51 protein-coding genes and 1 riboswitch (1 of these 52 cut by a window edge) are annotated in these 56621 nt (G+C 69.1%); of the genes, 15 read left to right on the top strand and 36 right to left on the bottom strand.

The window, feature by feature from the left end; genetic code table 11:
• The first annotated feature begins 83 nt into the window (after window positions 1-83).
• Window positions 84-1886 carry a hypothetical protein gene (locus tag AB4Y80_RS01015; RefSeq protein WP_442211411.1) on the top strand — a complete coding sequence of 601 codons (1803 nt, stop codon included), beginning with the start codon at window positions 84-86 and terminating at the stop codon, window positions 1884-1886.
• 49 nt (window positions 1887-1935) lie between these two features.
• Window positions 1936-2463: an isopentenyl-diphosphate Delta-isomerase gene (gene idi / locus AB4Y80_RS01010; protein ID WP_442211408.1), complete on the top strand. Its 528-nt coding sequence runs from the start codon at window positions 1936-1938 to the stop codon at window positions 2461-2463.
• On the opposite strand, the gene AB4Y80_RS01005 is transcribed toward idi, so the two are convergent.
• From AB4Y80_RS01005 to AB4Y80_RS00980, 6 genes are all read right to left on the bottom strand, one after another.
• Window positions 2460-3281, bottom strand: coding sequence for an SDR family NAD(P)-dependent oxidoreductase (locus tag AB4Y80_RS01005; protein WP_442211406.1), 822 nt, complete (start codon window positions 3279-3281; stop codon window positions 2460-2462). The two genes, idi and AB4Y80_RS01005, sit on opposite strands and share 4 nt — an antisense overlap.
• Before the next feature lie 167 nt (window positions 3282-3448).
• Window positions 3449-6406, bottom strand: coding sequence for a glycoside hydrolase family 2 TIM barrel-domain containing protein (locus tag AB4Y80_RS01000; RefSeq protein ID WP_442211404.1), 2958 nt, complete (start codon window positions 6404-6406; stop codon window positions 3449-3451).
• A gap of 37 nt (window positions 6407-6443) precedes the next feature.
• Window positions 6444-7154 carry a hypothetical protein gene (locus AB4Y80_RS00995; RefSeq protein ID WP_442211401.1) on the bottom strand — a complete coding sequence of 237 codons (711 nt, stop codon included), beginning with the start codon at window positions 7152-7154 and terminating at the stop codon, window positions 6444-6446.
• 78 nt (window positions 7155-7232) lie between these two features.
• Window positions 7233-7433, bottom strand: coding sequence for a DUF6186 family protein (locus tag AB4Y80_RS00990; protein ID WP_442211399.1), 201 nt, complete (start codon window positions 7431-7433; stop codon window positions 7233-7235).
• On the bottom strand, window positions 7430-8161 hold the full coding sequence (locus tag AB4Y80_RS00985) for a hypothetical protein (protein WP_442211397.1): 732 nt from the start codon (window positions 8159-8161) through the stop codon (window positions 7430-7432). Before AB4Y80_RS00985 ends, AB4Y80_RS00990 begins: the two co-directional genes overlap by 4 nt.
• 97 nt (window positions 8162-8258) lie before the next feature.
• On the bottom strand, window positions 8259-8846 hold the full coding sequence (locus tag AB4Y80_RS00980; RefSeq protein WP_442211395.1) for a TetR/AcrR family transcriptional regulator: 588 nt from the start codon (window positions 8844-8846) through the stop codon (window positions 8259-8261).
• A gap of 218 nt (window positions 8847-9064) precedes the next feature.
• On the opposite strand from AB4Y80_RS00980, the gene AB4Y80_RS00975 reads away from it, so the two are divergent.
• Together AB4Y80_RS00975 and AB4Y80_RS00970 are read left to right on the top strand one after the other, a co-directional pair.
• The gene (locus AB4Y80_RS00975; RefSeq protein ID WP_442211393.1) at window positions 9065-10696 is read left to right on the top strand and encodes a beta-N-acetylhexosaminidase; all 1632 of its coding nucleotides are present in this window, start codon (window positions 9065-9067) and stop codon (window positions 10694-10696) included.
• A 53-nt stretch (window positions 10697-10749) separates the two neighbouring features.
• Complete coding sequence (locus AB4Y80_RS00970) at window positions 10750-11817, top strand: hypothetical protein (RefSeq protein ID WP_442211392.1); 1068 nt, start codon at window positions 10750-10752, stop codon at window positions 11815-11817.
• 126 nt (window positions 11818-11943) lie between these two features.
• Here the strand turns inward: AB4Y80_RS00970 and AB4Y80_RS00965 are convergent, their stop codons facing one another.
• From AB4Y80_RS00965 to AB4Y80_RS00945, 5 genes are all read right to left on the bottom strand, one after another.
• Window positions 11944-12618: a CE1759 family FMN reductase gene (locus AB4Y80_RS00965; RefSeq protein WP_442211391.1), complete on the bottom strand. Its 675-nt coding sequence runs from the start codon at window positions 12616-12618 to the stop codon at window positions 11944-11946.
• A gap of 96 nt (window positions 12619-12714) precedes the next feature.
• Complete coding sequence (gene aspA, locus AB4Y80_RS00960; protein ID WP_442211389.1) at window positions 12715-14157, bottom strand: aspartate ammonia-lyase; 1443 nt, start codon at window positions 14155-14157, stop codon at window positions 12715-12717.
• Between the two features lie 55 nt (window positions 14158-14212).
• A complete protein-coding gene (locus AB4Y80_RS00955) occupies window positions 14213-15184 on the bottom strand; it encodes an asparaginase (RefSeq protein WP_442211388.1) in 972 nt (323 codons plus the stop codon).
• Window positions 15181-15888 carry a FadR/GntR family transcriptional regulator gene (locus AB4Y80_RS00950; protein WP_442211386.1) on the bottom strand — a complete coding sequence of 236 codons (708 nt, stop codon included), beginning with the start codon at window positions 15886-15888 and terminating at the stop codon, window positions 15181-15183. Before AB4Y80_RS00950 ends, AB4Y80_RS00955 begins: the two co-directional genes overlap by 4 nt.
• Window positions 15889-15966: 78 nt before the next feature.
• Entirely contained in the window at window positions 15967-17934 is a 1968-nt protein-coding gene (locus AB4Y80_RS00945) for a DUF5107 domain-containing protein (RefSeq protein ID WP_442211385.1), read from the bottom strand.
• A 126-nt stretch (window positions 17935-18060) separates the two neighbouring features.
• On the opposite strand from AB4Y80_RS00945, the gene AB4Y80_RS00940 reads away from it, so the two are divergent.
• Window positions 18061-18459 carry a nuclear transport factor 2 family protein gene (locus tag AB4Y80_RS00940; RefSeq protein ID WP_442211384.1) on the top strand — a complete coding sequence of 133 codons (399 nt, stop codon included), beginning with the start codon at window positions 18061-18063 and terminating at the stop codon, window positions 18457-18459.
• A 20-nt stretch (window positions 18460-18479) separates the two neighbouring features.
• On the opposite strand, the gene AB4Y80_RS00935 is transcribed toward AB4Y80_RS00940, so the two are convergent.
• The 4 genes from AB4Y80_RS00935 to speB all read right to left on the bottom strand — a co-directional run bounded on the left by AB4Y80_RS00935 (window position 18480) and on the right by speB (window position 23072).
• Window positions 18480-19124, bottom strand: a complete 645-nt coding sequence (locus AB4Y80_RS00935; RefSeq protein WP_442211383.1) for a CG0192-related protein — start codon at window positions 19122-19124, stop codon at window positions 18480-18482.
• A gap of 107 nt (window positions 19125-19231) precedes the next feature.
• Window positions 19232-19981, bottom strand: a complete 750-nt coding sequence (locus tag AB4Y80_RS00930; protein ID WP_442211382.1) for a hypothetical protein — start codon at window positions 19979-19981, stop codon at window positions 19232-19234.
• 317 nt (window positions 19982-20298) lie between these two features.
• A complete protein-coding gene (locus tag AB4Y80_RS00925) occupies window positions 20299-21993 on the bottom strand; it encodes a thiamine pyrophosphate-binding protein (protein ID WP_442211381.1) in 1695 nt (564 codons plus the stop codon).
• Window positions 21990-23072, bottom strand: coding sequence for an agmatinase (gene speB / locus AB4Y80_RS00920; protein WP_442211380.1), 1083 nt, complete (start codon window positions 23070-23072; stop codon window positions 21990-21992). Before speB ends, AB4Y80_RS00925 begins: the two co-directional genes overlap by 4 nt.
• Before the next feature lie 251 nt (window positions 23073-23323).
• Between speB and AB4Y80_RS00915 the strand changes: the two genes are divergently transcribed.
• Window positions 23324-25303 carry an amino acid permease gene (locus tag AB4Y80_RS00915; protein WP_442211379.1) on the top strand — a complete coding sequence of 660 codons (1980 nt, stop codon included), beginning with the start codon at window positions 23324-23326 and terminating at the stop codon, window positions 25301-25303.
• Window positions 25304-25372: 69 nt separating this feature from the next.
• Here the strand turns inward: AB4Y80_RS00915 and AB4Y80_RS00910 are convergent, their stop codons facing one another.
• The 6 genes from AB4Y80_RS00910 to AB4Y80_RS00885 all read right to left on the bottom strand — a co-directional run bounded on the left by AB4Y80_RS00910 (window position 25373) and on the right by AB4Y80_RS00885 (window position 29385).
• Window positions 25373-25642, bottom strand: coding sequence for a ferredoxin (locus AB4Y80_RS00910; RefSeq protein WP_442211378.1), 270 nt, complete (start codon window positions 25640-25642; stop codon window positions 25373-25375).
• Window positions 25639-26895: an NADH-ubiquinone oxidoreductase-F iron-sulfur binding region domain-containing protein gene (locus AB4Y80_RS00905; protein ID WP_442211377.1), complete on the bottom strand. Its 1257-nt coding sequence runs from the start codon at window positions 26893-26895 to the stop codon at window positions 25639-25641. The genes AB4Y80_RS00910 and AB4Y80_RS00905 overlap by 4 nt, the downstream gene beginning before the upstream one ends.
• On the bottom strand, window positions 26892-27458 hold the full coding sequence (locus AB4Y80_RS00900) for a ferric reductase-like transmembrane domain-containing protein (protein WP_442211375.1): 567 nt from the start codon (window positions 27456-27458) through the stop codon (window positions 26892-26894). The genes AB4Y80_RS00905 and AB4Y80_RS00900 overlap by 4 nt, the downstream gene beginning before the upstream one ends.
• The gene (locus AB4Y80_RS00895; protein ID WP_442211374.1) at window positions 27451-28410 is read right to left on the bottom strand and encodes an FAD:protein FMN transferase; all 960 of its coding nucleotides are present in this window, start codon (window positions 28408-28410) and stop codon (window positions 27451-27453) included. Before AB4Y80_RS00895 ends, AB4Y80_RS00900 begins: the two co-directional genes overlap by 8 nt.
• Before the next feature lies 1 nt (window position 28411).
• Window positions 28412-28678 carry a hypothetical protein gene (locus AB4Y80_RS00890; protein WP_442211373.1) on the bottom strand — a complete coding sequence of 89 codons (267 nt, stop codon included), beginning with the start codon at window positions 28676-28678 and terminating at the stop codon, window positions 28412-28414.
• Window positions 28679-28800: 122 nt separating this feature from the next.
• Complete coding sequence (locus AB4Y80_RS00885) at window positions 28801-29385, bottom strand: cupin domain-containing protein (protein WP_442211372.1); 585 nt, start codon at window positions 29383-29385, stop codon at window positions 28801-28803.
• A 241-nt stretch (window positions 29386-29626) separates the two neighbouring features.
• Between AB4Y80_RS00885 and AB4Y80_RS00880 the strand changes: the two genes are divergently transcribed.
• Both AB4Y80_RS00880 and AB4Y80_RS00875 read left to right on the top strand, forming a co-directional pair.
• On the top strand, window positions 29627-31156 hold the full coding sequence (locus tag AB4Y80_RS00880; protein ID WP_442211543.1) for a sodium:solute symporter: 1530 nt from the start codon (window positions 29627-29629) through the stop codon (window positions 31154-31156).
• A gap of 20 nt (window positions 31157-31176) precedes the next feature.
• Window positions 31177-31289: riboswitch (SAM riboswitch) on the top strand.
• 14 nt (window positions 31290-31303) lie between these two features.
• Window positions 31304-31591, top strand: a complete 288-nt coding sequence (locus AB4Y80_RS00875; RefSeq protein ID WP_442211371.1) for a hypothetical protein — start codon at window positions 31304-31306, stop codon at window positions 31589-31591.
• A 104-nt stretch (window positions 31592-31695) separates the two neighbouring features.
• Here AB4Y80_RS00875 and AB4Y80_RS00870 read toward each other — a convergent pair whose 3' ends face one another.
• Complete coding sequence (locus AB4Y80_RS00870; RefSeq protein WP_442211370.1) at window positions 31696-31926, bottom strand: biotin/lipoyl-containing protein; 231 nt, start codon at window positions 31924-31926, stop codon at window positions 31696-31698.
• Window positions 31927-32262: 336 nt separating this feature from the next.
• Here AB4Y80_RS00870 and AB4Y80_RS00865 point away from each other — a divergent pair, with 336 nt between their 5' ends.
• Window positions 32263-33354 carry a VIT1/CCC1 transporter family protein gene (locus tag AB4Y80_RS00865; protein ID WP_442211368.1) on the top strand — a complete coding sequence of 364 codons (1092 nt, stop codon included), beginning with the start codon at window positions 32263-32265 and terminating at the stop codon, window positions 33352-33354.
• Here the strand turns inward: AB4Y80_RS00865 and AB4Y80_RS00860 are convergent.
• From AB4Y80_RS00860 to AB4Y80_RS00850, 3 genes are all read right to left on the bottom strand, one after another.
• Entirely contained in the window at window positions 33351-33767 is a 417-nt protein-coding gene (locus AB4Y80_RS00860; RefSeq protein WP_442211367.1) for a universal stress protein, read from the bottom strand. The two genes, AB4Y80_RS00865 and AB4Y80_RS00860, sit on opposite strands and share 4 nt — an antisense overlap.
• 61 nt (window positions 33768-33828) lie before the next feature.
• Window positions 33829-34794 (bottom strand): polysaccharide deacetylase family protein, encoded by a 966-nt coding sequence (locus AB4Y80_RS00855; protein WP_442211366.1) that lies wholly within the window; start codon window positions 34792-34794, stop codon window positions 33829-33831.
• 13 nt (window positions 34795-34807) lie between these two features.
• Window positions 34808-36382 carry a purine-cytosine permease family protein gene (locus tag AB4Y80_RS00850; protein ID WP_442211364.1) on the bottom strand — a complete coding sequence of 525 codons (1575 nt, stop codon included), beginning with the start codon at window positions 36380-36382 and terminating at the stop codon, window positions 34808-34810.
• A 116-nt stretch (window positions 36383-36498) separates the two neighbouring features.
• On the opposite strand from AB4Y80_RS00850, the gene AB4Y80_RS00845 reads away from it, so the two are divergent.
• Window positions 36499-38007 carry a PucR family transcriptional regulator gene (locus AB4Y80_RS00845; RefSeq protein WP_442211363.1) on the top strand — a complete coding sequence of 503 codons (1509 nt, stop codon included), beginning with the start codon at window positions 36499-36501 and terminating at the stop codon, window positions 38005-38007.
• On the opposite strand, the gene purU is transcribed toward AB4Y80_RS00845, so the two are convergent.
• From purU to glyA, 7 genes are read right to left on the bottom strand one after another with little or no spacing between them, the layout of a single operon-like run.
• Window positions 37991-38902, bottom strand: a complete 912-nt coding sequence (gene purU, locus AB4Y80_RS00840) for a formyltetrahydrofolate deformylase (RefSeq protein WP_442211362.1) — start codon at window positions 38900-38902, stop codon at window positions 37991-37993. The genes AB4Y80_RS00845 and purU overlap by 17 nt on opposite strands.
• A gap of 1 nt (window position 38903) precedes the next feature.
• Window positions 38904-40277, bottom strand: a complete 1374-nt coding sequence (locus AB4Y80_RS00835; RefSeq protein ID WP_442211361.1) for an L-serine ammonia-lyase — start codon at window positions 40275-40277, stop codon at window positions 38904-38906.
• The gene (locus AB4Y80_RS00830; RefSeq protein WP_442211360.1) at window positions 40268-40900 is read right to left on the bottom strand and encodes a sarcosine oxidase subunit gamma; all 633 of its coding nucleotides are present in this window, start codon (window positions 40898-40900) and stop codon (window positions 40268-40270) included. The genes AB4Y80_RS00835 and AB4Y80_RS00830 overlap by 10 nt, the downstream gene beginning before the upstream one ends.
• Window positions 40893-43844, bottom strand: a complete 2952-nt coding sequence (locus tag AB4Y80_RS00825; RefSeq protein ID WP_442211359.1) for a 2Fe-2S iron-sulfur cluster-binding protein — start codon at window positions 43842-43844, stop codon at window positions 40893-40895. The genes AB4Y80_RS00830 and AB4Y80_RS00825 overlap by 8 nt, the downstream gene beginning before the upstream one ends.
• Window positions 43841-44215 carry a sarcosine oxidase subunit delta gene (locus AB4Y80_RS00820; RefSeq protein ID WP_442211357.1) on the bottom strand — a complete coding sequence of 125 codons (375 nt, stop codon included), beginning with the start codon at window positions 44213-44215 and terminating at the stop codon, window positions 43841-43843. The genes AB4Y80_RS00825 and AB4Y80_RS00820 overlap by 4 nt, the downstream gene beginning before the upstream one ends.
• Before the next feature lie 33 nt (window positions 44216-44248).
• Complete coding sequence (locus AB4Y80_RS00815) at window positions 44249-45469, bottom strand: sarcosine oxidase subunit beta family protein (protein WP_442211356.1); 1221 nt, start codon at window positions 45467-45469, stop codon at window positions 44249-44251.
• A complete protein-coding gene (gene glyA / locus AB4Y80_RS00810; RefSeq protein ID WP_442211355.1) occupies window positions 45466-46770 on the bottom strand; it encodes a serine hydroxymethyltransferase in 1305 nt (434 codons plus the stop codon). The genes AB4Y80_RS00815 and glyA overlap by 4 nt, the downstream gene beginning before the upstream one ends.
• 230 nt (window positions 46771-47000) lie before the next feature.
• Here glyA and AB4Y80_RS00805 point away from each other — a divergent pair, with 230 nt between their 5' ends.
• The 5 genes from AB4Y80_RS00805 (at window position 47001) to AB4Y80_RS00785 (ending at window position 52310) form a co-directional block, all read left to right on the top strand.
• Complete coding sequence (locus AB4Y80_RS00805) at window positions 47001-48377, top strand: MFS transporter (protein ID WP_442211354.1); 1377 nt, start codon at window positions 47001-47003, stop codon at window positions 48375-48377.
• Window positions 48378-48443: 66 nt separating this feature from the next.
• Window positions 48444-49700, top strand: coding sequence for an aminopeptidase P family protein (locus tag AB4Y80_RS00800; protein WP_442211353.1), 1257 nt, complete (start codon window positions 48444-48446; stop codon window positions 49698-49700).
• 112 nt (window positions 49701-49812) lie between these two features.
• The gene (locus tag AB4Y80_RS00795; RefSeq protein ID WP_442211352.1) at window positions 49813-50613 is read left to right on the top strand and encodes an IclR family transcriptional regulator; all 801 of its coding nucleotides are present in this window, start codon (window positions 49813-49815) and stop codon (window positions 50611-50613) included.
• A 206-nt stretch (window positions 50614-50819) separates the two neighbouring features.
• On the top strand, window positions 50820-51125 hold the full coding sequence (locus AB4Y80_RS00790; RefSeq protein WP_442211351.1) for a rhodanese-like domain-containing protein: 306 nt from the start codon (window positions 50820-50822) through the stop codon (window positions 51123-51125).
• A 93-nt stretch (window positions 51126-51218) separates the two neighbouring features.
• The gene (locus AB4Y80_RS00785; protein WP_442211350.1) at window positions 51219-52310 is read left to right on the top strand and encodes a type I restriction endonuclease; all 1092 of its coding nucleotides are present in this window, start codon (window positions 51219-51221) and stop codon (window positions 52308-52310) included.
• Between the two features lie 93 nt (window positions 52311-52403).
• On the opposite strand, the gene sucD is transcribed toward AB4Y80_RS00785, so the two are convergent.
• The 4 genes from sucD to pcrA all read right to left on the bottom strand — a co-directional run.
• Window positions 52404-53306: a succinate--CoA ligase subunit alpha gene (gene sucD, locus AB4Y80_RS00780; RefSeq protein ID WP_442211348.1), complete on the bottom strand. Its 903-nt coding sequence runs from the start codon at window positions 53304-53306 to the stop codon at window positions 52404-52406.
• Window positions 53307-53336: 30 nt separating this feature from the next.
• Entirely contained in the window at window positions 53337-54506 is a 1170-nt protein-coding gene (sucC, locus tag AB4Y80_RS00775; RefSeq protein ID WP_442211347.1) for an ADP-forming succinate--CoA ligase subunit beta, read from the bottom strand.
• A gap of 122 nt (window positions 54507-54628) precedes the next feature.
• A complete protein-coding gene (locus tag AB4Y80_RS00770; RefSeq protein ID WP_442211346.1) occupies window positions 54629-55924 on the bottom strand; it encodes a glycosyltransferase in 1296 nt (431 codons plus the stop codon).
• 91 nt (window positions 55925-56015) lie between these two features.
• On the bottom strand, window positions 56016-56621 hold the 3' portion of the coding sequence (gene pcrA / locus AB4Y80_RS00765) for a DNA helicase PcrA (RefSeq protein WP_442211345.1). The gene runs 1908 nt beyond the window's last position; 606 of the gene's 2514 nt are visible here — the last part of the coding sequence; the start codon falls outside the window, past its right edge — the gene reads right to left on this strand; it ends in the stop codon at window positions 56016-56018.

Below are 56621 nucleotides of genomic sequence, written 5' to 3'. Positions count from 1 at the left end.
CCACGTTTCTCCACGCCACGGCGCCCCCACGGCGGTAGTGTGACTGTCACAGCTTTTATGCAGTGCGTAGAAGGGAGCTCGACATGCCGGCACGCAAGAATCGCCATCGGCCCGCTCCCGAGGCGCCCCCCGAGGCCCCGGCCGCCCCCTCCCCGATCCGGCACCTTTCCGGCAGCACGCTCGCCGAGTACCTGGTGAGTGCCGAGCGCACCCGGGCCGCCGTCGTCGTCAGCTACAAGCCCGACGCCGGGTCCCGGCGGATCGACGCCGCCTACCTGGCCGGCCTGCTCGGGGAGGAGGCCGACGTTTTCGAGATCGTCTCCGGCCCCGAGACGCGCCGGCTGGAGGACGGCCTGCCGCCGGGCCTGCATATTTTCGGCACCGGCGCCCGCGCGTATCCGGCCGGACCGCACTGGCAACTCGTCGCCCCGGGGCCGCGCGTGGCCGGGGAAACTACCAACCTGGCCCGGCTGGCCGAACAGGTGGTCGGCGATCTCCACGCGGCCGGGCGCCGCGCCCCGCCGCCGGCCGCACCCTCCCCCCGGCCGCTGACCGCCACCGCCGTGGTGTCCGGTTTCGCCTCCGATAGCCGGGCGCTCGTCACGCTCGCCGGCAGCGGCCGGCAGGTCAGTGTCCGCGCCGAGGACCTGCTCCCGGGCGTGCCGCTGAACTGGGTGCTGTCCCAGGGGCAGCGGGTGAACGGGCTGCTGGATGCGGACAATGCCACCCTGGACATCCACGGGATGCTCCCGAAGCCGGCGTCGCCGGTGTCCGTGTACCGGTCCGGGGACGTGGCGCTGGCCCGCGTGAGCTCGGTCAGCGCCGGCTCCGCCCACGTGGTGCTGTGGCCAGGGGCGGAGTTTCGAATCGGCGTGGAGCGCATCTCCTCCAACCACCTCGACTCCGCCGAGGACCTGCTCACCGAGGGCGAGGTGGTGCGGGTCCGGGTGCTGTACGAGAACGGCGCCGTCCTGTTCTCCATGCTGGACGTGGACGACGACGAACCCTGCGTCCCGGCCCCGGTCCTCGTCCCGGGCGGCCCGCCCTGGCTGGCCCTGGACCGCCCCTATGCGAGCATCTTCGCGCCGCCGCCGCGGCCCGCCGGCGAGTCCGGCGCACCGCTTGCCGCCAGCGAGTGGCAACGTCCCGGCGTCGTGCCCGCCGGGGAGGATCCGACGCGCACGGCTGCGGAGCGGAAGACGGCGCTGCAAAGCACCCAGCATCAATTGGAGCGGGCGCGGCACGTCATCGATGACCTCATGGCCGCGGCCCGGCACCAGGGCGCCACGGACAAGGTCGCCCGGACGCTGCAGGACCAGTTGAAGGCCGAGCGGGACATGAGTGCCGAATTTGCCCGGCGGCACAACGAGGCAATGCGCCAGGTCGAGGCGTTTAAGGCCGAACTGGCGGCCATCAAGGCCAAGCTCGTGGAGACGCGCCGGCAGCTGCGCTCCACCAGTTCGCGCTCCGAGACCGAACCGCTGTTCATCGATCCGGCGGACCAGTTCCGGTTCGACGTCCAGCTGACGTGGGCGCAGTCCGTCCCGGCCATCGACAAGGCGGCTGAACCGTTGGGCGATTACGCGATTGGGCCGGACTTCCTGGCGTCCCTGGCCGTGTTCCCCGCGCACCGGCGGGCAAAGACACTGCGCGCCGTGGTGGATTTGGTGGCCGGACGCGACGGTCCGCTGCGCAATCGTGAGCCGCACCCGCTGCGGCTCAACGAGGGTGCGCACGCGCTGGTGCAAATGCGCGGCGAGGATGTGTGCTGGCGGCTGTATGTGGAACAAAAATCCTCCGCGGCGCTGCGGCTGCACTATTGGAAGTTGCCGGACGGCGGGATCGAGCTTTCCCGGGTCGTCACGCACGACGATGTGAAACCCTGACGGATCGGGCAGACTGGTCAGAGACCGTTGGAAAGGATGTTCTCCCATCATGGGTTCACCTGTTGAGTTGGTCAGGCTGCTCGATGAGGACGGCCGGGACGTCGGGACGGCCGAGAAGGCGCTGGTGCACACGGCGGACACGCCGCTGCACCTGGCCTTCTCCTGCCACCTTTTGGACGGCCGGGGGCGGACGCTTGTCACGCGCCGGGCGCTGTCCAAGCTCACCTGGCCGGGCGTGTGGACCAACTCATTCTGCGGGCACCCGGCCCCGGGCGAAACGTTTGATGAAGCCATCGGGCGCCGCGCCGCCGTCGAACTGAACCTCTCCGTCAGGGACATCCGGGCGGCGCTGCCCGACTTCCGCTACCGCGCCGTGGACGCCTCCGGCATTGTGGAAAACGAGGTCTGCCCGGTCTACTCGGCGGCCTACACCGGCGACGGCGTCATCTCCCCCAATCCGGACGAGGTGTGCGACTGGGCCTGGGTGGACATCGCGGAGCTGAAGACGGCGGTCACCGCCACGCCCTTTGCGTTCAGCCCGTGGCTGGTGCGCCAGGTCGCCGAGGGCATCTACTAACGAACGGCGACCATGGCGGCACTGCGGTCCCACAGTTCTCTCGCCACTGCGGGGTCGTCCGCCAGCGGGTTGGCCCGCGCCACCTTGCGCTTGGCGTAGTACTCCCCCGGTACCCAGTCGACGCCCGGGGTGCTGGTGGCCAGCCACACCAGCGTGTCGGCCCCTTGTTCCGGCGACAGCATGAAGCGCTTCGCGATGGCCGAATACGCCAATTTCACGGGCCAGGTCGACTCCGCCGAGAACCCGCTGGCCACCACGCCCGGGTGGAAGGCCGCGGCCGTGACCCCGTGGTCCCCGTGCCGGCGCTGCAGCTCCCGGGTGAAAAGAATGTTGGCCAACTTGGCATTGCCGTAGGCGGCATTGGCCGAATACCTCCGCTCGGCGTCAAGATCGTCAATGTCGAAGCGGGCCATGTGCTTGTTCGCCGCACTGGAGGTGTTGATGACGATGCTCCGGCTCGCTGTCAGCCGGTCCATCAGCAAGGTGGTGAGCAGGAACGGCGCCAGATGGTTGACCTGGAACGTCTTCTCATGCCCGTCCACCGTCACCTCGCGCCGGCCCATGATGCCGCCGGCATTGTTCGCCAGGACGTCGATGTGCGGATAGTTTTCCAGGAGGGACGCGGCCAGGGAGCGCACCTGCGCCAGGTCGGTAAAGTCGGCGAGGTAATGGTCCGCGTCCAGCGCGGCCGCGATGGCCTCCGTTCTTTGCGGCGAGCGCCCGACGACCACCAGCTTGTCCCCCGGGTAGGCGAGCATCTTCGCCGCGGCGGCTCCGATCCCGTCGCTGGCGCCGGTAACTATGACAGTGCGTGACATTTCGCGTCCTTAGATTTGGGTTCAGCCTAACAGCCCCCGCCCCTCCGCGACTGACCCGCAATAGATGCTGAAAATTCGACGATTTCCCTCATTTTTCGACATCTTTTGCGGGTCAGTTCGGGGCGGTGCGGGTCAGGGCGGGTCGGTGCGGGGCGGTTCGCGGCGGGTCAGGAGATGACCACCCGGAATTCCACGGGCTGCGGGGCGAGTCGGTACGGCGGCAGGACGCCCGGGCCGCAGGACGCCGTCCCGATGCCGTGCTGGCGGGCGTCGAGCGTGAGGTGCGTGAATCCGTCGGCCACGAGATCGGGGGTGTGGGTGGCGGCGGCCAGCACCTCCTGGGACCAGGGCCGGGCGGTGAAGGAAAATTCATCCCCGTGAAAACTTATGCCCGCCCCGCCGGGCGTGCGGAGCCGCAGCGCCGACACCCCGGCCCGGGCACCGTTTTCCTGCGGGCGCACATACGGCACTTGAAGCTCCGCCACCGATGCGCCGAACCAGCCCAGGCGCTGCGCCATGCCGGTGTCCGGGTACTTTGGTCCGGGCCCGAACCCTGTCCATTCCGCCATCGAGAGCTCCCCGGGCAGCTGGAAGTCAAAGCCGATCCGCGGCCACCCCCGGCCCCAGCCCGGCCCGGGCTCGACGGACGCGGTCATCTCCACCCGGTCCCCGTCGCTCCGCCACAGGTAGGTGACGTCCACATGCGCCCGGGCCACCGGCACGCCGTACCGGACGGACACGGCCAACCCACCGCCGTCGTGCTCCGCCACGGAGACCAGCCGGCCCTCCAACAGGGCCAGGCGCTGGGCCTGCCAGTCGTCCTGGTCGCGGGCGCCCGCGTGCGACCAGTCGCGACCGTTGTCGTTGTCCGTGGGTGCACGCCACAGGTTCAGCCGCGGGCCGTCGACCGGCAACCCCTTGAACGCCGCCAGCCCGCCGGTGACCTTGCTGAATTCGGCGGGCCCCAGGATGATCCGCCGCCCCTGGGTGACCGGGCGCGAACCGCCGGTCACCACCGGGACGGCACCGGCCGCGGAGCCCTGCTGCGCCCAGGCGACCTCGTGCCCGGCCGGCGCCCACGGCTGCTCATGGGCCAGCGCCGCCGTGACCGTCAGGACGCGCTCGGGCCCGCGCTCCGCCGTGGCCTCCCCGGGCAGTTCGACGGCGGAGCGGGCGCCCGCCGCCGTGGCCGGGACCTCCAGCGCCCCCGCCGCGACCTCGCCGTCGGGCCCGTGCACGGCCCAGGTGAACGCGAAGCCCGCCAGGTCGATGAACGTGTGCTTGTTGTGGACTTCCAGCACGGTCCAGTCCGGGTCTACCGACAGCGCGATGGGGGCGATGACCTTCTTGAAGTCCAGCAGGCCCGGCCGCGGCTCCAGGTCGGCGGAGACCAGCCCGTCGATGACGAAGTTGCCGTCGTGGACCTTTTCGCCGAAGTCGCCGCCGTAGGCAAAATACGCTTCCCCGGCCGGGGTGTGCCGGCGGATGCCGTGCTCAATCCACTCCCACACGAACCCGCCCTGCAGCCGCGGGTACTGCTCAAACAGGTCCTGGTACTCCTGCAGGCCGCCGGGTCCGTTGCCCATGGCGTGCGCGTATTCGCACAGGATGAACGGCAGCGCCCGGCGGTGCGCGTCCGCGGCCGGGTCGGCCAGCGGCTCCTCGGCCCGGCGGCCGATGACTTCGACCTCGGCCGGGGCGGGGTACATGCGTGAATAAACATCCACATAGGTGGAGGACCAGTCGCCCTCGTAGTGCATCAGGCGGTCGGGGTCGCGCGTCTTGGCCCATTCGGCCATGGCGTGCAGGTTCTCCCCCGTCCCGGCCTCGTTGCCCAGCGACCACATGAGGACCGAGGCATGGTTCTTGTCCCGCTCCACCAGCCGCGCCATCCGGTCCAACAGCGCGGCCCGGTACTGCGGCCCGGCGCTCGGGTTCCCCTCCCAGCCGCCCTCCTCAAAACCGTGGGTCTCGAAGTCGCATTCATCGATGACGTAGAAGCCCAGCCGGTCGGCCAGCTGCAGCAGCTGCGGGTGCGGGGGGTAGTGGGAGGTGCGGATGGCGTTGATGTTGTGCTGCTTCATCAGGTGCAGTTCCCGCACCAGCTGATCGTGCGGGACGGCACGGCCCAGGTCGGGGTTGTGCTCGTGCCGGTTGACGCCGCGAAACAACAGCGGCCGCCCGTTGAGCTTGATTTGGGCGTCCTCGACGGTGAGGGAGCGGAAGCCGACGTCCAGGCGCAAGGTTTGGGCCGGCGTCGTAATCGCCAGCTCATACAGGGTGGGTGATTCCGCGCTCCACGGCTGCACGGGGCCCAGGTCCCGGGCGGCCAGCGCGCCGTCGGACAGGTCCGCCGAGAAGCCCAGCGCCGCGATGGCGGCGCGGGCCCCGGGCACGGGCGGGTCGAGCTCGACCCGCAGGACGCCGTTGCCGCCCGTGTAGTCCGCGTGCACAAACACGTCCCGGACGACGCCGGCCGGGTGGGCCACCAGCGTCACGTCGCGGAAGATCCCGGGGAGCCACCAGGCGTCCTGGTCCTCCAGGTAGCTGGCGGCGGAGAACTGGGCCACCCGGACCACCAGTACGTTGCCGGTGGCCCGCAGGACCCCGGCGACGTCGAACTCCTGCGGCAGCTTGGCCCCGCGCGTGGTGCCCAGGAGCGTGCCGTTGAGCCACACGGTGCCGGCGGAATCGATGCCGTCAAAGCGCAGGATGGCGCCGTGAAGGAACTCGGGGGCGGCGTCGAACACCAGCCGGTGGTCACCAACCGGGTTCTCCGCCGGCGGGTGGGGCGGGTCCAGCGGGAACGGGAACTGCACGTTGGTGTAGGCGGGGCGGCCGTGGCCGTGGAAATTCCAGCTGGACGGAACCTCCAGCCGGGCCCACGCCGAGTCATCGAAGCCCTCCGCCTCGATGCCCTCCGGCGCCTCGGCGGGGGACGGGGCCAGGTGGAAGCGCCACGTCCCGTTCAGGGATTGGGTGGGCAGCCCGGCGTCGACGCGGGCGCGCGGGGCGATGCCGCCGGTGCCGGGGCCCGGATTGGTGAGGTCCATGACGGCGTCGTAGCGCCCGGCGGACAAACTGGCGGCCGGCCCGGCGTCGACGGGGAGGTGCGGGGCGTCCATGCGATGCGTGTCCTTACGGTGCGGGTGGGCGGGCGGGCTAGGGGCGCGGCTGCTGTGAGCGTTCGATCATCTTGGCCATTTTTTGCTCCAGCGATGCCAGCGTGACGTCGGGCAGCACGATCAGGCCCTCCAGTTCGACGCGGGCCCGCCGGTAGGCCGTTTGGCGTTCGGCCGGGCTGGCGGCCTCGTTTTCGGCCAGGTTCACCAGCTTGCGGGCCGTATTCAGGCGTTGGCGTTCGGGCTCGCTGAAGCCGGTGTCCTTGATCCGCCGGGCCTCCTTCTCGGCGACGTCGAACGCCACGGCGAACGCGTTGACGGCGTTGCGGTAGTCGTCCCAGCGGGACTTGGACGTCATGTCCTCCGCCGCCACGGGACGGAGGGCGTCGGCGTCGCGCTTGGCCCGCAGGAACGCCACCGTCAGCGATTCGCGCACGTCCGTCATCATGGGGAAGTCGATGAGCTTGCCGACGTCGAGCTCGTAGTCGAGCCAGCGGCGGTTGACGCCGTCGTGGGCGTCCATCACCTTGGCTACGTCGTCCGCGGTGATCTCGCGATGGCTCCCGGCGGGTGCCAGCGGGGGTGCTGTTCCGTCCTCCGGCGCACCGGGGTGCTGAAGCTTGTACAGTTCGACCTGGCGCTGGTGCTCGCGTTCCCGGGACTTGGCCAGCCCCCTGCTGCCGGCGGCGATGAGACCCGCCAGGGGAAACGCCAACCACCAATAGCTGAAGAGGTACTCAAGGATCGCCACCCCTCCATCGTGCCACCGGTGACAGCGCAATCCAAGGATTACGAGCCATTTCGCACAATTTCACTCACAATTGGACATTCAGTCCGGCACCAGGAAGTGCCAGCCGAGCCACCAGAGGAAAAGGAACACCGTGAGGCGTGCGGACCGGGTGGCAAAGACCCAGGCCAGCAATTCGCCCGGACCGGCGAGGGACTGCGGCTTCACGCGGGCCGTGACGGCCAGGGCAAGCCCGACCAGTGGGACGAGCGCATATCCGGCCACCACCAGTGCATAGATCATGGCCGCCGCACCACCCGCACCAGCGCCCCGCACGTCACCAGCCACGCACCCGTCATCAACCAGCGGCTCGACTCCGCGGAAAACAGCGGCTGCAGCAGGTCGGTCAGGGGCGGAAACGTCGATGCACGGACCGGGGCCAACCGGTCGATGAAATAGGTGCCCAGCTCCCAGGCGCACAGGAAGAGGACGACGCCGGCCCACCAGTACGCGGCCCGGCGCACCCGGGCGGGCGCGGGGGCCGCGGCGGGCGCCAGCGGCGCGGGGGCTGGGGCCGCTTCGGAGTCGGGCGGCCCCGGCCGGTCGGGCCACACGACCAGCAGCAGGGCGGTTCCCACCAGGCCCACCACCGCGGGGATGCCCGCCCCGTCCAGCGGCTCCAGCACCAGCACGGCCCAAACCAGGGCGAGCGCGGCGGCCGCCAGCCCGGTCGCCGCCCACGGCCGCCGCCGCGGCGACGCCCGCCCGGATCTGTGCGCCGCCCGGTGGGTCCGCCGCCCGCGTGCCCGTGCCGCGGCCAGGTCGATACTGAGGGCGGCCGCGGCGGCCAGGAACATCAACGCGTCCACCGGGACGCCGCGGTAGAAGTGGAAGATGGCCGTCAGGATGAGAACGGCAATCCATGGCAGGGACCGCCCCACCCCAAAAGCCGTCGTCCCTGACGCTGACGCCGCCGCGGCCTTTGTACGGGCGGCGTCGCCGGCACTGTTTGCCTTTACCCGAGCGGCCATGGTTCCAGTCCACCACCATGGCGCGCGGCGCGCCAGAGCCGTGCCGGAGGCGGGCGCACGGCGGGCGGCCCGCCCACGCCGGGCACCGTAGCCGCCCTTAAGGGGTCTCGAGGTTGAGCGCGGCGGCCTCGAAGAGGCGCACCGCGGTGGCAATCAGCGCTTCCGTTTCCAGCGGCAACCTGCTCTTGAGCGCATTCACCAACAGGTAGTTGACCGCCCCGACGAGTGCGACGGCGGTCAGTTCGGCCTGCTCGTGGGCCTCGGTCCCGGGGGTGGCGGGGACGGTGAGCCGGGACGGCATGAGGATTTCATGCAGCACGATGTCGGTGAAGGCGTGGAACACGCTCAAGCGCAGCTCCTCCATGTGCGCCGAGACGCCGACGGCCTCGACCAGGATTATCCGCCCAACCCGGGGATCGTCCAACAGATATTTGATGAACGCCGCGAGTCCGCTGCGCGTGCCGGCGCCGGTGTCGGCACCCGCCGCCACCAGCGCCGCCTGGCTCACCTCAAATAATCGCGTGGCCACGTTGTTGAAGACGGTCGCCAGCAGTTCCTCGCGGCTGCCAAACGATTCGTGAAACGCGCGCTCGGTCAGGCCGGCCGCGCGGCAAATGGTCGTAATCTGGGACTGCGCGTAGCCGGTCGTGCCAAATATTTCCAGGCCCGCGTCAACAAGGCGCACACGCCGCCGCCCAGCCCGGCCCAAGGACACGTAAGATTTCGGCCCACGCAACGGGGGCACAGCGGGATCGCCGCCCGCAGCGGAGTCGGATGCCTTCTGTTCAGTTGCCATCACTGACATACTAAGCCACGTCCCGCCCTTTATCGATGGCCCATTTTTGGGTCCGGACGGCGCCCCGGTCCTTCAAGACCAGCCACTGCACTTTGGAGGATCTGCCCATGACCAGCATCGGCCCGTCGCTACTCCCCCACCCGCGGTCCGTTAACCCGGGCCGCGGCGAGTTCCGGCTCACCGCCGCCACCGGAATTTTCGCCCCGCCCGAGCTCGAGGCCGCCGCATTCTGGCTCCAGGGGGCCTTGCGCCCGGCCACCGGCTTCCCCGTGGCGTTCGACGCCGGCCGACCGGGCGGGATCGTGCTCTCACTTGACGCTGCCCTCGCCCCCGAGGCGTACCGCCTGTCCGTCTCGGGCGACGGCGTCGCCCTGGCCGGCGGAGACGCGGCCGGGGTGTTCTACGGCTGCCAGACGCTGTGCCAGCTCCTGCCGTCCGAAATCTACCGCCAAGCGGTCGTGGCCGGGGCGCACTGGTGCGCGCCGGCCGTCGTGGTGGAGGACGCCCCGCGCTTTGGCTGGCGCGGGGCCATGCTGGATGTGGCACGGCACTTCCTGCCCAAGCGCGAGGTGCTGCGTTTTCTTGACCTCATGGCCCTGCACCGGCTCAACACGCTGCACCTGCATCTCACCGACGACCAGGGGTGGCGCCTGGAGATCCTGCGATATCCGCGGCTGACCGAGGTTGGCGGGTGGCGGCGCGAGTCCCAGGTCGGGGCAGGCGAGGACGCGCCGTCGGACGGGCGCCCGCACGGCGGTTTCTACACGCAGGAGGACATCCGCGAAATCGTGGCGTACGCGAGGGCCCGGTTCATCACGGTGGTTCCGGAAATTGACACCCCCGGGCACGTCCAGGCGGCGCTGGCGGCATACCCGGAGCTCGGGGTGACGGGCGCCACCTTGGAGGTGTTCACCCGGTGGGGCATCAACCCCAATGTCCTCAATGCCCAGGAGTCCACGGTCGATTTCTTCCGCAACGTTTTTGACGAGGTCATGGACCTTTTCCCCAGCCACTACATTGGCGTGGGCGGCGACGAATGCCCGCGGGAGCAGTGGGCCAACGACCCCCGTTCTCGCGAACGCCTGTCCGAGCTCGGGCTGGGCGAGCCGGCGGAGCTGCAGGCCTGGTTCATCGAACGGCTGGACGCCCACATGGCGGCGCGCGGGCGGCGGATCCTGGGCTGGGACGAGATCCTGGAGGGCCGCCTGTCCCGCACCTCCGTCGTGGCGTCGTGGCGCGGCATGGCGGGGGCCGTTGCCGCGGCGCGGCGCGGCCATGACGTCATCTGCTGCCCGGACGACCTCGCCTACCTGGACTACCGGCAGTCCGAACTTCCCACCGAGCCCATCCCGGTGTCGATCGCGCTGACGGTGGCCGACATCTACGCCTTCAACCCCGTCCCCGACTCCCTCACCCCGGCGCAGAAACGGCACATCCTGGGCGGGCAGGCGAATCTGTGGACGGAGCACATCGATTCCCCGCGCACCCTGGACTATCAGGCGTTCCCCCGGCTTTGCGCCATGGCCGAGGTCCTCTGGGGCAATGTGGGCCGGGACTTCGGCGATTTCAGCGCCCGGCTGGAGGACCACCTGGCCCGGCTGCGCGCCGTCGGGGTGGAATACCGCCCCGCGGCCGGGCCGCTGCCCTGGCAGCAACGGCCCGGGGTGCCCGGCCGGCCGGAAACCCGGGACCAGCGCGCCGCCCACATCGCCGCCCTGGTGACCACGATCACGGGCTAGGCGCATCACCCATGGAGGGGCCGGGCGGCGTGACAGAATGAACGTGATCGATCATGCCAGCAACAAACGCCACCCCGAGCCAGCCGCATCCTGGCGGGGACACCACCCACTGGGTGCACCCGCCTGCCGAACCGCGCCTGCGGCGCCGCCAGATCCCGGACACGCCCCGGCGCGCATTCCTGGCCGTCATGGGCTCGGCCGCCGTGGCCACCGCGTTCAAGGCCAACATCGCCGCCGACGCCCTGCTGACCGAGCGATCGCAATACCGGGTGACCACCCCGGACAACGACGAGAACAAGGTGGCGGCGGACCGTTTCCGCGGCAGGACCTGGTACCTGTTGGGCGGTTTCCGCGTCAGCTATCGCGACGCGGCCCGCAAGCTGGCGGCGCTGCAGCCGGCCATGAATACGCGCGCCCCGGCCTCCTACATCGGCTATTCCAACGAGGGCATCGACATCGCCCAGCTGTTCATCGCCATCCAGCGGGACGCCTATGCGCGCAAGATCGACACCGTCTACTTTTACGGGGACAGCTTTGGCGGGATGGCCGCCGTCGTGCTGGCCTCGCTGCTGGTACAAAACGGGATCACCGTGAAGGTCATCGTCATGGGCTCGACCCCCAGCAGCGTCCGCGACATCCTGGACCCCGGCAAGGAATACATCACCCTGGCCGGGCGGGTGGTGCCGTACCTGGGGCTGGTGGGGCGGCTGGGCGCGGGCGTCGCCAGCGGCCTGGCCAACCCCAACGGGCAGGGCATGTACCAGGCCGCCCGGTCCGGCATCAACAACTCCCTTAATCCGGAGAACAATTCCCTCATACTCAGCACCACCCAGGCCACCTTCCTGCAGACCTTCCCCGCCCAGTTCGACGGCCGAATCCCCAGCAGCACCGGACTCGGGCTCATGTATGACCCCGACGACTTCATCGTCAACGCCCGGCAGGCGATGGTGGGCTGGAAGGCGCTGCTGCCGAAGAACCCGACGATTGAGTACGAGCTCCCCCACACCGGACATGCCAGCCCGGAGATCCACCCCGACGTGTACCGGTCCGGACTCGAGGTGGTCTTGGACAAGCTCGACCCGCCGCCCCTGACATCCCAGCCGGTCCAGCCGATCTTCTAGGGACCCCGCGCGCGCATCTTGTTCACTGGCGCCGGACTCGGCACGAGTCTGGCGCATAGGGGATGCGGCATCCGCGCTGCGCCAGAGTCGCCGGCGGGTTTCGCGCGGAACGCAAGACCTCGCCGGTCAGCGCGCCTGGGTCTGGGCGAGGAGCTGCTCAAACGGCAGCGAGGTCATCTCGGCGCTCTCGCGGGCCAGCCGCTTAGCCTTGTGGTTCGGGCCGGCACTGCCCGCGGGCGTCGGCGTCGCGCCGGCCGGTGCCGCCGGAACCAGGACGGCCGCAAGTTCCGCGGCGGCCTGGGCAATACGGTGGTCAAGCCCGTCACCGTCCGCCTGCCCCCAGTCCTCGGGCGAGGCGTACACGGCGGTGGGCATGGTGCGGGCCCGCAGGTAGCTGAACAGCGGACGGATGGCCATCTCGAGCACCAGGGAGTGGCGTGAGCTGCCGCCGGTGGCGCCGAACAGCACGGGCATGCCGTCAAGGAATTTCGGATCGAGGACGTCGAAGAACGACTTGAACAGGCCGCTGTAGGAGGCGCTGAACGTGGGGGTCACCGCGATCATGGCGTCGGCGTTGGCCACCCGCTCGATCACGCCGGCCAGGGCGGGGCCGGCATATCCGCTGACCATGGTGTTGGCGATGTCGGTGGCGTAGTCGCGCAGGTCCACGACGTCCAGCACCGTCTCGGTGCCCAGCCCGGCCAGCCGCGCCTGGACGGCGGCCGCCATTTGGTCCGCGAGCATGCGGGTGGATGACGGAACGCCAAGACCGGCGGAAATTACGATGACCGTGCGCTGCATAGTTGACTCCTGTTCATGCGTTTGCATCTAATGGGGTCAACTTGCGGGGCGTCAAAGTTATTCCGCCGGCCGGCGGGCGGCCCTGAGGGTCGCCAGTTAGTCGCTGAGATTGGCCAAGTGCTCCGGGCGCAGCAGCTCGTCCAGCTGGGCTGCGGTCAGCAGCTTGTGTTCAAGCACCAGTTCGGCCACGCCGCGGCCGCTGGCCAGCGCTTCCAGGGCGATCCGGGTGGAGGCCGCGTAGCCCAGTTTCGGGTTCAGGGCCGTGACCAGCCCGATGGAGTGCTCCACCTGCGCCCGCAGCTTGTCCTCGTGGGCGGTGATCCCGCGCACGCATTTGTCCGCCAGGGTCAGGCACGCCGCCTCCAGGTGGCGCATGCTCTTGGTCAGGCTGTGCACAATGATCGGTTCGAAGGCGTTGAGCTGGAGCTGCCCGCCCTCGGCCGCCATGGTGATGGTGACGTCGTTGCCAATGACCTCATAGGCCACCTGGTTGACTACTTCCGGAATCACCGGATTGACCTTGCCGGGCATGATCGAGGAGCCGGCCTGGACGGCCGGCAGGGTGATCTCGCCAAAGCCGGCGCGCGGGCCGGAGGACAGCAGGCGAAGGTCGTTGCAGATCTTGGACAGCTTCACGGCCACCCGCTTCAGCACGCCGGAAAGGTGCACGAACGCGCCCACGTCCTGGGTGGCCTCGATCAGGTCGGCGGAGGTCACCAGCGGCAGCCCGGAGATTTCCACCAGGTGCTTGCGGGCCAATTCCGAGTATCCCTTGGGGGCGTTCAGGCCCGTGCCGATGGCCGTGGCGCCCAGGTTGATCTCGTGGACCAGCAGGGTCGATTCGGCCAGCCGCGCCCGGTCCTCCCCCATGGTCACCGCGTAGGTGTTGAATTCCTGGCCCAGCGTCATGGGCACGGCGTCCTGCAGCTGGGTGCGGCCCATCTTGACCACGTGGCGGAATTCCAGGGCTTTCTCGCTGAACGCGCTGCCCAGGTATTCCATGGCCCGCACCAGCGACTTGGCGGCCAGGATGGTGGCCACGTTGACGGCCGTCGGGTAGACGTCGTTGGTGGACTGGCTGAGGTTGACGTGGTCGTTGGGGTGCAGGAATTGGAATTCGCCCTTGCGGTGGCCGAGGAGCTCCAATGCCCGGTTGGCGATGACCTCGTTGGCGTTCATGTTCGACGACGTCCCGGCACCGCCCTGGATGACGTCCACCACGAACTGGTCATGGAGTTCGCCGGCGATGATCTCCTGGCAGGCGGCGATGATGGCCCCGGCGCGGACGTCGTCGAGCAGGCCGAGCTCATGGTTGGCCTGCGCCGCGGCCTGCTTGACCATGGCGAGCCCGTTGACCAGGTTGGTGTTGGTGGAGAGCGGCTGGCCGGTGATGGGGAAGTTTTCCACGGCGCGCAGCGTGTGCACGCCCCAGTACACGTCGGCGGGGATTTCGCGGTCGCCGATGAGGTCGTGCTCGATGCGGAACGCGGGCCTGAGGACGGGTTCCTCGGCGGGCTCGCTGGCAATGGTGGTGGTCATGGTTCTCCTTGGTAGAGGGGTGGGACAGTCGGGAGGCAGGTAAGTAGGTGCGGTGCTAGTACGGCAGGCCCCGGAGGGCGCCCACCGGGCGGCCGCCGCCCAGGACGGCAAGGTTGTTGAAGGGGCGCAGCGGCTCGGGGTCAAGGCCCAGCTCCAGCAGCGCCGGGACGGCGGAGGGCATGCGGGCCCGGTCGCCGCCGTCGGAAATCTTCAAGGCCACCGCCGTGCCGTCGGCCAGGGCGATGAGCTGGATGCCTTCAAAGCCGTCCTTGGCCAGCAGTCCCGGGACGGCCTGCATGAGGGCGGTGACGTCCCGGCCCGGCCCCGCAACCATGGTGGGGTGGGCGCGCATGGCCGCGGCGACGTCGTGCTCGGGCGTGCCCGGGGCGGCGGTGACCAGCCGGCTGAAGGCGCGGGCCATCCCGGTCAGGGACAGCGCGAAGACCTCCGTGCCGCAGCCGTCGGTGCTGGCCGCCGTGATGTCCTCGCCGGTCAGCTCCGCCACGACGTCACGGACCAGGCGCGGCAGCGGGTGGTCCGTGTGCAGGTAGCTGTCCAGGGGCCAGCCGTTGTGCACGCACGTGGCCAGCAGCGCGGCGTGCTTGCCGGAACAGTTTTGCGCCAGCCGGGTGGGGCCGCGGCCGGCGGCCAGCCAGTGGGCGCGTTCGGCGACGCCGTAGGGCAGGTCCGTCGAGTTGCGCAGGAACCCCTCGTCCAGTCCGGCGTTGGCAAGGATCTTCGCGGCGGTGTCCTGGTGGTCGACGGAGCCGGAGTGGCTGGCGGCGGCCAGGGCAAGCTGCTCGGCGGGCAGCCGGAGCCCCGCACGGACCATGGCGACGGCCATCAGCGGCTTCAGGGCCGAGCGCGGGTACATGCGCGCCGTCGGCTCCCCGCGGGAGAACAGCGTGGCGCCGTCGGGTCCAACGGCGGCCAGTGAGCCGAAGTGGACGCTTTCGACCACGTCGCCGCGGGTCTGGACGGCCAGCGGGGCGTGGGCGGGGAAGGTAGTCAAAGTAGTCTCTGTCATGCGTTGTTTTCTCCCATAATCATGGTGAGGGCGTCATCCACGGCGGACAGGTGCACGGCCATGGCGCGGCCGGCCGCCTGCCCGTCGCCGCGGGCTATGGCGTCCAGGATGTTCCAATGTTCGGCGTCGGAGGTGTGCTGGCGTCCGGTGATCAAGTTGATGGTCTCCGACTGGTTGGCCGTGGCGTCGCGGATGTCATTGACGACGCGTTCAAACACGCCGTTGCCGCTGGCCCGGGCGATGGCCGCGTGGAAGCCGGCGTCGAGGCCGACCCAGATTCCCGGGTCGTCTTCCGCCGCCATAGCCACGATGATGCCGCGCATCTCCTCCAGCTGCTCCGGCGTTCGGCGGACGGCGGCGAGTTCGGCGGCCGGGACCTCGATGTGCGGGCGGGCCTCCATGAGGCTGCGGGCCGAATACCGCCCCAGCACCAGGTCGCTGCTGGCACGGTTGGCCACCACAAAGGTGCCCTTGCCGGTCTGGGTGGTGGTCAGCCCCAGCGCCGTGCAGGACCGCAGCGCCTCCCGCACCACCGAGCGGCTGACGCCGTACTGCTGGGCCAGGGCGGCCTCCGCGCTCAGCTTGCTCCCCACCGCGAGCTCACCGGATTCGATGGCGGTGCGAATGGCCTTGAAGACGGCCTCCGCGGCGCTCACCCGCACGATCTGCCGCTGTCCGGCTGTCCAGCTGTCTGACAGGTTCATGCTTGAACCATGGCACGATCCGGGGCACCCTGTCAAGACATCCGGCCGCGGGGGCCGGCCGCGCCGGTGCGCCCGCGGTCAGTGCATGCTGAATTGGTACTGCGCCGGCACGTCCTCGCCGGGGCACACCTCGCGCCACAGGGCGGTGATGGTATTCTCGCCTTCGCGCAGGTCCGGCACCTCCACACCCTCGCGCAGCATGCGTGCGGCCACCGCCGGCTCCCCCGCCCGGGCGTGGGCCAGCGCCGTGAGGAACCGGATGCGCCCGACGCCGGCCAGCGGCGCCGGCGCCCGGCCCGCCAACAGCAGGGCCGGCCCCGGGACGCCGTGCTCCAGGCACAACGTCATGGCCTCCGTGAGCAGCCAGCGGTTGCCGGGCTCCACGGCGCAGGCGCGCACCAGCTCCGAGATGCCCTCATCGGTCCCGCCTGTGGAGAGCAGCGCCAGGCCCAGGCCGCGATGCGCCAGCGCCCCGCCGGCCCGGCTGAGCCCGGGATCCGCGAGCGCCTCACGGTACAGTGACGCCGCACCCTCCAGCTCGTCGGGGGCGTCGGCCCGGGCCTGGAGCATGACGGCGCGGTGGAACAGCGCGCCGGGGCCGGCGTTGCGCGGGTCCGCCAGGAGCCTTTCCCAGTCGAGTCCCTTCACAAACGCTGCGGCATCGGGGAACGGCGTCCCGCCGTCGTCCCGCAGCAGCGCCAGCCACGGGGCCTGGTCGGCCGTCAGGGTTTCCGGCGAGAACGGTGTCCCGGTCTCGTCGATCCAGCCCCGGCCGGCGGCCCGGCGGCGGGCGCGTTCCAGTGCACCCCATCCGCTGCCGGCCACCAGGAATTCGGCCGGCGGGAGGTCGGCCCGGGCGGCGGCGTCGGCCAGGGCGGCCTCCAGGGAGGCCTCGGAGACCAGGGCCTGGACCCGCTCGGCCCCGTGCGCCACGGCCGCGGGCCAGCCGGCGGCGGCCAGGGCGGGATCCAGGGCGGCATTGCCGTAGGCCTCCACCCACTGCCACGACGCGCCGGCGGGCATGGGCACATGTTCAAACTGGGTCTGGGCCAGCCCGGCCTGGATTTCGGCGTAGTGCCGGCGCACCCCGCCGGCGGAGGGCGTGAGCCACTCCTGCCACCGGTGCCCGCCCGCGGACTCGCCCCAGACGAACAGCTTCCGGCCGCGCAGCCGGGCCGAGGACACCAGCGCCAGCCCGTCGCCGGCGTCGTCCGCGGCCACTTCCCAGCGCCGCTCCCCCGGGGCCAGGTCAAAGAAGAAGTCCGCGGCCGCGGGGTTCCGGACGGGCCAGGTGGCGTCGACGCCGTGGAAGTCGGCGGGCGCCACGACGGCCATGCTGCCGTCGTAGTCGGTGGCGTACGCCCGCTCGGCCGGGGCGATCACGCGCGTGCCCGGGGTTTGCGGGACGGCGGCGTTGGTCCACCAGTACATGGGCACCGTCTCCGCGTTGGGGTTGCGCAGGCGCACGGCGGCAAACACCACGGGCGAGTCGGCGGGCAGCCAGGCGTCGATCTGGAACACCACCTCGCGCAGGCGGTCGAACTCCCACATGCGCAGCACCTCCTGCCCGTCCGGCCCGCGCACCAGGGCCGCATGCAGGGGCGCGCAGGTGGTCGGCGAGTGCCCGCGCGTGCCGATGTTCCACTCGATCCCGCCGGCGAACCAGGCGTTGCGCAGCGCCAGGTTGGCGAACTGGATGCGGTCACCGGTGTGCAGCAGCTCCTTGCCCGTCGCCTTGTCCGTGAGCTGCCACAGCCGCCCGCCCAGCTGCGGCAGGAAGACCGCCTTCAGGCGCTCGTTTTCCAGCACGACTGCGGTCAGCTGCGTTGCGGTGGTCTCGCGCGCGTAGCCGTCCTGCATCGGGTAGGGGTAGATGGTTTTTGCCTTGCCCCACTGGGCGCCGGCGGCGATTTCCCCGGGGATGCCCGCGCCGACCGTGTACGGCGGCTCCAGCAGCGGCCGGACGGAGGGCAGCGGCGACTCCGGGCCCAGCTCCGCCAGCTCGATGGTGCGCGTGGTGACCGTCAGTGAGGAGCCGCTGGTCATGGTGGTCCAATCGTCGAGGGTTGCCGCCGGCTGGGCCCGCATTGTGATGCGGGTAACTGACAGGCTAATTGGAGCATACCGAACCCGACCCATGGTCCGGGTGCCGGGTCGGCGGCATACTGGAGTATGAGCAACCGCGACGATTTTCTCGCCTGGGTCAACTCCGTTTTGTTCCAGGCCGAACGGGCCCTCCACAACGGCAACGCCACGCCGCGCCGGGCGATCTGGTCCCGCAACGAGCCCGTGAGCATCCTGGGTGCGTGGCGCAACGCTGTCGGGCAGCCCGCGGTTGAGGAAACCTTCCAATACCTCGAGCACTCGTTCTCCGAGTGCACGTCATACTCCTTCGAATTGCAGGCGTACGACGTGGCGGATGACATGGCCTATACAGCGGGCCTGGAGCACATCTCAGCATCAGTGGACGGCCAGCCGCGCAGTTTCACGCTCCGGGCCACCCAAACCTATCGACGGGAAGCAGGGGAATGGAGGGTAGCCCACCGGCACGCCGACACGGTGAGTGAATGACGGGCCGGCGGGCCGGGCCCTCAGGACCCGCTAGGCCCGGCCGCCGGGCCCAGCGACGCCAGCTGGACCGGCGCCTCCTGCCCGGCCCACGTCACCGTCAGGACCGGGTCCCCCAGCAAGACGCCGGACAAGTCCAGTTCGCGGGCAATCCGCAGCGCGAGCGGCCCGGCAGGAACGGTGGTAACCGCGTCCGCCGTCGTGGGCTTCGCGGGAGAGAGGGCGGGGACGGACGCGGCAGTTCCGGTGCTGTGAAGATGGGCGGTCATCGGCAGGGTTTCCAGCACCCCGTCCACCTCCCGGTTCTCTACGGCCTGCGGCTTGCCGGTGAGCAGCGCGGCCGCGAGTTCCCCGACGTAGACGGGGTCGGCCGTGGCGTCGTACACCCAGCGATGCCCGAGCACCGAATGCTCCATGGTGCCGATAAGGAACGCCTCGGCCCCGTCCAGCGGCGCCCCGCGGTACGTCAGCGGCACCTGATACACCTTGGATCCGGCACCCACCAGGATGGTTTCCAGGCCAACTTCGCCGTCCGGGTCGTCAAAGCGGAAGGCGCCCAGCCGCACCAGTGCGGTGCCGTCCCCGCTGAACCACGCCTGTTGCGGCAGCCATCGGACCAAGAGTTCCATTTTTGAGGGCCGCAGCTCGGCCTTGTACACGATTGCCATGCGGCCCAGTCTAAGTGACAGCGACCAGTCCCCTTCTCCCCGCGAACCGGCACTTAATGGGAGTCCATGGTTCCCGGACCCCCATTAAATGCCGGTTCGAGAGGGGGTCAGCCGGGGACCCAGCCGGCGGCGTGCAGTGCCTGCCGGACTTTTCGGACCACGGCGGGCCGGTCCCCCGAGAGGTCCTCCCTGCCCAGGCGGACTTCCGTCCAGCCCAGCATGCGCGTGGCCTCATGGCGGCGGATGTCCCGAGGGTACTGCCCGGCACCGTCGTGGTGGAGGCCGTCGTACTGCAGGCTGATCCGGTGTTTCCGGTAGGCGGCGTCTGGCCACACTACCGGCTTGCCCGTGGGATCGCGCAGGACCACATTCAATTCAGGCTCGGGAAGCCCGGCGCGGACCAGGGCCAGCCGCATGTGCGTTTCCGGCGGCGAATCGGCACCGACGCGGACCAGGTCGAGTGCCGCGCGGGCGTTGCGCAGGCCCCGCATCCCTGGATGCCCCGAAATGCCGCGCGCCAAATCCTCCACCCTACAGGCCGCCGCACGCGGCACGGGAAAGCCGGGCCCGTGGCTGCACACCAGAAAATCCCCCGCGACCACCAGATCCTCCAGCCGCAGCATGGCCGCCAAGTCCAGCCACGTCCGGGAAGGGCTGGTGAGCCGGACGCCGTCGAGCTCCCGGACGTCCTCCAAGGCCAGGATCATGCTGTGCCCCACGACGTTCACCCGCCGGGGAGCCCGGGACTTTGGCGGATTGGCAAGGTGGATCCGCCAGTCGTTCTCCTCCTGGGCGGGCAACGGGATTTTCCACAACCGGGCGGCCGAGGTGTGGCTCAGCACGCTGTCAGGATTCACCCGCGTGTAGGCAGCCAAGGCCACCGGACCCCGCAGAGGTGCCGCGGCCGGAATCCTGATGCCCCGGGACACCGCAATCAGGTCGTGTGCACGGAGCCGGTCACGGGACACCCCAGCGGAGTCCGCGTCTTCCGTGGTGAATGACCGCCCAAGCAGGTGTGGCGGCAATGGAATCCGGCGCATAACCAATTGTTCCCGGAAAAATCCCGCCCTTTCGGGTTATCCACAGCCGCGTTCCCACGCCCTTTCGCCGAACCGGCATTTGACGGGGGTCCCAGCGCGGAACATCCACGTTAAGTGCCGGCTCGGCGAAGGTGCTAGATGTCCAGGTGGGTGGGGCCGAACATCTTCAGCAGGACGTCCACCACGACGACGTTGGGCCCGTCCGCGGCGAAGCCCTCCCGCAGCGCGTCCCCGACGTTCTCGGCACTGACCCGCCGGGCCGGGACGCCGAAGGCCTCCGCCAGTTTCACGAAGTCCGGCCGGGCCAGCTCCGTGTGGGTGGCCTTGCCGAACGCGCCGACCATGTATTCGCGCAGGATCCCGTAGCCGCCGTCGTCCACGATCAGCCAGGTGACGGGGGCGTCGTGCTGCCTCGCGGTGGCCAATTCGGCGATGGAGTACATGGCGGACCCGTCGCCGGCAACGGCCAGCACCCGGGACGGCTTGCCCTGGCCCTGCAGGCCGAGGGAGCCGCCGATGGCGGCGGGGAACCCGTAGCCGAGCCCGCCGGCGCCTTGCGCGGAGTGGAACTGCCCGGCGCGGGAGTCCCAGCAGCTCCACCCCCAGTACGCGGAGATGGTCATGTCCCAGAAGGTCTGCATATCCGCCGGGACGGCCTCGCGGATGTCCGCCATGAACTTCCGCTCCAGGGCCAGGTCCTGCCCGTCGAGCCGGGCGTGGACCTTGGCCAGCGTCTCCTTGACGACGGCCGCCGGCGTGGCGCCGTGCCAGTTCGCATCGGCACTGAGCGAGGCGTCAAGCGCGGCGTCGAGGGCACTCAGAGCCTGGCCGGCGTCGGCCCGGATGCCAAGGGCGGGGCGGTTGGACTCCAGGACGCGGGGTTCGGCGTCGATCTGGATGATGCGCCCGCGCGGCTCCATCGTGAAGTAGTTGCTGGACACCTCGCCCAGGGACGAGCCGATGACCACCAGGACGTCGGCATCCTCGAGGACCTCCGTGACGTAGCGGTCCTCGACCCACGACTGCAGCGAGAGCTCGTGGTGCCAGGGGAATGCGCCGTTGCCGCCGGGGGTGCACACCACGGGGGCGTTGAGTTTCTCGGCGATCGAGAGCAGCGCGGCGGTGGCGTTGCCGCGGCGCACGCCGCCGCCGGCCACGATCGCCGGACGCTCGGCGGCGGCCAGCCACTTCACGGCCTCCCGGACCAGCTCCACGCGGGGCGGGTTGTCGAACGGCTCCGCCAGGGCGTCCTCGACGGCGGGCACGAAGATGGGATCCAGCAGCACGTTTTGCGGCACCTCGATCCACACCGGGCCCTGCGGGGAGGACACGGCCTCGGTCCAGGCGTCCTGGATGGCCGACGGGATGCCGGAGGCGTGCTGGATGAGCCGCTGGCTCTTGGTGACGTTGGCGGCGGAGGCCTTCTGGTCATCGAGCTGGTGCAGCATGCCCTTGCGCCGGGCGCCCAAGCCCTCGAGCGGGATCTGGCTGGCCACCACGATCATGGGCACGCCGGTGGCATAGGCCTCCTGCAGGCCGGCCAGCGCCGTCAGGGCGCCGGGTCCGGTGGAGAGGAACAGCACGCCCACCTCGCCGGTGGCGCGCGAATAGCCGTCGGCGGCGAAGGCCGCGTTGTTCTCCACGCGGGAGGAGACAAAGTGCAGCGGCGAGCGGCTCAGGGCGTCAAAGAGGCCCAGCGCGTGCTGGCCGGGGATGCCAAAGACGGTCCGGGCGCCCAGGGCGGCCAGGGTCTCCACGACGAGGTCGCCGCCGTTGCGCTGCATGGTGCCCTTGGTGGGGGCCGCGGTGCCGGGGTCGAAGTCGATCATTTGGCACCCGCCGGGGTCTCGGCGGCCGGCGCAAACCCGGCCGGCCGGCGTCGCGCCTGCGCATCAAGGGCCTGGGCGGCATAGCCGTTCGGGGTGCCGAAGCGGTCGCCGGCGACAACGTTGTCCGCGAGCAGGGTGACCAGCTCGAAGCCGACGTGGCTGGCGGCGACGCCGGTGATTTCGGCGTGGTCATAGGCCGGGGCCACCTCCACGATGTCGGCGCCGATGAGGTTCATGCCGCGGAAGCCGCGGATGATCTCGAGCAGTTCCCGGCTGGTGATGCCGCCGGCCTCGGGGGTGCCGGTGCCGGGGGCGTGGGCCGGGTCCAGCACGTCGATGTCCACGGAAATGTAGAGGGGGCGCTCGCCGATGCGCTCGCGGATCTTCGCCACCGTTTCCAGCACGCCCTGGTAGTAGACGTCGGCGCTGGTGACGATGCCGAAGCCAAAGCGGTGGTCGTCGTCGAGGTCCTTCTTGCCGTACAGGGGCCCGCGCGTGCCCACGTGGGAGATCGCCTCGGTGTCCAGGAGGCCCTCCTCCACGGCCCGGCGGAAGGGGGTGCCGTGCGTGTAGGCGGCGCCGAAGTAGGTGTCCCAGGTATCCAGGTGGGCGTCGAAGTGCAGCATCGCCACGGGCTCCCCAGCCCGCTCGGCCGCGGCGCGCAGCAGCGGCAGCGCGATGGTGTGGTCCCCGCCGAGGGTCAGCAGCTTGGTCCCGCCGGCCGTCAGCTCGAGCGCGTCCTGCTGGATGGTCTCGAGGGCCTCGTTGATGTTGAACGGGTTCACGGCCATGTCCCCGGCGTCCGCCACCTGGCAGTTTTCAAACGGGGACACGTCCCAGGCGGGGTTGTACGGGCGCAGCAGGCGGGAGGCCTCGCGCACGTGGTTGGCGCCGAACCGGGCACCCGGACGGTAGGAGACGCCGCTGTCGAACGGCACGCCCACGACGGCGACGTCGGCCCTGGCAACCTGGTCCAGCCGCGGCAGCCGGGCGTAGGTGGCCGCGCCCGCGTAGCGCGGGATGCGGGAAGAATCGATCGGGCCAACGTTGCCGTTGGCCTCGATGCGGAGCTCTTTCATGGTCGTCCTCGTTTCTCAGGCGGTTGCTGACCACCATCGTACAACCGAAGTTGTCTAATGTGAACCAAAAGTTTTCCTAGAGGCTAAATTGGCGGAGGTCGGGGACCCGGCGCGGGACGCCGCCCGGCGGATGCGAGGAATTCCGCGTCAAGATTCCGTCAAGACCGGGTTCCGGCGGCTGCAGCGATGCTAGTCTCCTTGAGCCGCCGCGGGCATTTTCGCCAGTGCGGTCCGGCCGAAAGGAACCTTCCGTGACAACCCTCTCCCATGCGCCGGCGGAACCCGGGGATCACGCCAAGCCCACGGGCGCCGCGGCGTTGCGCCGGTGGCTCATGGAGGGACTGCCGGAAAGCGCGGGCAAGCGCCAGGGCCCGCACGGCCGCCCCGATCCCGGGCACAAACCCCATTCCTGGTGGCGGGTCATGTGCCTGACCGGCCTGGACTACTTTTCCACCCTTGGCTACCAGCCGGCCATCGCCGCCCTGGCCGCCGGGGTGCTGGCCCCGCTGGCCACGATCGTGCTGGTCCTGGTCACCTTGTTCGGCGCGCTGCCCGTGTACAAGCGGGTGGCGCGGGAAAGCCCGCACGGCGCCGGCTCCATCGCCATGCTCGAACGCCTGCTCCCCCGCTGGTGGGGCAAGCTCTTCGTGCTGGCACTGCTGGGCTTCGCGGCCACCGACTTCATGATCACCATCACCCTGTCGGCCGCCGACGCTTCCGCCCACGTGATTGAAAACCCGTTCGCGCCGGACTTCCTGCACGGCCAAAACGTCGCCATTACGCTCGCGCTGGTCGCCGCGCTGGCAGCCGTGTTCCTGCGCGGGTTCAAGGAGGCGATCGGCATCGCGGTGGTGCTGGTGGCCGTCTTCCTGGCCCTGAACCTGGTGGTGATCGCCGTCGCGCTGGTGCACGCGGCCGGCAGCCCGCAGCTCACGACCAACTGGTGGACGGCCCTGACCACCCAGCACGGCAACCCGGTGATGGTGGTCGCCGTCGCACTGCTCGTCTTTCCGCGCCTGGCCCTTGGCCTGTCCGGGTTTGAGACGGGGGTGGCCGTCATGCCGCAGATCCGGGGGCGCCTCAGCGACACCGAGGACCGGCCCGAGGGGCGCATCCGGGGCGCGCACCATCTGCTGACGACGGCGGCGCTCATCATGAGCTCGTTCCTCATCACGTCCTCGCTGGTCACGACCATCCTGATCCCGGCGGCCGAGTTCCAGCCCGGCGGCACCGCCAACGGCCGCGCGCTCGCCTACCTGGCCCACCGGCTGCTGGGCGAGGGCTTCGGCACGGTCTACGACGCGAGCACCATCGCCATCCTCTGGTTTGCGGGGGCCTCCGCCATGGCCGGGCTGCTGAACCTGGTCCCGCGCTACCTGCCCCGCTTTGGCATGGCGCCGGAATGGGCCGGGGCGGTGCGGCCGCTGGTGCTCGTGTTCACCGTCGTCGCCGTGATCATCACCCTGGCCTTCAAGGCCAGCGTTGACGCCCAGGGCGGCGCCTACGCAACCGGCGTGCTGGTGCTGATCACCTCGGCCGCCGTCGCCGTCACCCTCTCCGCGAGGCGAAAGAGGGAACGCGGCAAGACGATCGGCTTCGGCGCCGTGTCGGTGGCGTTTGTGTACACGACCGTGGCCAACTCGATCGAGCGCCCGGACGGGCTGAAGATCGCGGCGTTGTTCATCGCCGGCATCGTGGGCGTCAGCTTTCTCTCCCGGATGCGCCGGGCCTTTGAGCTGCGCGCCACGTACATCCGGATGGACGAGGCCGCCATGAACTTTGTGGCCGCCGTGGACGAGGGCGCCATCCGGATCATTTCCCACGACCCCAAGACCGGCGACGCCGCGGCCTACCGCCACAAGCTCGAGCATGCCGCCACCGTCAGCGACATCCGCGACCCCCGGGACGTATTGTTCCTGGAGGTGATCGTGGATGACTCCTCCGACTTTGAAACGGCGCTGGAAATTCGCGGGGTGAGCCGGCACGGCTTCAAGATTCTGCAGGTCCACGGCTCCAATGTGCCCAACACCATCGCCGCCGTCCTGCTGCACGTGCGCGACGCCACGGGCGTCATCCCGCACATTTACTTCCGCTGGACCGAGGGCAACCCCATCGCCAACCTGCTGAAATTCCTGTTCTTTGGCGAGGGCGAGATTGCCCCGGTCACCCGCGAAGTCCTGCGCGAGGCCGAGCCCGAGCTGCCCCGCCGCCCCTGGGTGCACGTCGGCTGACCCCCCTCCTCCATGAAGTGGCCCGCAATAGATGTCGAAATAGGGGCGATTTCGCCCCTTTTTCGACATCTATTGCGGGCCACTTGACGGGTGGGGGCGCACGAGCCGCAGCGCCAGCGTGGGGCACAGCTTCACCGCATCCAGTGCGGCACCCAGTTCGGTGCCGGCCAGCGGGACCGTCGACTGGTCGGCGCTGGCGCGGACCCGTCCGGCGGCCGCCAGCGGGTAGCCCCAGTCGTCCCGGGACAGCGCGCCGGGCAGCAGCTCCGCGCACAGCCCGCGCCCGTCGCAGCGCGTCCAATCAATGTGCAGCCGCGCCGCCGGTTCCGGCGTGGTCATGACCATCCCCCGGACGCCTGCGGGCAGCCTCCGGCCAGGTGCCCGGGCACATCCGCGGCGAATACTTCCAGGGCGCTGTGGACCAGCTGCACCGTGCCGTCCGGGTGGTGGCACGCTCCCCGCCCGGCCACGAGGGCGCCGAGCCGCCGGACCTCCCCCACCAGCTCCGGCCCGCCGCCGCCGGCGGTCAGCCGGGACATGGCGGCGGCAAGCGCGGGCAGGCCAAACATGCACGGGCCGCACTGCCTGGCCGACGCCCCGGCGAGATAGTTGACCATGCCCGCGGTGGCGCACAGCCCGCACCGGTCCCGCCCCAGGACGTGCAGCACGCCCAGGCCGGGCCGCACGGTGGGCCCGTCCCCCGCACCGGCCGACAGGCGGATCCCCTCCGGCCGCACCCAGCGGCCGTGGTAGCCGCCCACCAGGACCGCGCCAACGGCGTCGGGCCGGACACCGGCCGCGGCCAGCACGTCCGCGACAGGGGCCCCGCCGGGAACCTCCACGACCAGCTCGGCCGGGACATCCCCGGAGAGGGAGACCAGGCGCGTGCCGGGGTCCCCGGCCTCCCCGACGGAGCGGAACCAGTCGGCGCCGTAGCGGGCGATCAACGCCATGTGTGCCCACGTTTCCACGTTGTACAACAGGGTGGGGCGGCCCCGGAGCCCGCGCTCGACCAGCCGCCCCGGGAGGTCCCGGGGCAGCGCCTTGCCGGTTTCCAGGAAGTTCACCACGGCACCGGCCGCTCCGGCGATGAACGCGTCGGGGGCCGGGACGAGGGTGATGGCACCGGCGTCGGCGCGTTCGGCGACGGCGGCCGCGACGGGCTCGAGGTTGGCGGCCCCGGCGTAGACGTACAGTTCCCTTGCGCCCACCGCCGCGGCGGCAACCAGGAGGCCGTCGATCACCAGGTGCGCGGCGTTGTGCAGCAGCGTGGCGTCCTTGAAGCCGAGCGGATCGCCCTCGGCCCCGTTGGCGATCAGGACGGGGCCGCCCGTGCGCGCGCCGCCATCCCCGGGGGCCAGCCCGGCCAGCTTGCGCCATGACGCAAACCCCGCCCCGCCCCGCCCGGTCAGCCCGGATGCCTGCAGCGCCGGCAGGAACGTGGCTCCCAGCCCGGGCCAGGCCGGCAGTCCGTAGGCCGCCGCATGGTCCGCGTACCGGGCGCCGGCGCCGGCCGCAAAGAGGCGGGACGCGGCGGCCGGCGCATGATTTCCCGTGCCCGGCCCGGAAGCGGCGTAAATTTGCGTGCTCATCGGGGCCCGTCCCGTCGGATCGATCTGAGGGCCGCCGTTTCCAGGAACCCCGCGGACATCCGCCAGAGCACGGCCGCCAGCACGGCGCCCGCCAGCACGACGGCGGCGCCGACCACGGCCGCGCTGGTGCCGTCGCTGCCGTTCCCCACGGCGTGCGCCAGGGCCAGCGGCCACATGGCGTACGCCAGCCAGTGGACCAGCCGGAAGGTCCGTCGTCCCAGCCGGTGCCGGAACAGGCTGGTCAGCACGACGGCGGCCACCAGGTCCAGCGCGGCGGTGCCCAGTCCCTGCCACACGGGCTTGTACCCGCCCAGGAACGGGACCACGACGTCGACCGGGTTCAGGTGGGCATAGGAGTCGAGCATCAGCGAGCCGACATGGAGCGCCAGGAAGATCACGGCCAGCAGCGAGAGGTTCCGGTGCAGCAAGGTCACGGACACCCGCGGCAGGCCGGCAACGGGCCGGCCCGAGCGGGTCAGGATCCCCAGCACCACGGTCCCGCTCAGCAGCACCATGGCGATCAGCCCGCTCACCCGCCCAAAGGCCCACAGCGCCTCATCCACGGGGACCCGCCCCCGCGGCGACGGGCCCAACCGCCGGCCAGTCCGCCGTCGTCAGCGCCTGCCCGCGCTGGTCGATCAGGCGGGCGCTGATCCCCTGCCCGCGCAACCACGCCGGCGCGGCCCGGCCCTTGACAATGGCCGCCGTGCTGCACGCGTTGGCCGCCAGCGCGGTGGGCGCCGCCACGCTGACGCTGCGCCACGGGGTGTCGGCCGGCAGCCCAAAGCGGGGATCGAGAATGTGGTGGCGCAGCACCCCGGCCTGCCGCCACCGCCGCTTCATGGTGCTGGAGGTGGCCAGCGCGTGCCCGGCCGGGAGGGACACCTGTTGCGCCGGATCCGCCCGCGTGTCCTGGACCAGCACCTGCCAGTGGCCGGCGGGGGCCGGGCCGGCCGTGGCGATGTCCCCGCCCAGGTTGACCAGCACCCCGCAGCCGAGCGCGGCGGCGATCCGGGCGGCGGCCAGGTCGGCGGCGACCGCCTTGGCTGTTGCCCCGAGGTCCACGACGACGTCGGCGGGCACGGTGAGGACCCTGCCGTCGAGGGTGATCCGGTGCCAGCGGGGCGGGCGGGCAAATGCCGCCGGCACGCCCTCGGGGGCCTTCGCCCGGGTGGGTGCCGACAGCCCGGCGAAGTCCCCGTCATAGCCAAGGGACACCAGGTCGTTGCCCAGGGTGGGATCCACGGCCCCATCCGTCCACCGGGCGGCCGCGAGCGCGGACGCCATCAAGGTGGCCAGCAGCGCCGAGACGGTGGCGCCCCCGGCCAGTTCATCCCGGCGGCGCGTGAGCTCCGCGTCGGCGCGGAAGCGGCTGCAGGCGAGGTCGACGGCGTCGAGCAGGTGCCGCGCCAGGGTCACCGCCGGGGCCAGCCGCGAAGGGTCGGTGACGACGACCGAGGCCGCCAGCCCCCAGACCTGCCAGTCGTGCCGGGCCGTGGTGTCCGTGCCGGCCATCTCACGATCCCGCCGAACGTGAATGGCTGCTCCCGTCGCCGCCGGGCAGCACCGGGGCGATGGTATCGGGCGTGGTTGGCGTGCTGCCCGATTTCACGGTGCCCGGGGTGACGGTGTTGGTTGTCGCATTGGCCGCGTTGGCCGCGGTGATGGTGGCGTACAGGGCGGCGCTGCCCAGGCCCGCCGCCCCCAGCGCGCCGACGGCCACCACGGACGTCACCGCGGCGGCAATTCTCTTCCCGTTCTTGCCGTTCTTGGTTGCGGTCATGACGGGTCCTCGCTTCCAAATCATCAACTCTGGGCACTGGGTATTGATCTCAACAATCCACACGTTTGCTTTGAGTTGGCCGTGAGGAACCCGGCTATGCCTTAGGAAGTCCCGGCGGCAGGCTACGCGCCGGAGCCGGACGCGGCCGGCACCAGGATAAAGAGTGCCTCCACGGGAGCGGCGGAGCGGTTCACCCAGGAATGCGGCTCCCGGCCGGGGAAGGACAGCGTGTCCCCGGCCTTGAGGTCGTAGGATTCCTGGGTCATGATCAAGGTCAGCTCGCCGCTGATGATGTGCAGGACGTCCACGTCGCAGTCCACCGCATAGAGCTCGGACTCGCCCCGGCCAAACGGTTCAATGGTGGTGCCTAGGATTTGCAGGCGGCGTTCCGAGCGGGCCGTGAGCAGCCGCTCGACGATGCCTTCGCCGCCGAGCGAAATGCGGGGACCTTCCCCGCGGCGCGTCAGGTGCGTCTCCGGAACGGCAAAGAGATCGCCGATGGAAATGGACAAAACCTGGCACAGGGTCACCAGGGATGCCACGCTGGGCGAGGTGAGATCGCGCTCCACCCGGCTCAGGAATCCCTTGGTCAGCCCGGTGGCATCGGCCACGTGCTCGATGGTGAGCCGCTGGGACTGCCGGGCCGCGCGGATCCTGGACCCGATCGCCACGGGTGCCGAGCTTGGCTCTACTGGCAAGGCCTTCATGTTCGCTCCTTCGTGGCGGTTGACTCACTAGGTGACTCTATACGGCTGTTACTCCGTCGGGGCCGGTCTCCGAAACGGCCGGCGGTGCAGCCCGCGTTGACTGTAACTGCAATCACAGTTTAGCCTAATAGACAACAGATGTTGCGTTAGAGGCAATATCCAACGGGGGATTAACCGCATAAGTACATTGGAGCTACACGTGTCACTAAACATTGCCATAGTCGTCATCTATTTGGTGGCCATGCTGGCCTTTGGCTGGTGGGGAAAATCGCGCACCAAGAACAATAGCGACTTTCTCGTCGCCGGCCGCCGCCTGGGGCCGTTCCTCTACACCGGCACCATGGCCGCCGTCGTCCTGGGCGGCGCGTCCACGGTGGGCGGCGTGGGCCTGGGCTACAAATTCGGCATCTCGGGCATGTGGCTGGTCGTTGCCATCGGCGTCGGCGTCCTGCTGCTGAGCCTGCTGTTTGCCCCCACCATCCAAAAGCTGAAGATCTACACGGTCTCGCAAATGCTGAGCCTGCGCTACGGCCAAGAGACCACCAAGATGTCCGGCATCGTCATGCTCGCCTACACGGTCATGATCTCGGCAACGTCCACGGGCGCCTACGCCACCATCTTCGTGGTGCTCTTCGGCTGGGACCGCTGGCTGGCAATCGCCGTCGGCGGCGCAATCGTCCTGGTGTATTCCACGATCGGTGGCATGTGGTCCATCACGCTCGCGGACCAGGTTCAGTTCATCATCAAGACCGTCGGCGTCTTCTTGCTCATGCTCCCGTTCGCCTGGAATGCGGCCGGAGGCCTGGCCGGCATCCAGAGCCGCGTCGACTCCACGTTCTTCCAGTGGGACGGCATTGGCGCCCAGACCATCATCACGTACTTCGTCATCTACACCCTGGGCCTGCTGATCGGCCAGGACATCTGGCAGCGCGTCTTTACCGCCAAGACCCCCACCGTCGCCCGCTGGGGCGGCGCAACGGCCGGCATCTACTGCATCCTGTACGGCGTGGCCGGGGCAATGATCGGCCTGGCCGCCCGCGTGGCCCTGCCGCAAATTGACGTTGCCACGCTCGGCAAGGACGTCGTGTACGCCGAGGTCGCCACCAACCTGCTGCCCATCGGCATTGGCGGCATCGTCATGGCCGCCGCCGTCGCGGCCATGATGTCCACCGCCTCCGGCGCCCTGATTGCCGCCGCCACGGTGGCCCGCAAGGACGTTGTGCCCTTCGTGGCCAGCTGGTTCGGCAAGACGATTGACACCTCCGACACCTCCAACCCCGAGCATGACATCAACGCCAACCGCTGGTACGTGTTGGGCCTGGGCGTGCTGGTGGTGCTGATCTCCATCCTGGTCAATGACGTCGTCTTTGCCCTGACCATCGCCTACGACATCCTGGTGGGCGGCCTGCTCGTGGCCATCATCGGCGGCCTGGCGTGGAAGCGCGGCACCGGCCTCGGCGCGGCCTGGTCCATGGCCGTTGGCTGCGCCCTGACGCTGATCCTGCTGGTCCTGTACGCCACGGGCCTGATCCCCAGCGCCGACGGCATCTACGCGAACGAGCCCATCTACTACGGCCTCATCGCCTCCCTGGTGGTCTACGTGGCCGTTTCCCTGGCCACCCCGCGCACCCCGGCCCACATCCGCCAGGCCTGGGACGACCGCATCGCCGCGGCCGCCACGGACTCCAACGACGACGACGTCGAGGCGGCCCTGTCCGCTGCCAAGGCAGGGTCCCGGTTTATTACGTCACCGGCCGCCGTCGCACGTTAACCCGGTAGCCTTGTAGCCAGCTTCAAGAGATGCGGCGCCAAGCTCCGACTGGCCGCACGCCAACCCCATGTTCACAGGGTGGCTCGGATGAGGAAGCGGCCCGCGGCTAACCAGTGGCGGGCAAGAGCACTCACAAAGGCGTACGCCATGACCGTTGCATCAGCCAACCCCACCGCCCGAACCGCCGCACCGAAACGCCCCGCCAGCATTCCCGTGCTGCCCGTCGTGGACGTCAACCTCGGCACCGTTTCATTCTTCACCCCGTCCGGGCACCGCCTGTACTGGTCCGCCGAGCCGGCGGAGCTGATCGCGGCGCTCGCCCAGGCCGTGCGCCCCGCCCAATGGGTCCCGGAAATCGGCACCCTTGTGGTCACGGTGGCGCAGACGGGGGTCCGATCCGGCCGCGGCCTGGGCTTCCGGCTCGCGGCGCACTAGGGCCGCGCCGGGGCTCGCGCCGAGGTAGCCGGTCCGCGCCGAGGCGGAACCAAAGGTGGGCGAGTCTCGGCGGTCTTCCACTGACTCGGCGGGCGCCCCCAGCGTTACTCGATGGTGGCGATGACGGCGCCCTGCGCCACCTCGTCGCCCTCGTCCACGGCAAGGCGGACCACACCGGCCACGGGCGCGTAGATTTCGGCGTCGACCTTGTTGATCGAGACCTCGGCCAGCAGGTGCCTCGCCTCCACCTTTTCGCCGTCCACGACATACCAGGTGGCCACCACGCCGGGCTCGGACGCGTCCCCGGTCATCATCGGAAACAGGACTTCACGCATGCAGGTACCACCGTCCAAATCGCGGTCGCAGTCCGTGCGGCCATTGGCAACACAGCCTATTCGAGTTCCCGCGCGTACAGAAATGGGCACCCCGGCACACACCGAACTTAGCCGCATCGACGCTGCCGCCGCGCAGTGACGCTGCGGAACCACTCAAACGCTGGCGGGCGGCAGCGCTCATGCGGGGCGGCAGCGCCCGTGCGGAGCAACAGCGCCCCGGCAACCGCCCCGGCACCCCGCCCGGTTCCGGTGTGCCGAAACTATTTTGCCCGGTTTACCGGCCGGAAATCCGCGGGAATCCGCGCTAGAGTGGGGGCGACTTGAGGAGTATGAGCCGTGCCTGAACGCACCCCCACGCCCGCGGAAATCAAGCGCTGGCGGCAATACCTGGCCGATGAACGGGCCGAGGCAGCCGTATACCGGGACCTGGCCAAGCGCCGCGACGGCGAGGAACGCACCATCCTGCTGGCGCTGGCCGAGGCCGAGGGCCGCCACGCCAAGCACTGGACCGAGCTGCTCGGCGAGCACGCCCTGACCACGGCGCGGGCGTCCCTGCACAACCGATTCCTGGGGTTCCTGGCCCGGAGCTTCGGCTCCGTGTTCGTGCTGGCCCTGGCCCAGCGCTCCGAATCCCGGTCCCCCTACGCCAGCGACACCGATGCCACCCGGGCCATGGCCGCGGATGAGGCCATCCATGAGGAGGTGGTCCGCGGCCTGGCCACGCGCGGGCGCAACCGGCTTTCCGGGTCCTTCCGGGCCGCCGTGTTTGGCGCCAACGACGGCCTGGTCAGCAACCTGTCCCTTGTCATGGGCATGGCGGCCACCGGGGTGGGCAGCCAGGTCGTGCTCTTTAGCGGCATCGCCGGACTGCTGGCGGGCGCCCTGTCCATGGGCGCCGGGGAATACGTCTCCGTGCGGTCCCAGCGCGAACTCCTGGACGCCTCCACACCCACCCAGGTGACCCTGTCGGCGGCGCCCTCGCTGGACTTGAAGGACAATGAGCTGGTGCTGGTGTACCTGGCCCGCGGCATGTCCCGCGAAGCCGCCGAACACCGGGCCGCCGAACGCATGGGCCAGTTCACCTGCGACTGCGACCCCAGCCTGTCCCTGCGCCCGGACAAATTTGAGACCAGCAACGCCCACGAGACCCTGGGCACCGCCTGGGGCGCGGCCGGCTCCAGCTTTTGTTTCTTTGCCTCCGGTGCGATCGTCCCGATCCTGCCGTTCCTGTTCGGCATGACGGGGGCGGGTGCGCTGGTGCTGGCGTGTGCCCTCGTGGGCCTGACGCTCCTGGCCACCGGCGGCGTGGTCGGCGTGCTCTCCGGGGCCTCCCCGCTGTGGCGCGGGCTGCGCCAGCTGGGCATCGGCCTCGGTGCCGCGGCCGCCACGTACCTGCTCGGCCTGGCGTTCGGCGGGGTGGTCGGCTAGCGACCTCCCCGGCGCGCCCGGTCAGGCTTCACCGCAACCACCGGGCAGTCGGCGTTGAGCAGGATTTCCTGGGCGGTGCTGCCAAAGAGCATCTTGCCCACCGGCGAGCGGCGCCGCAGCCCAATCACGATCAGCGAGGCCGCATCGGCGGCGGCAATGCTGAGCAGTTCCTCGGCCGGCGAGTGGCTGCGCTGCGGCTGCCGGATCTCATTGTCGACGCCGGCATTCTCCAGTTGCGTCCGGACCCGGGCCAGGGCCGTCGCGGCGGCGAGGGCGGGATCCCCCGCGACGGCGTCGCCGGCGGACGCGTTGACGACGATCAGCCGCTCCCCGCGCAGGCTGGCCTCGTGGATGCCCCGTTCCAGGGCGGCCTCCCCGACCCGGGTGGGCACGTAGCCCACGATGACAGGCATCAGGGTCGCCTTTCGCCCGCAACCCCCACAGCCGCGGGCACCCGGCCGGCGCCCGCGCCGGTCACTGCCGCCCGCCCACCAGGGCCGATGCCGCGCCGCTCTTCGAGGCGGCCCGCATGCTCACGCCGGCATCGGGGAAGCCCGCGATCTCCACCCGCCCGTGCCGGTGCACCTCGGTCACCGTCTCCGCGGTGTGCCGGGCAATCTCCTCCAGCGTGGTGACCCACATGCCGTCCAGGGAGCGCACCCGCTCGATGAGCTGTTCCAGCGCCACGGCCTTGGACGGGCGGCCGGAGATGAAGGGGTGGTTCGTCAGCACAAAACAGCTGCCCTGTTGGTGGTGGGCCTGGGCCTCCAGGGTCCACATCTCCAGCACCTTCGCCGGGCTCTCGATGACCCCGCTGCCGGTCACGCCCGGATAGAACGCATACTGTTCCCAGTCGTCCAGGGCCCAATCCACGGGAATTTCCACGATGTCCCGCGAGTCCCCCTCCGCCACGGCAAATCGGTAGGGGGCGTCGCCGTCCAGCAGGGACGAGTCGTAGAGGAAGCCGCGGTCCGCGAGCAGCTGGGGGGTGTGCCAGTTCAGTTCCCACCACGGGGCGCGAAACCCCACCGGCCGGATCCCGGCGACCTTCTCCAGCGCGTCCAACCCGCGGTCCAGATAACGGGCCTCGGTGGCCGCGTCGATGCCCTGCATCTGTTCGTGCAGGTAGCCGTGGTGGCCGATTTCATGCCCGCCGTCGACGATCGCCCGCACGGTGTCCGGATAGGTCTCGGCCGTGAAGCCGGGCACAAAGAAGGTCCCCTTGATGCCCTGGCGGTCAAGGATCTGCAGCAGCCGCGGCACGGCAACCCGGGGTCCGTAGGACTGGTGGCTCATCAGCGACATGCGCCGGGACGAGGCCGGGTCGTGGGCCAGGATGCAGGACTCCGCGTCGACGTCGAAGGTAAACGAGGCGGCGGCGCTGAAGCCCTCCGGCCAGGTGATGGGGTGCTGGGAATCGGGGAAGGCAGGGTTTGTCATGGTGATGATCCTATTAGTCGTTGACGAGGGTGGCGGGCAAGGCGACGGGCACCGGCGATTCGACGGAGGCCTGCGCGGTGGCGGTCGACGCCGACCCTCCGGCGGCGGCCGTGACGCCTTGGATTTCATGCGAGGCGTAGCGGGCATGGACCTTCGGGCCCAGGACGGCGTATACGCCGGCGGCAACCAGCCCGCCGGCCAGCCAGGAAAGGTCCACGCCGCCCAGGGCCGTCGCGATCGGTCCCTGCATGATGGGCAGGACACCGAACATGAACAGCCAGGTCGCGAAGATGCCCGTGGCCAGGGCGGTCAACCCGGCCCAGTTGACGGCCGGCAGGCGCCGGGTGCCCACGGCATCGAAGAGGCGCTCCACCGCGACCGGATTGCGCTTGTCGACCCAGAAGTAGTGGACCAGCATGATTCCGCCCCAGGCGGCCACCCAGGCGACGAGCCCGCCCAGCCAGGTGCTCAGCGCTGCGGCAAAGTCCGACTGGAGGATGAAGAACACGACGCCGGCGAGCGCCAGGAAGCCCACGAAGAGGTTCAGGGTGCGCCGCTTGGCCTTGATGTCCAGTGCCTGGGCGGCAACGGAGAACGTGTAGATGTTCAAGATGTTGGTGGCGATGGGCCCGTGCAACACCAGGAACAGCACCGGGACGGCGAGGACGCCAAAGTTGTCGACAATCAGGTGCCCGGGGTCGGCCGTGCCGCTCTTGGTGGCCAGGCTGGCGCCCAGGATGCCGAGCCAGACAACGGGGAGAAACTGTCCGAACACGGAGGCGAAGTAGACCTTGCGGCGCGGGACCGAGCGGCTGACGAAGCGGGAGTAGTCGGCGGCGTAGGTGAACCAGGTGATCCCCCAGCCGATGCCGATGACCGTCATGACGGTCGTCATGGCCGCGATGCGGGCGCCGCCTTCCAGGATGGCCCCGGGCGGGCCGGCGTAGCCCCAGTCGATGTCCATGCCGAACCAGGCCACGGCCGACATGGCGATGAGCACCACGATGGTGGGCGGCACGGTCCACTTTTCAAAGGCGGCGATGGCCTTGTAGCCGAACCAGGCGATGGTGACCTGGGCGGCCATGATCAGGGCGGCCACCAGCACCTTGGGGCCGATGTTGGCCGCGTCGGGATTGACCATGCCCAGCTTGCCCAGCAGGGCCATGACCAGGTCCAGGATGATCCAGGTGTTCACCGCGCACCAGCCGATGCCCAGCAGGGCCTGGATGGCGCTGGGAACGTAGTTGCCGCGTCGGCCGAACACCGCCCGGGCCAGGACCATGCCGGTGGCACCGGTGCGCTGGCCCAGCAGCACGAAGAGCCCGAACAGGGCCATGCCGATCAGGTTGCCGGCAACCAGGACGAAGACAGTGTCGGCAAAGCCGAGACCCAGTTGCACGCCCAGGGCCCCCAGCACCCAGTTGATCGGCGCAAGGTTGGCGCCGGCCCAGATCCAAAACTGCCCCGAAACGCTGCGGGTACGTGAGGATTCGGGGATCGCCTGCAGGTTTTGTTCCACATCGTTGGGTGGCGAGGAGTCGGCGTGTGTGCCGGGATTTTTGGACGTCGGAGCATTGGTGTTTCGCATGGAAAACCTCCGTAGAAAAAGGGACACGCCCAGCCTATGTGGGACAGATCACAGCTCACAATATACAATGTGTCAAAGAGAACTAAAGAAAAGTGACCACAATTATGACTTTCCGCTTGAGTGACATCATGGCTCATCCCTCCGTGCAGGCGGCCGATCCCGTCCTCCACAGCGACCCGGCCCTCGTGGAACGGGTCGCGGTGCGCTGGGTCCATTCCTCGGAGGTCTTGAACATCGCCCCGCTGCTGCGCGGCGGAGAGCTCCTGCTCACCGGCGGAGAGGCCCTGGCCGGCGCCTCGGAGCAGGTGCGCCGCGAATATGTCCGTTCCCTGGCCGCCCGGGGCGTTGCCGCCTTGGCCGTGGAAACGGGCGGCCCCCTGGCCACCTTGCCGGTGGAAGTGGTGGAGGCCGCCCGCGAGGCGGGGTTGGCGCTGCTCGAGCTGCGCAAGGTGGCGCCCTTCGTCGGCATTGCCGAGGCCGTCAACAGCGAGCTGGTCAGCGAGTCGGTGGCCCGGCTGCAGCGCTCCGACGACATCTCCCACATGCTCTCGCAGGAGTTTGCCGGCGGCGGCGACATCTCGGCCCTGGTGGCCATCCTGGCCCGCGAGCTGGCCGCGGATGTCACCCTGCTGGATGGTTCCGGGCGGGTGGCGGCGTCGGCCGGCGGTGACGGCGGGCCGGGCGGCGGGACAGAGTCCGGGACGGACGGAGTCCTGGAATTCGACATTCCGGTGCGCGGGGTGGTGGGCGCCACGTTGCGGGTGCTGGTCTGCGAGGGCCTGGACCGGGAGCTGGCCGTGGTGGTGGGGGGGCGCGGTCTTGACGTGTTGTCGCTGGCGCTGTTGAAGTACCGCCCGCCCACGCTGCGCGAGGTGGGCGGCGCCGAGCTGTTGCGGGCCGTAATTGGCGGTGGCCCGGCCTCCAGGCTGGTCCAGCTGGCCGAGGCCGCGGGCGTGGACCCCCGGATGCCCTTGTGCCTCGTCGTCGGGCAGGGCGGCCGGGGCGGATACCGCCCGGGCGCCGTCGAGAAGGACCTGTCCCGGCAGTTTGGGCGGGTCGTTGTCCATGCGGACGGGCCGGAGCTGGTGGCCCTTGTCGCCCTGGATCCCGGAGATGTTCGTGCCGCCCGGACCCGCTTGATCGCCGCGCTGGGTAAGGGCCTGTCGGAGGGACCTACGGCTTTCGCCGTGGGGCCCGCCGCCGCCTCGGTGGTGCACGCACCCGATTCCTTGCGGGAGGCCCGGTTGAGCGCCCAGCTCGCCCCGGCGCGGCCGGAGCACGGCACGGTGGTGGATGCCGAGGCGCTGGCCGTGGAGCGGTTCACGGCCCGGGTGGGCGATGCGGAGTTGGTGCGGAACTTTGTCGCCGAACTCATTGGCGACCTGCAGGAGCACGACACCCGGCGAGGCTCCCGCCTGGTGGAAACCCTGGGCACCTGGCTGCGCCACGGCTGCAACACGGCCGAGACCGCGCGGGAGCTGCACCTTGAGCGGCAGTCCCTGCACTACCGGCTGCAACGCATCTTCACGCTGTTGGGCGGCGACCCGCGCGGGACCGGCCGGCTCGCGGGCCTGCACGCGGCCGTGCGGATGGCCACCCAACTGGACGTCACCGGAGCACGATAGTCCGATTGCCCTGGACGATCACGCGCCCCTCGCAGTGCCAACGCACCGCGTTGCTCAGCGCCTTGCATTCGGTGTCCCGGCCCGCGGCCACCAGGTCCTCCGGGCCGAAGGTGTGGTCCACCTCGATGACCTGCTGGGAGATGATGGGCCCCTCGTCCAGTTCGCTGTTGACGTAGTGGGCCGTGGCGCCGACCGTCTTCACCCCGCGTGCATACGCCTGGTGGTAGGGCTTGGCGCCCTTGAAGCTGGGCAGGAACGAGTGGTGGATGTTGATGGCCCGCCCGTCCAGGCGGCGGGTGAGGCCGTCGCTGAGCACCTGCATGTAGCGGGCCAAGACCACCAGCTCGACGTCGAGCTCCTCGATCAGTTCGAGCAGCCGCGCCTCCGCCTCCGGCTTGGTGGCGGGCGTGACGGGCACGTGGAAGAACGGGATGCCGTGCCATTGCGCCAACCGCTCGTGGTCCGGGTGGTTGGAGACGACGGCGACGACGTCCACGGGCAGTTCCCCGGTGCGGGTCCTAAAAAGCAGGTCGTTGAGGCAGTGCTCGAACTTCGAGACCATGATCAGCACGCGCCGCTTGGCTCCGTGCGGGCGCAGCTGCCAGCGCATGCCGTGGCGTTGGGCCAGCGGCTCCAGGTCCGCCCGCAGGACCTCCAGCGTGTCATCCCCCGCGGGGGCGGCAAAGTGGAGGCGCATGAAGAAGTGCCCGTCCGGTTCCGGGCTGYCGGGGGCGGCCCGCAGGTGCAGGCGGTCGCTGAACTGGCGGTTGTCGATGATGTCGGCGCCGCGATGCAGCAGGGCACCGGAGATTTGGTGGACGATGCCGGGGGCGTCCGGGCAGTCCAGGGTCAGCACGTACTGGGCAGTCGCGGGCCGTTCGGCAAGGGTGCTCATCTCAGCACTCGATCACGTTCACGGCGAGGCCCCCGCGGGAGGTCTCCTTGTACTTGGTCATCATGTCGGCACCTGTCTCTCGCATCGTCTTGATTGCTTTGTCCAATGACACCTTGTGGCTGCCGTCCCCGTGCAGGGCCAGCCGTGCGGCGTTGATGGCCTTGACGCTGGCGATCGCGTTGCGTTCGATGCAGGGAATCTGCACCAGCCCGCCCACGGGATCGCAGGTCAGTCCAAGGTTATGCTCGATCCCGATTTCCGCGGCGTTTTCGGCCTGGACGGGCGTGCCGCCGAGCAGCTCGCACAGGGCGCCGGCGGCCATGGAGCACGCCGAACCCACCTCACCCTGGCAGCCCACCTCCGCCCCGGAGATGGAGGCGTTGAGCTTGAAGAGGATGCCGATCGCCGCGGCCGTCAGCAGAAACCGCACGACGCCGTCGTCGTCGGCGCCGGGGACGAACTTCATGTAGTAGTGCAGCACCGCCGGGATGATGCCGGCCGCCCCGTTGGTGGGCGCGGTGACGATCCGCCCGCCGGCCGCGTTTTCCTCATTGACGGCCAGGGCGAAGAGATTGACCCACTCCATGGCCCGCAACGGGTCCGCGGCGTCCTGGGGCGCCTGCAGGGTGCGGAAGAGCCCCGGCGCCCGGCGCGTCACCCTCAGCCCGCCGGGCAGGATGCCCTCGGCGGCGCAGCCGTTGGCCACGCACGCCTGCATGACGGACCATATATTGAGCAGCTTGGCCCGCAATTCCGCCTCGCTGTGCCAAATAAGCTCGTTGGCCAGCATGACCTCGGAGATGCTCATGTCCTCGCGGGCGCAGATGGCCAGCAGCTCGTCGGCGGTGGTGAACGGGTAGGGCAGGACCGTGTCATCGACGATCACCCGGTCCGCGCCCACGGCGTCCTCGTCCACCACGAAGCCGCCGCCCACCGAATAATAGGTGCGCTCGCGCACCACGTCACCGTGATGGTCGGTGGCGCGGAACGTCATGCCGTTGGGGTGGGCGGGCAGCGACTTGCGCCGGTGCAGCACCACGTCCTCGGTGAAGTTGAAGTCAATGCCGTGCCGGCCGTCCAGCAGCAGGCGGGCGTCCAGCGCGGCCGCCGCCACCTGGTCCTCCGCCGTGGCGGTGTCCACGGATTCGGGGTCCTGTCCCTGCAGCCCCAGCACCACGGCCTTGTCGGAGCCGTGGCCGCGGCCGGTCGCGCCCAGTGAGCCAAAGAGCTCCACCTGGACACGGACCGTGGCCGTCAGCGCGCCGTCGTCGGCCAGGCCGGCGGCAAAGCGCTTGGCCGCGCGCATCGGGCCCACCGTATGGGAGGAGGAGGGCCCGATGCCCACGGAAAACAGGTCAAGGACACTTAGCGCCATGACGGCAGTTCTGCCGTGGCGAATTCCCGCATGCCGTCCAGGAGCCAGCGGCCCAGGTAGTCGGCAAAGGACGCCCGCGGAAAGAGCCGGAACGTTTCCGGGCCGGTGCGCCACAGGATGGTGGGGATCTTGCCGATCTCGGTGGTGATGGCCGTGCCGGCGGCGAAGGAGCGCGGATGCAGGTCCGCCGCGCAGCTCTTCTCCAACACGGCCCGGGCGCTGGGCCCGGACAGCTCAAAGGTGGTGCGGTTGCTGGAGAGCTCCACGGCCTGCCCGGCGCCGTCACCCAGCGCCGCCACCAGTGCCGCCGCGAGGCCGGCGCCGCCCTCTTCCGGGGCGATGACCAGGAATTCATCCGGCCCCAGCCACACGGTGGCCGCCCCGGCCGGACCCGGGCTGACCGCCCCGCACGTGGCCGGCAAGCCGCCCGTGACGGCGGCGATCCGCCGGCCGACGTCCGACAACGGATCCACGCGCAGGCCCACCATGGTCTGGAACGGGACCTCGCGCAGCCCGACGCCGCGCTCCCCGGCCACCGAGCCGACGGCGAAGTCGGTCCAGAGGTGCTCGGCGGGGCTGCGGCGCAGTGCCCGCACACCCGTGTTATCTGTTGCATTAACCATCTCGGCGCTTCCCTTCGGCATCAAAAAGTACTGTTTCTCCTACGACGACGTCCACCAGGTCCGGCCCGACGGCCGCCACGAGGCGCTCGCCGATCCGGTTGCGGCCGTTCTTGATCAGGGCCAGCCCGAAGGACCGGCCCAGGGCCGCGCTGTGGTAACTGGAGGTGACGAAGCCCTGCATGGGGACCGGCCCGTAGGCGGGGTTCACGGCGATGCCGGTCTCCACCAGTTGGGTGCCCTCCGGCAGCCGGATGGACCCGTCCACCGGCAGCACGCTGACCAGGTGCTTGCGGTCCTCCCGGCTCGCGTCGGCGCGCTGGTAGGAGCGCTTGCCGATGAAGTCCTTGACCTTGGAGACCACCCAGTCCATCCCGGCGTCCTGCGGGGTGACCGTGCCGTCCGTGTCCTGGCCGACGATCGGGTAGCCCTTTTCGGCGCGCAGCACGTGCATGGTCTCGGTGCCGTAGGGGGTGATGTTGAATTCGGCCCCCGCCTCCGTCACGTCCTCCCAGGTGCGCAGCCCGTACCAGGCCGGGACGTTGATCTCGTAGGCAAGTTCACCGGAGAAGGAGATGCGGCAGACGCGGGCGGCCACACCGGAGGCCAGCACCGTCTCCTGGAACGTCATGAACTTGAACGCCTCGGCCGAGAGGTCCAGCTCCGGTGCCAGCTTGGCCAGCACCGCGCGGGACTTGGGCCCGACGACGGCGATGGTGGTCCACTGTTCGGTCACCGAGGTGCAGCTGACGTCCAGCTCGGGCCATTCGGTCTGCAGCCATTCCTCCAGCCAGTCCAGCACCTTGGCGGCCCCGCCGGTGGTGGTGGTCATGAAGTAGCGGTCGTCGTCCAGGCGCAGGGTCACGCCGTCGTCGAAGATCATCCCGTCCGGGGTGCACATGACCCCGTACCGGGCCGAGCCGGGGGCGAGCTTCTTGAACGCGTTGGTGTAGACCCGGTTCAGGAACTCCCCGGCATCCTTGCCGCGGATCTCGATCTTGCCCAGCGTGGTGGCGTCCATGTAGCCCACGGACTCGCGCACGGCGGCGCATTCGCGCAGCACGGCCGCGTCCATGTCCTCGCCCGGCTGCGGGTAGTACCACGGCCGCTTCCACTGGCCGACGTCCTCGAACAGCGCCCCCCGCTCAACGTGCCACGGGTGGATGGAGGTACGGCGGGCGGCGTCGAAGAGGTCCCCGCGCTCGCGTCCGGCCAGGGCCGCAAAGGACACCGGCGTGAACGGGGCGCGGTAGGTGGTGGTGCCGATCTCCCCAATGTCCGAATCCACCACGGAGCCCTGCTGGCGGAACGCGGCGGCAATGACGCCGATCGCGTTCACCCCGGAGGTCTTGCCCTGGTCGTTGGCCGTGCTGATGGAGGTGTAACGCTTGACGTGCTCGACGCTGCGCAGCCCGGCCCCGGTGGAGCGCCAGACGTCGGCCACGCTTTGGTCGCGCTGGAAGTCCACGAAATGGTGGCGCCAGTCCGACGCCGTTCCCTCCGTCCCGCCGACCAGCCACAGGGCGCGGGTGGGCCCGGTGGGCTGCGCCGGGCGGGCGGGGCGGGACGCGGCGGCGGTGGCGGCAGCGACGGCGTCGGCCGTGGCGAAACCGGCGTTGACCGCGGCCACCGAGCCCGCCGAGGCGCCCTCGGCCACGCAGTCGGTGAGGGCGTAGCTGCCGCGGCCGGCGCCCACCACCTGCTGGTTGCGGACCACGGTGGAGGGCACAAAGCCGGCCAGCTGCTCATCCCAGCGCACCTTGCCCTGGGCCTGGCTGTGCAGGTGCACCACCGGGCTCCAGCCGCCGGAGACGGCGAGCAGGTCCGCGTCAATCTCCTCGATGTCCCCGACGGGCGAGCCGTCGGCGTCGATGGCGGCGACCATGACCCGGGCCAGCCGGTCGTCGCCGGCGGTGTTGACGACGGCGCTGCCGGTGATGACGCGCACGCCCCGGTGGCCGGCGGCGATGGCTGAGAGCTCCGGGCGGGCGTCCACGACGGCGGCCACCTCCACGCCGGCGGCCAGCAGGTCCGCGGCGAGCTGGTAGGCGCTGTCGTTCGTGGTGCCGATGACCACCTTCGACCCTGCCGCGACGGCGTACCGGTTCAGGTAGGTGCGCACGGCGGAGGCGAGCATGATGCCGGGGCGGTCGTTGTTTTCAAAGACGATCGGGCGTTCGTGGGCGCCGGTGGCCAGGACCACCTGCCGAGCCCGGATGTGCCAGATCCGCTGGCGGGAGACGCCGTCGCCGGGTGCCGCCGCCAGGTGGTCGGTGCGGTTCTGCACGGCGATCAGGAAGTTGCTGTCGTAGGAGCCGAACACGGTGGTCCGGTGCAGCACGGTGCATTCGGGAGCCGCGGCCAGTTCGGCCCGGATGCCGGCCACCCAGTCCAGGGCCGGCTCGCCGTTGATCAGCTCGTCGCGGCCGGAGAGCAGCGTGCCGCCGAGCTCGGGCTGGTCGTCGATGAGGATGACCCGGGCGCCGGTGCCGGCGGCCGAGCGGGCGGCGGCGAGCCCGGCGGGTCCGCCGCCGACGACCAGGACGTCGGCGTGGACGTACTTCTTGTCGTACACGGCTTCATCGTCGCTGGGGTCAAGCCTGCCCAGGCCGGAGAGGAATTCGGCCTCGAGCCCGTCCACGAGGGCGACGGCGGTGGCCGGCAGCATCGATTCGGCCGCGTGGCCCGCAACGCGCCCCGCCACCTTGACCAGGGCGTTGGATTCCTCCACGCCGGCGGCCATGATGCCGCGGGGCCGGTCCGCGTACAGCGAGTTTCCGGCGGCCACGCGGCCGGAGGCCAGGAGGGCGGAGGCCAGGGTGTCCCCCGGGTGGCCGGCGTAGCCGACGCCGTCGACGGTGAAGTTGAGGGTGGTGCGCCGGTCGATCCGGCCGCCGCTGGCGAGTCTGTTGTGCTGACTGCTCTCTTGGCTGGTCTGCGGGGTCATGGCTTTGCTCCTTCCGGTGCTGCGTTTTCGGGTGCCGTGTTTTCCGGCGCCGTGTTTTCCGGCGCTCGGGTGGTGGTGAACGTGCGGGGCTGCTCGAACGCCGCGGGCGGGCGCTCACCCATCCGGTAGACGGCCTTGATGTCATAGCTCACGGTGTCGCGGAGCATGTTGAACCACTGCCGGCAGCCGGCCGTGTGCACCCACCGTTCGGCAAACACTCCCTTGGTGTTCTGGCGGTAGAAGAGGTACTCCGCCCATTGCCGATCGGAGAGTTCCTCGGGGTGTTCGGGGTAGGGGACGTGGGCCTGTCCCCCGTAGTGAAATTCGGTCTCGTTCCGCGGCCCGCAGTTGGGGCATGAAAACAACAACATTGCGTGTTCCTTTGAGTCTCGAAGGGCCGGTACTTAGTGGGCCACGGCGGCGGCGCCATGCTCGTCGATGAGGGCGCCGGTTTCAAATCGCTCCAGCGAAAACGGCTTGTTCAGCGCGTGCGGGGAGCCGGTGGCGATCGTGTGGGCAAACGTGAGCCCGGCCGCGGGGGTGCCCTTGAAGCCGCCGGTGCCCCAGCCGCAGTTCACGAACATGTTCTCCACCGGCGTGGTCCCCACGATGGGCGAGGCGTCCATGGTGGTGTCCACGATCCCGCCCCAAGTGCGCAGCACGTGGGCGCGGGCAAAAATGGGGAAGAGTTCCACGGCCGCGGCCATCTGCTCCTCGATCACGTGGAACGAGCCCCGCTGGCCGTAGCCGTTGTAGGAGTCGACGCCGGCGCCCATCACCAGTTCGCCCTTGTGGGCCTGGGAGACGTAGACGTGGACGTGGTTGGACATGACGACGGTGGGGTGGACCGGCTCGTGGAGCTCGGAGACGAGCGCCTGCAGCGGGTGCGATTGGATGGGCAGCTGGAAGCCGGCCATCTCGGCCAGCACCGAGCTGTGTCCGGCCGCGCACAGGCCCACCTTTTCCGTGGCGATGGTGCCGCGGCTGGTCTGCACGCCGGTGACCCTGTTGCCGTCCTTGATGAAGCCGGTGACCTCGCAGTTTTGGATGATGTCCACCCCGAGCTCGTCGCACTTGCGGGCGAACGCCCACGCCACGTGGTCATGCTTGGCGATGCCGGCCCGCGGCTGGTAGGTGGCGCCCATGACCGGGTAGCGGATGTTGTCGCTGATGTTCAGGATGGGGCACAGTTCCTTGACCTGCTTGGGGTCCAGCCATTCGGCGTCGACGCCGTTGAGCTGGTTGGCGCCGACGCGGCGGACGCTTTCGCGCACGTCGCCGAGGGTGTGGGCGAGGTTCATGACCCCGCGCTGGCTGAACAGGAAGTCGTATTCGAGCTCCTCGGGCAGGATCTCCCACAGCTTGAGCGCGTGCTCATAAATCGCCGCGCTCTCATCCCAGAGGTAGTTGGAGCGAATGATGGTGGTGTTGCGGGCCATGTTGCCGCCGGCCAGCCAGCCCTTTTCCAGGATGGCGATGTTCGTCATCCCGTGGTTCTTGGCCAGGAAGTAGGCGGTGGCCAGGCCGTGCCCGCCACCGCCGACGATCACGGCGTCGTAGGACTTTTTGGGGTCCGGGTTGCGCCACAGGAATTCGGGGTGTTCCGGAAGGTGTTCGGTGCTCACTGGGTCGCTCCGTTCGTGGTGGACTCTTCTGAGAGATGGGGGTACAGCGGGAATTTCTCGGCCAGGACGCGGACCCGGTCGCGCAGCAGGACGGCGGAGGACTCGCTGAGCTCGCCCTTGATCGCCTCGGCGATGATGTCGGCGACCTCGGTGAACTCGGCACGGCCAAAGCCGCGGGTGGCCAGGGCCGGGGTGCCGATGCGCAGCCCGGAGGAGACCATGGGCGGGCGCGGGTCGAACGGCACGGCGTTGCGGTTCACCGTGATGCCGATGCGGTGCAGCCGGTCCTCGCCCTGCTGGCCGTCCAGCTCGGAGTTGCGCAGGTCCACCAGGACCAGGTGCACGTCCGTGCCGCCGCCCACCACGGAGATCCCGTATTCGGCGACGTCCGCGGCGAGCAGGCGGTCGGCCAGGATCGCCGCGCCCTCCAGGGTGCGCTGCTGGCGATCCTTGAACTCGGCGGTGGCGGCGATCTTGAAGGAGACGGCCTTGGCGGCGATGACGTGTTCGAGCGGGCCGCCCTGCTGGCCGGGGAAGACGGCGCTGTTGATCTTGCGGGCCAGCGATTCGCGGCTGAGGATGACGCCCCCGCGCGGCCCGCCCAGGGTCTTGTGCGTGGTGGTGGTCACGACGTCGGCGTACGGCACCGGGTTCGGGTGCAGTCCGGCGGCGACCAGGCCGGCAAAGTGGGCCATGTCCACCATGAGGTAGGCGCCCACCAGATCCGCGATGCGGCGGAACTCGGCGAAGTCCAGCTGGCGGGTATAGGCGGACCAACCGGCCACGATGAGCTTGGGCCGGTGTTCGAGCGTGAGCGCCTCCACCTCGGCCATGTCCACGCGCATGTCGGATTCGCGCACGTGGTACGGGACCACGTGGTAGAGCTTGCCGGAGAAGTTAATGCGCATCCCGTGGGTGAGGTGGCCGCCGTGGGCCAGGTCCAGGCCCAGAATGGTGTCGCCCGGATCCAGCAGGGCAAACATGGCGGCGGCGTTGGCCTGCGCACCGGAGTGCGGCTGCACATTTGCCGCCTCGGCACCAAAGAGCGCCTTGACGCGGTCGATGGCCAGCTGCTCGATCACGTCAACGTGCTCGCACCCGCCGTAGTAGCGCTTGCCCGGGTAGCCCTCCGCGTACTTGTTGGTCAGCACGGAGCCCTGGGCCGACATGACGGCCGTCGGGGCGAAGTTCTCCGATGCAATCATTTCCAGCGTTGTCTGCTGGCGCAGCAATTCGGCCGTGATGGCCGCATCGACTTCGGCGTCGATGCCCGCCAGGGAGTCCTCAAGTGTGGACGTCATCATCTTTCCTTCTGTAAGTCACTCTCAATGCAACCGAGTTGCGTTGAATGCAACTGTAGGGGTCGATGTGACGCAGGTCAATAGATGACGGAAAACAATCTTCTCCAACTAATGTCGTCAAAGAATCTTTCAAATTTCCACCCAAAAGCCCTTGACGGTGACAGCAGTCACACATAATCTGGTGCAACAGTGTTGCGTTGAACGCAACCCCTATCGTTTTGGTGGATCTCATGACAAATCAAAAAAACTCGAACGCCGGACGGACGGCAACGTTGCCGGCCGCGTCCGGGCCGGCGAGCGTGAACGGGCCGGCCCGCCCGGATCTGGGGGACAGCGTTGACAAGGGCACCCGCAAGCGCGTGGTGGTGGCCAGCTTCATCGGCAACTTCGTCGAATGGTTCGACTACGCCGTCTACGGCTACCTGGCCGCCACGATCGCCGGTGCCTTCTTCCCGACGGCGGACAAGCAGACGGGCCTGCTGCTGACTTTTGGCGTCTTTGCCATCTCCTTCTTTGTCCGCCCGCTCGGCGGGTTCATCTGGGGGCAGATCGGGGACCGGGTGGGGCGCAAGAACGCACTGTCGCTGTCCATCCTGATCATGTCCGGGGCGACGTTCGCCATCGCCCTCATTCCCGGCTACAACACGATCGGCATCTGGGCGCCGATCCTGCTGCTGATGGTGCGCGTCGTGCAGGGCTTCTCCGCGGCGGGCGAATACGCCGGGGCGTCCGCGTTCCTGGTCGAGTACGCCCCGGCCGGCAAGCGCGGCCTCTACGCCGCCGTGGTGCCGGCCAGCACGGCCGCCGGGTTGCTGCTCGGCTCCCTGATTGCCGCGCTCCTCTCCCTTACCCTCACCCCGGAGCAGATGCACGACTGGGGCTGGCGCCTGCCGTTCCTGCTCGCCGCACCCATGGGCCTGATCGGGCGCTACATTCGCACCAAGCTCGAGGACACCCCGGCCTTCCGCGCCCTCGCCGCGGAGGACGAGGCCGTCAAGGCCCCGGTGGCGGCCCTGTTCCGCGACCACTGGCGGTCACTGCTGCTGGCCGTCGGGGCGGTGCTGCTCAACGCCGTCGGCTTCTACGTGATCCTCAGCTACATGCCCACCTACCTCAGCGAGGAGCTCGGCTTTGGCGCCACGGAGTCCTTCCTGGCCACCACCATCGCCCTGTTGACGTATATCGGCTTCATCTTCCTCACCGGCATGGCCTCGGACCGGTTCGGCCGCAAGAAGGTGCTGATGAGCGCGTCGGTGCTGTTCATCTTCCTCACGGTCCCGGCCTTCATGCTGCTGGACACCGGCAACTTCGCCCTGATCCTGCTGGTGCAGATCCTGCTGGGCGCCATGCTGACCCTCAACGACGGCACGCTGCCCAGCTTCTTGGCGGAACTGTTCCCCACCCGGGTCCGCTACAGCGGGTTCGCGGTGAGCTTCAACCTCTCCAATGCCCTCTTCGGCGGCACCGCCCCCTTCATGGCCACGCTGCTGATCGCCTCCTCCGGTTCCAAGCTGGCCCCGGGCTGGTACCTGGTGGCCGCGGCCGCCATCTCCCTGGTCGCCGTGATGTGCGCCCGGGAAACCTCCAAGGCGCCGCTGCAACACTGACCGGATTCATCCGCCCACACTTCCCCTTCACACCACTACACAGAAATCCTCTTCTAAGGAGAAACCATGAGCACCACCTTGCCTGAGAACGCCACGAACGTCGCCGAGCTGGAGCGCCTGAAGGTGCTGCACAACGGCGAGAAGGTCGAGCTGACCTTCTCGGACGCCGAGCTGGAGCGCCGCATCGCCGGCCTGCGGGAGATCATGGCAGCCAAGGAGCTCGACGCCGTCGTCCTGACCAGCTACCACTCGATCAAGTACTACTCCGACTTCCTGTTCACCTACTTTGGCCGCTCCTACGCCATGGTGGTCACCGCCGATGACACCGTCACCGTCACCGCCAACATCGACGCCGGCATGCCGTGGCGCCGCAGCTACGGCGACAACGTCGTCTACACCGACTGGCGCCGGGACAACTACATCTTCGCCATCCAGGAGGCGCTGCGCACCCGCGGCGTGAACGTCCGCCGCCTGGGCGTCGAGGATGACTCGCTGCCGCTGGATAACCGCAACAAGATCCAGGCCGCCTTCCCCGACGCCGCCCTCCTGGACGTCGCCCAGGCGGCCATGCGCCAGCGCATGATCAAGTCCGCGGAGGAAATCGCCGTCATCAAGCACGGCGCCCGCATCGGCGACCTGGGCGGGGAGGCCATCCGCAACGCCATCCGGCCCGGCATCACCGAATACGAGGTTGCCCTGATCGGCACCGAGGCGATGGTGCACGAGATCGCCCGCACGTTCCCGAACTCGGAAATCCGCGACACCTGGGTGTGGTTCCAGTCCGGCATCAACACCGACGGCGCGCACAACTGGGCCACCACGCGCAAGCTCCAGGAGCACGACATCCTGTCGCTGAACTGCTTCCCGATGACCAGCGGCTACTACACGGCCCTGGAACGGACCCTGTTCCTGGGCGAGCCCGACGCCCGCTCCCTGGAGCTGTGGAACGTCAACGTCGAGGTCCACCGCCGCGGCCTGGAGCTGATCAAGCCCGGCGCCGTCTGCAAGGACATCGCCGCCGAGCTCAACGAGATCTACGTGGACCGCGGCCTGCTGGCCAACCGCACGTTCGGCTACGGCCACTCCTTCGGCGTGCTCAGCCACTACTACGGCCGCGAGGCCGGGCTGGAACTGCGCGAGGACATCGACACGGTGCTCGAACCGGGCATGGTGGTCTCCATGGAACCGATGATCACCGTGCTGGACGGCCAGCCGGGCGCCGGCGGCTACCGCGAGCACGACATCCTGGTGGTGGGCGAGGACGGCGCGGAGAACATCACCAAGTTCCCCTTCGGCCCCGAGCACAACATCATCGGCGTCTAGTTAAAAACCCTGTGCGGGCCGCCCGGCCCGCGCAACATTCCCACGGATCCGCGGCGCCACGAACCCCAGTGGCGCCGCGAAGGCCGTTAAATACGGAAAGATGGTGACCGTGATGACTCCAGCACCCCAGGCCGACGCCGGCAGCAGCAACGGCAGCTCCGATTCGCGCGGCACCTCGGTGATCGTCAATGCGATCGCGGTGCTGCGCTGCTTCACGGTTGAGGAGCCGTTGCTGGGCGTCACCGACATCGCCCACCGTGTCGGCATGCACAAGAGCACGGCCTCCCGCATCCTGGCCACCCTGGAGCAGGAGGAACTCGTGGAGCGGGACCCGGACTCCCGCCGGTACAAATTGGGACTGGGGCTCATCGCGGTGGCCGGGCCGCTGCTGGCCGAACTCGAGGAACGGCGCGTGGCCTATCCCCTGCTGCGCTCCCTGACCGAGCTGACCCATGAGACCAGCGCGCTGATGGTGTGGAACGGGCGCGAATCCATGTGCGTGGAGCAAATCGCCAGCCCGCAGCAGGTCAAGCACACCACGCCGCTGGGGGCCCGCTACCACGACGCCATGAGCGCCTCGGTACAGATCTTCCTCTCCCTGGAGCCCGAGGAGCGCGTGCGCACGCTGCTCCTCAACGGCACCATCTCCTACGCGGGCGTCGATGAGGCCGGCCTGGAGGCCTATCTGCTGCGCCTGGCCGACATCGCCAAGCGCGGCTACGCCACCAACTACGGGGAATCCTCGCTCGACGAGGTGGGTGTCGCCTCCCCCGTCTACGACCACCGCGGCAACCTGGTGGCCGCCGTGCTCATCCCCGCCCCCCGCTTCCGGGTCTCCCCGGAGCGGCTGCAGACCCTCGGCGAGGCCTGCGCCCAAACGGCCCGGCTGATCACCACCCGCCTCGGCGGCTAGCCGCATTCCCCGTGGCATCTGACCCGCAATAGATGTCGAGAATCCGCGATTTTTCGCGGATTCTCGACATCTATTGCGGGTTACTTCGTGCTGGGCTGCCGGTCCGGCAGCGATCGGGCGGGGGCGAATGCCGGTACGGTGGAACCGACAGTTTTTCAGTACGACGGCGGTCCTTGCGGACACGCCGACCCCACCAAGGAGCCCCCATGAAGGAAATCACCACCGCCGACGTTTTAGCCGCCGATCCGGACGTGCAGATCATTGACGTGCGCGAGGCCGACGAGATTCTCACCGGCATGATCGAGGACGCCGTGCACCTGCCTGCCGGCTCCGTGCTCCAACGCGTCGGCGAACTGGACAAGTCCCGCCGCGTCATCGCCGTCTGCCATGGCGGCGGGCGCAGCGGCCGGGTGGCCGCCGCGCTCACGGAGCTCGGCTTTGACGCCGACACGCTGGTGGGCGGCATGAGCAACTGGGAAGCCGAGGGGCTGCCGATGGTCGCCCCGGAGTAGGGGCGCCAAGGCCGCAATCGGCGCGACTGCCCCGGATTTCGGGCCAGCGAATGGTACATTCACAGAACTACCGTCAAGACTTTGGATGGATCAATGGAATTTGTAGAGAAACTGGCCGCTCTTTCTTCCAAGGTTCAGTCGCAAAAAAGTGTGATTGAAACCGAGGAAGCAACGAAGAATGCGTTCATTATGCCGTTTATTTCGGCGGTTCTTGGTTACGACGTATTCAATCCCCTGGAAGTGGTTCCCGAGTTCACCGCAGACGTTGGCATCAAGCGCGGCGAGAAAATTGATTATGCCATCATGCGAGATGGCGTCATCCAAATCTTGATCGAATGCAAGAGATCAATTGGCGAGCTCAAGATCGAGCATGCGTCCCAACTTTTCCGTTACTTTGCGGCAACGAATGCACGCATTGCGGTTCTGACAAACGGGGAGGTGTACCAGTTCTACACAGATCTGGACGCGCCCAACCGCATGGACGCCAAGCCCTACCTGGTCCTGGATCTCAACGACGTTGACGAGACGCTGATTCCGGAACTGCAAAAGCTGACCAAGGCCGACTTTGACCTCGATTCTGTGATCAGTGCCGCAGAGGAGCTGAAATATGTGGGCCAGTTGAAGAGAGCCATTGGCGCGCTTTTCCGAAATCCCGAGGACGACTGGGTAAAATTCTTGACCGCCAAGGTCTATGAGGGGGCATTCACGCAAAAAGTTCGGGAGCAGTTCCGCGGGCTGACCGCCAAAGCGTCACGACAGTTCTTGACGGACCAAGTGAATGACCGGTTGAAAACCGCGCTTGGCCAGTCAACCGACGTTCAGGTGCTCCAGCCCACCGCCGCACCATCGGTAACCAGCGAAAAGGCCGTCGAGGATCATCTTGATAGCGAAGATGGGATAGTCACCACCTTCGAAGAAACCCAGGGCTTTCAAATTGTGCGGGCAATCCTCTGCAAGGACGTCAAGGCATCCCGTGTCGTGCCGCGCGACGCGAAGTCCTATTTCGCCATAATTCTCGACGACAACAACCGAAAGCCGCTGGCCCGCCTCCACTTCAATCGAACCCAAAAATACCTTGGGCTCTTTGATGCCGAGAAGAATGAGACTCGTCATCCCATCGAGACCCTTGAAGAGATCTACAACTTTGCGGAGACTCTTCGGGAGACCTTGCGAAACTACGCTTGAAATCCACCCTTGGGTCCAGGCGCCCCGGGCGTTAAACGCAAGAGCGCGGCAACCACACGAATAATGTGCGGTTGCCGCGCCCGGCGGTGAGAATTACAGGGCTGCGTAAACTTCGCGCAGCAGGCTGGCGGTCTCGGACGGCGTCTTGCCGACCTTGACGCCGGCCGCCTCGAGGGCTTCCTTCTTGGCCTGCGCCGTGCCCGCGGAGCCGGAGACGATGGCGCCGGCGTGGCCCATGGTCTTGCCCTCGGGTGCCGTGAAGCCGGCCACGTAGCCGACGACCGGCTTGGTGACGTGGGCCTTGATGTACTCGGCCGCGCGCTCCTCGGCGTCGCCGCCGATTTCACCGATCATGACGATGGCCTTGGTCTCGGGGTCGGCCTCGAACGCGGCCAGGGCGTCGATGTGCGTGGTGCCGATGACCGGGTCCCCGCCGATGCCGATGGCGGAGGAGAAGCCCAGGTCGCGCAGTTCGTACATCATCTGGTAGGTCAGGGTGCCGGACTTGGAGACCAGGCCGATCGGCCCCTTGCCGGTGATGTTGTTCGGCGTGATGCCAACCAGCGCCTCACCGGGGGTGATGATGCCGGGGCAGTTCGGGCCGATGATGCGGGTCACCTGCTTGCCGGAAGCGTCAACCCGGGACTTGGCCAGGGCCCAGAACTCGGCCGAGTCCTGGACGGGCACGCCTTCGGTGATGACAACAACCAGCGGGACCTCGGCCTCAATGGCCTCGACCACGGCGTCCTTGGTGAACGCCGGGGGCACGAACACGATCGAGACATCGGCGCCGGTCTCGGCGACCGCTTCCTTGACCGTGCCGTACACGGGCAGCTCAACCGCGCCGTGCTTGACGGTGGTGCCGGCCTTGCGTGCGTTGACGCCGCCCACAACCTGGGTGCCGGCCTTGAGCATCAGGGCGGTGTGCTTGGTGCCTTCGCCGCCGGTGATGCCCTGGACGATGACCTTGGAGTCTTTGTTCAAGAAGATAGACATGTATTTTTCCTTAGATCTCGTGCGGCGAGGTCAGCGGGCCGCGTTGGCGAGCTCGGCGGCCTTGTCGGCGCCCTCGTCCATCGTGGCGGCCAGGGTGACCAGCGGGTGGTTGGCCTCGTTGAGGATGCGGCGGCCTTCTTCAACGTTGTTGCCGTCGAGGCGGACCACGAGCGGCTTGTTCGCGGCGGAACCGAGCTCGGCCAGCGCACCCACAATGCCCTTGGCAACGGCGTCACAGGCGGTGATGCCGCCAAAGACGTTCACGAATACGCTCTTGACCTGCGGGTCGTTGAGGATGACGTCCAGGCCGTTGGCCATGACCTCGGCGGAGGCTCCGCCGCCGATGTCCAGGAAGTTGGCGGGCTTGACGCCGCCGTGCCTCTCGCCGGCGTACGCCACCACGTCCAGGGTGGACATGACGAGTCCGGCGCCGTTGCCGATGACGCCAACTTCGCCGTCGAGCTTGACGTAGTTCAGGCCGTTCGCCTTGGCCTTGGCCTCCAGCGGGTTGGCCGCCGCGGCGTCCTCGAGTTCTTCGTGGTGCGGGTGGCGGAAGTCGGCGTTTTCGTCGAGGCTGACCTTGCCGTCCAGGGCGACGATGTCACCGGCGCCGGTGCGCACCAGCGGGTTGACCTCAACGAGGGTGGCGTCTTCCTTCACGAAAACGTCCCACAGCTTGATGATGGCCGCGGCCACCTTGGCGCGCAGTTCCGCGGGGAAGCCCGCGGCGGCGACGATCTCATCGGCCTTGGCCGCATCGATGCCCACGGCCGGGTCAACAGCGACCTTGGCCAGTGCCTCGGGGCGCTCCACGGCCAGCTCTTCGATCTCCATGCCGCCTTCCACCGAGCACATGGCCAGGTAGTTGCGGTTGGCGCGATCCAGCAGGACGGAGAAGTAGAACTCCTCGGCGATGTCGGCACCCTGGGCGATCATGACCGTGTTGACGGTGTGGCCCTTGATGTCCATGCCGAGGATGGCGGTGGCGTGCTCAAATGCCTCATCGGCGGTCTTGGCTACCTTGACGCCGCCGGCCTTGCCGCGGCCGCCGACCTTCACCTGGGCCTTGACGACGGTGACGCCGCCAATCTTCTGGGCTGCTGCCTTTGCTTCTTCAGGGGTGTGCGCCACGATGCCGGCCAACACGGGAACGCCGTGAGCCTCAAACATGTCACGCGCCTGGTATTCAAACAGGTCCACGGGTTTGTGTCCTTCTACGTCGAAGTAGTGATCATGGGGGTTCGGGATCCCCGCGTTTACACATTACCGTCTTGGTGCTAAAGCACATATTTTGTCATTGCACCACAGCATGACGCGGTTATTCACCTCACATTGGGCCCCGCGGCGGCCCGGACGGCCTCTTCGATGACGTCCACGGCGGCCGCGCAACCGTCCACCGCCTCAAATTGGCGGCGGACGCCCTCGGCCCGCGCGCGCCAGCCGGGGTCGGCCAGGATGGTGTCCACGGCCTGCGCGACGGCGGCCGCGGCCGGTGTCTCCGTCCGAAGATTAATGCCGACGCCGGCATATTCAACCCGCGCATTGACGTCGTTCTTGCCTTCATTGATGCCCGCCGACACGACGGGAACGCCGTGGGCGAGGCTGAGCAGCACGCCGCCAAAACCGCCGTTGGTGACGAAGACGTCCGTGGATGGGAAGACCGCCTCAAAGTCGACGAAGTCCGCCACGACCACGTTGGGCCCAGGATACCGCGCCCGCAGATCGGCCGTGCCGGCCCCGCCCGTGGCGACCACCACCAGCATGTCCCGGTCCTTGAGCGCCTCGAGGGTCGGGATGATGAGCTTGTTGGGATCCTTGTTATCCACCGTCCCCTGGGTGACCACCACCGTGCGGGCGTAGCGGCCCGGCCGCCCGGTTCCGGTCTCCCCCGCCGCTTGCCGGTAGGGCAGCAGGGCGCCCACGTACTTGACCTTGGGATTGGTCCTGCTGCGCGGATAGTCAAGGGAGGCGGTGCCGGTTTGGATGACGGCGTCGGACCAGCGGTAGGGTTCATCGGTGATGGGCCCCCCGGGGGTGTGCAGGCCGAAGTGCGCGAGCTGCCTGACGTAGCTGTCCCGGGCGGGCTTGGTCACCACGAGCCGGGACACAAGCCGGGCGCCGGCCTGCAGCAGCTTGTGCACCGGGGTGCGTGCGGGCAGGAAGCCGAAGAACATCGGCGGCACCCACGGGTCGCTTTCCATGTTGCCGATGGGCACGAAGCTGACCACCGGCTTGCGGATGAGGGCGGAGACCAGGCGCTGGATGAACATGGAGCTGTCCATGACCACGACGTCGAAGGGAAAAGCGGCGTGGATGTCGCGTACGTCGTCAAAAAAGTTGGTGACGTTGCTGGCAAAGATGCGTTCGCCGTCGAAGCGGATCGCCAGCGGACCCTTGAGCTTGGCACGCTGCGGATACAGCTCGTTGAGGTTGTCCGCGGTGTGTTCGATCGCCCGGTCGAAGGGGAAGTGGCGGACGCCGAGTTCGGCCAGTTTCCGTGCATAGACGGAGCCCGTATAAAAGGCGACGTCATGCCCGGCGTCCCGCAGGCGCATGGCAATGCCCGTCATGGGATTGAAGTGCCCGGCAATGGCCTGGCTGGCCAGCAGTACTTTCACGTCCTTCTCCCCTGGCTGCGGCGCTGTTTCCCCCGACCTTACGCCCGCCGGAACCGGGCCACAATGGGCCGCCGGCGGGCGCTGCGGGCGGCTACACGTCCGTCTTGGTCAACGGCGCGTAGCGCAGCAGCAGGCGTTTTTCGCCGATGTCAAAGAGGACCTTGGCCACGGTCTTGTCCGCCACGCCCTCCACGGCCAGCACCACACCGTTGCCGAACGAGGTGTGGTTGACCTTCTCGCCCACGCTGACCGAGATGACCTCCTTTTGCGGCTGCACGCGCCCGGCCGTTGACCGGACGGACAGGCTCGGCGGCAGCTGGCCGGTGTCCCGCCCGCCCACCGCGGAGCCGGCACCCCAGGAGGAGCCGGAGTAGCGGCTGGTGCCAAAACCGCCCGGGAGCGGCGCCGGCCGGGCCGCGCCCTCGCGCTTCCACACGATCAGCTCCGCCGGAACCTCGGCGATGAACTGGCTGGCGGGGTTGTACTGGCTCTGTCCCCACAGGCTGCGCACCTCCGAGCGCGTCAGGTACAGGCGCTTGCGGGCGCGGGTCAGCCCCACATAGGCCAGGCGGCGTTCCTCGGCCAGCTCCGTCGGCGAGGTGGCCGAACGCGAATGCGGGAAGATCCCGTGCTCCATGCCGGTCAGGAACACCACCGGGAACTCCAGACCCTTGGCGGTGTGCAGGGTCATCAGCGT

The organism is Specibacter sp. RAF43, from assembly GCF_052114065.1.
In the GTDB taxonomy this organism is placed as follows: domain Bacteria; phylum Actinomycetota; class Actinomycetes; order Actinomycetales; family Micrococcaceae; genus Specibacter.
Note: the sequence above shows the minus strand (reverse complement) of the source record. Positions and strands in the feature narration are given on the sequence as shown.

Bases quoted from the DNA above. Each gene is read 5' to 3' on its own strand.
- AB4Y80_RS00940 (WP_442211384.1), top strand. From the start codon at position 18,061: ATGAGCAACCGCGACGATTTTCTCGCCTGGGTCAACTCCGTTTTGTTC.
- sucD (WP_442211348.1), bottom strand. From the start codon at position 53,306: ATGTCTATCTTCTTGAACAAAGACTCCAAGGTCATCGTCCAGGGCATC.
- AB4Y80_RS00950 (WP_442211386.1), bottom strand. From the start codon at position 15,888: ATGAACCTGTCAGACAGCTGGACAGCCGGACAGCGGCAGATCGTGCGG.
- idi (WP_442211408.1), top strand. From the start codon at position 1,936: ATGGGTTCACCTGTTGAGTTGGTCAGGCTGCTCGATGAGGACGGCCGG.
- AB4Y80_RS01015 (WP_442211411.1), top strand. From the start codon at position 84: ATGCCGGCACGCAAGAATCGCCATCGGCCCGCTCCCGAGGCGCCCCCC.
- AB4Y80_RS00830 (WP_442211360.1), bottom strand. From the start codon at position 40,900: ATGGTTAATGCAACAGATAACACGGGTGTGCGGGCACTGCGCCGCAGC.
- AB4Y80_RS00805 (WP_442211354.1), top strand. From the start codon at position 47,001: ATGACAAATCAAAAAAACTCGAACGCCGGACGGACGGCAACGTTGCCG.
- AB4Y80_RS00885 (WP_442211372.1), bottom strand. From the start codon at position 29,385: ATGAAGGCCTTGCCAGTAGAGCCAAGCTCGGCACCCGTGGCGATCGGG.
- glyA (WP_442211355.1), bottom strand. From the start codon at position 46,770: ATGACGTCCACACTTGAGGACTCCCTGGCGGGCATCGACGCCGAAGTC.
- AB4Y80_RS00890 (WP_442211373.1), bottom strand. From the start codon at position 28,678: ATGACCGCAACCAAGAACGGCAAGAACGGGAAGAGAATTGCCGCCGCG.
- AB4Y80_RS00965 (WP_442211391.1), bottom strand. From the start codon at position 12,618: ATGCAGCGCACGGTCATCGTAATTTCCGCCGGTCTTGGCGTTCCGTCA.
- AB4Y80_RS00860 (WP_442211367.1), bottom strand. From the start codon at position 33,767: ATGCCTGTCATCGTGGGCTACGTGCCCACCCGGGTCGGGGAGGCCGCC.
- AB4Y80_RS00875 (WP_442211371.1), top strand. From the start codon at position 31,304: ATGACCGTTGCATCAGCCAACCCCACCGCCCGAACCGCCGCACCGAAA.
- AB4Y80_RS00795 (WP_442211352.1), top strand. From the start codon at position 49,813: ATGACTCCAGCACCCCAGGCCGACGCCGGCAGCAGCAACGGCAGCTCC.
- AB4Y80_RS00870 (WP_442211370.1), bottom strand. From the start codon at position 31,926: ATGCGTGAAGTCCTGTTTCCGATGATGACCGGGGACGCGTCCGAGCCC.
- AB4Y80_RS00990 (WP_442211399.1), bottom strand. From the start codon at position 7,433: ATGATCTATGCACTGGTGGTGGCCGGATATGCGCTCGTCCCACTGGTC.
- AB4Y80_RS00975 (WP_442211393.1), top strand. From the start codon at position 9,065: ATGACCAGCATCGGCCCGTCGCTACTCCCCCACCCGCGGTCCGTTAAC.
- AB4Y80_RS00790 (WP_442211351.1), top strand. From the start codon at position 50,820: ATGAAGGAAATCACCACCGCCGACGTTTTAGCCGCCGATCCGGACGTG.
- AB4Y80_RS00955 (WP_442211388.1), bottom strand. From the start codon at position 15,184: ATGACAGAGACTACTTTGACTACCTTCCCCGCCCACGCCCCGCTGGCC.
- AB4Y80_RS00800 (WP_442211353.1), top strand. From the start codon at position 48,444: ATGAGCACCACCTTGCCTGAGAACGCCACGAACGTCGCCGAGCTGGAG.
- AB4Y80_RS01000 (WP_442211404.1), bottom strand. From the start codon at position 6,406: ATGGACGCCCCGCACCTCCCCGTCGACGCCGGGCCGGCCGCCAGTTTG.
- AB4Y80_RS00925 (WP_442211381.1), bottom strand. From the start codon at position 21,993: ATGATCGACTTCGACCCCGGCACCGCGGCCCCCACCAAGGGCACCATG.
- AB4Y80_RS00910 (WP_442211378.1), bottom strand. From the start codon at position 25,642: ATGACCACGCCGGAACCGGCGGCGCGGCTGCACATTGATTGGACGCGC.
- AB4Y80_RS00935 (WP_442211383.1), bottom strand. From the start codon at position 19,124: ATGGCAATCGTGTACAAGGCCGAGCTGCGGCCCTCAAAAATGGAACTC.
- aspA (WP_442211389.1), bottom strand. From the start codon at position 14,157: ATGACCACCACCATTGCCAGCGAGCCCGCCGAGGAACCCGTCCTCAGG.
- speB (WP_442211380.1), bottom strand. From the start codon at position 23,072: ATGAAAGAGCTCCGCATCGAGGCCAACGGCAACGTTGGCCCGATCGAT.
- AB4Y80_RS00825 (WP_442211359.1), bottom strand. From the start codon at position 43,844: ATGACCCCGCAGACCAGCCAAGAGAGCAGTCAGCACAACAGACTCGCC.
- AB4Y80_RS01005 (WP_442211406.1), bottom strand. From the start codon at position 3,281: ATGTCACGCACTGTCATAGTTACCGGCGCCAGCGACGGGATCGGAGCC.
- AB4Y80_RS00850 (WP_442211364.1), bottom strand. From the start codon at position 36,382: ATGCGAAACACCAATGCTCCGACGTCCAAAAATCCCGGCACACACGCC.
- AB4Y80_RS00835 (WP_442211361.1), bottom strand. From the start codon at position 40,277: ATGGCGCTAAGTGTCCTTGACCTGTTTTCCGTGGGCATCGGGCCCTCC.
- AB4Y80_RS00945 (WP_442211385.1), bottom strand. From the start codon at position 17,934: ATGACCAGCGGCTCCTCACTGACGGTCACCACGCGCACCATCGAGCTG.
- AB4Y80_RS00785 (WP_442211350.1), top strand. From the start codon at position 51,219: ATGGAATTTGTAGAGAAACTGGCCGCTCTTTCTTCCAAGGTTCAGTCG.
- AB4Y80_RS00880 (WP_442211543.1), top strand. From the start codon at position 29,627: ATGCTGGCCTTTGGCTGGTGGGGAAAATCGCGCACCAAGAACAATAGC.
- AB4Y80_RS00905 (WP_442211377.1), bottom strand. From the start codon at position 26,895: ATGAGCACGCAAATTTACGCCGCTTCCGGGCCGGGCACGGGAAATCAT.
- AB4Y80_RS00970 (WP_442211392.1), top strand. From the start codon at position 10,750: ATGCCAGCAACAAACGCCACCCCGAGCCAGCCGCATCCTGGCGGGGAC.
- AB4Y80_RS00820 (WP_442211357.1), bottom strand. From the start codon at position 44,215: ATGTTGTTGTTTTCATGCCCCAACTGCGGGCCGCGGAACGAGACCGAA.
- AB4Y80_RS00855 (WP_442211366.1), bottom strand. From the start codon at position 34,794: ATGACAAACCCTGCCTTCCCCGATTCCCAGCACCCCATCACCTGGCCG.
- AB4Y80_RS00985 (WP_442211397.1), bottom strand. From the start codon at position 8,161: ATGGCCGCTCGGGTAAAGGCAAACAGTGCCGGCGACGCCGCCCGTACA.
- AB4Y80_RS00895 (WP_442211374.1), bottom strand. From the start codon at position 28,410: ATGGCCGGCACGGACACCACGGCCCGGCACGACTGGCAGGTCTGGGGG.